At 66.5% G+C, this 56,175-nt stretch carries 57 protein-coding genes, 1 tRNA gene, 2 rRNA genes, 1 other RNA gene and 2 pseudogenes (2 of these 63 only partly in view); 36 read left to right on the top strand and 27 right to left on the bottom strand.

The features are described 5' to 3' along the window. Both BLU62_RS12595 and rrf read left to right on the top strand, forming a co-directional pair. Positions 1-2,184: ribosomal RNA gene (locus BLU62_RS12595) — 23S ribosomal RNA — on the top strand (it extends 951 nt beyond the left edge of the window). A 144-nt stretch (positions 2,185-2,328) separates the two neighbouring features. Further along, positions 2,329-2,445, top strand: a 5S ribosomal RNA gene (gene rrf / locus BLU62_RS12590). A 148-nt stretch (positions 2,446-2,593) separates the two neighbouring features. On the opposite strand, the gene BLU62_RS12585 is transcribed toward rrf, so the two are convergent. After that, entirely contained in the window at positions 2,594-4,432 is a 1,839-nt protein-coding gene (locus BLU62_RS12585; protein WP_074849911.1) for a flavin-containing monooxygenase, read from the bottom strand. Between the two features lie 163 nt (positions 4,433-4,595). Here BLU62_RS12585 and BLU62_RS12580 point away from each other — a divergent pair, with 163 nt between their 5' ends. Continuing rightward, positions 4,596-5,831, top strand: a complete 1,236-nt coding sequence (locus BLU62_RS12580) for a helix-turn-helix domain-containing protein (protein WP_074852873.1) — start codon at positions 4,596-4,598, stop codon at positions 5,829-5,831. 99 nt (positions 5,832-5,930) lie between these two features. On the opposite strand, the gene BLU62_RS12575 is transcribed toward BLU62_RS12580, so the two are convergent. Both BLU62_RS12575 and BLU62_RS12570 read right to left on the bottom strand, forming a co-directional pair. After that, on the bottom strand, positions 5,931-6,617 hold the full coding sequence (locus BLU62_RS12575) for a response regulator (protein ID WP_074849910.1): 687 nt from the start codon (positions 6,615-6,617) through the stop codon (positions 5,931-5,933). Beyond that, positions 6,614-7,783, bottom strand: coding sequence for a sensor histidine kinase (locus BLU62_RS12570; RefSeq protein ID WP_074849909.1), 1,170 nt, complete (start codon positions 7,781-7,783; stop codon positions 6,614-6,616). The genes BLU62_RS12575 and BLU62_RS12570 overlap by 4 nt, the downstream gene beginning before the upstream one ends. Positions 7,784-7,946: 163 nt before the next feature. On the opposite strand from BLU62_RS12570, the gene BLU62_RS12565 reads away from it, so the two are divergent. After that, positions 7,947-8,549, top strand: a complete 603-nt coding sequence (locus BLU62_RS12565) for a universal stress protein (RefSeq protein ID WP_074849908.1) — start codon at positions 7,947-7,949, stop codon at positions 8,547-8,549. Positions 8,550-8,561: 12 nt separating this feature from the next. Beyond that, complete coding sequence (locus tag BLU62_RS12560; protein ID WP_074849907.1) at positions 8,562-9,173, top strand: MSMEG_1061 family FMN-dependent PPOX-type flavoprotein; 612 nt, start codon at positions 8,562-8,564, stop codon at positions 9,171-9,173. Between the two features lie 133 nt (positions 9,174-9,306). Here the strand turns inward: BLU62_RS12560 and BLU62_RS12555 are convergent, their stop codons facing one another. Continuing rightward, positions 9,307-10,182, bottom strand: a complete 876-nt coding sequence (locus BLU62_RS12555) for an alpha/beta hydrolase (protein WP_074849906.1) — start codon at positions 10,180-10,182, stop codon at positions 9,307-9,309. A 69-nt stretch (positions 10,183-10,251) separates the two neighbouring features. Here BLU62_RS12555 and BLU62_RS12550 point away from each other — a divergent pair, with 69 nt between their 5' ends. The 5 genes from BLU62_RS12550 to BLU62_RS12530 all read left to right on the top strand — a co-directional run bounded on the left by BLU62_RS12550 (position 10,252) and on the right by BLU62_RS12530 (position 14,074). Continuing rightward, a complete protein-coding gene (locus tag BLU62_RS12550; RefSeq protein ID WP_074849905.1) occupies positions 10,252-10,695 on the top strand; it encodes a MarR family winged helix-turn-helix transcriptional regulator in 444 nt (147 codons plus the stop codon). A 156-nt stretch (positions 10,696-10,851) separates the two neighbouring features. Then, complete coding sequence (locus tag BLU62_RS12545; RefSeq protein ID WP_074852872.1) at positions 10,852-12,732, top strand: propionyl-CoA synthetase; 1,881 nt, start codon at positions 10,852-10,854, stop codon at positions 12,730-12,732. A gap of 14 nt (positions 12,733-12,746) precedes the next feature. Then, the gene (locus BLU62_RS12540) at positions 12,747-13,229 is read left to right on the top strand and encodes a DUF6790 family protein (RefSeq protein ID WP_074849904.1); all 483 of its coding nucleotides are present in this window, start codon (positions 12,747-12,749) and stop codon (positions 13,227-13,229) included. 15 nt (positions 13,230-13,244) lie between these two features. Beyond that, entirely contained in the window at positions 13,245-13,709 is a 465-nt protein-coding gene (gene crcB / locus BLU62_RS12535; RefSeq protein WP_084811789.1) for a fluoride efflux transporter CrcB, read from the top strand. Further along, positions 13,694-14,074, top strand: coding sequence for a fluoride efflux transporter FluC (locus BLU62_RS12530; protein WP_074849902.1), 381 nt, complete (start codon positions 13,694-13,696; stop codon positions 14,072-14,074). Before crcB ends, BLU62_RS12530 begins: the two co-directional genes overlap by 16 nt. A gap of 76 nt (positions 14,075-14,150) precedes the next feature. Here BLU62_RS12530 and BLU62_RS12525 read toward each other — a convergent pair whose 3' ends face one another. Beyond that, positions 14,151-15,374: an acyl-CoA dehydrogenase family protein gene (locus tag BLU62_RS12525; RefSeq protein WP_074849901.1), complete on the bottom strand. Its 1,224-nt coding sequence runs from the start codon at positions 15,372-15,374 to the stop codon at positions 14,151-14,153. Positions 15,375-15,400: 26 nt separating this feature from the next. Beyond that, positions 15,401-16,768, bottom strand: a complete 1,368-nt coding sequence (locus BLU62_RS12520) for an acyl-CoA dehydrogenase family protein (protein ID WP_074852871.1) — start codon at positions 16,766-16,768, stop codon at positions 15,401-15,403. 200 nt (positions 16,769-16,968) lie between these two features. Between BLU62_RS12520 and BLU62_RS12515 the strand changes: the two genes are divergently transcribed. The 3 genes and pseudogenes from BLU62_RS12515 to BLU62_RS12505 all read left to right on the top strand — a co-directional run bounded on the left by BLU62_RS12515 (position 16,969) and on the right by BLU62_RS12505 (position 19,648). Beyond that, complete coding sequence (locus BLU62_RS12515; protein ID WP_074852870.1) at positions 16,969-17,427, top strand: DUF2752 domain-containing protein; 459 nt, start codon at positions 16,969-16,971, stop codon at positions 17,425-17,427. A gap of 18 nt (positions 17,428-17,445) precedes the next feature. Then, positions 17,446-18,105 (top strand): MBL fold metallo-hydrolase, encoded by a 660-nt coding sequence (locus BLU62_RS12510; protein WP_074849900.1) that lies wholly within the window; start codon positions 17,446-17,448, stop codon positions 18,103-18,105. 304 nt (positions 18,106-18,409) lie between these two features. Continuing rightward, a pseudogene (locus BLU62_RS12505) lies at positions 18,410-19,648 on the top strand (IS110 family RNA-guided transposase). Positions 19,649-19,661: 13 nt separating this feature from the next. Here BLU62_RS12505 and hisN read toward each other — a convergent pair. After that, on the bottom strand, positions 19,662-20,564 hold the full coding sequence (hisN, locus tag BLU62_RS12500) for a histidinol-phosphatase (protein WP_244278154.1): 903 nt from the start codon (positions 20,562-20,564) through the stop codon (positions 19,662-19,664). A gap of 19 nt (positions 20,565-20,583) precedes the next feature. Here hisN and BLU62_RS12495 point away from each other — a divergent pair, with 19 nt between their 5' ends. The 7 genes from BLU62_RS12495 to smpB all read left to right on the top strand — a co-directional run bounded on the left by BLU62_RS12495 (position 20,584) and on the right by smpB (position 25,887). After that, on the top strand, positions 20,584-20,985 hold the full coding sequence (locus BLU62_RS12495) for a hypothetical protein (protein ID WP_074849899.1): 402 nt from the start codon (positions 20,584-20,586) through the stop codon (positions 20,983-20,985). A 54-nt stretch (positions 20,986-21,039) separates the two neighbouring features. Further along, a complete protein-coding gene (gene prfB, locus BLU62_RS12490; protein ID WP_074849898.1) occupies positions 21,040-22,155 on the top strand; it encodes a peptide chain release factor 2 in 1,116 nt (371 codons plus the stop codon). Beyond that, on the top strand, positions 22,152-23,114 hold the full coding sequence (locus tag BLU62_RS12485; RefSeq protein ID WP_074849897.1) for a mechanosensitive ion channel family protein: 963 nt from the start codon (positions 22,152-22,154) through the stop codon (positions 23,112-23,114). Before prfB ends, BLU62_RS12485 begins: the two co-directional genes overlap by 4 nt. Further along, complete coding sequence (locus BLU62_RS12480) at positions 23,114-23,602, top strand: hypothetical protein (protein ID WP_074849896.1); 489 nt, start codon at positions 23,114-23,116, stop codon at positions 23,600-23,602. Before BLU62_RS12485 ends, BLU62_RS12480 begins: the two co-directional genes overlap by 1 nt. An 89-nt stretch (positions 23,603-23,691) precedes the next feature. Then, complete coding sequence (gene ftsE / locus BLU62_RS12475) at positions 23,692-24,378, top strand: cell division ATP-binding protein FtsE (protein ID WP_074849895.1); 687 nt, start codon at positions 23,692-23,694, stop codon at positions 24,376-24,378. A gap of 55 nt (positions 24,379-24,433) precedes the next feature. After that, positions 24,434-25,342 (top strand): permease-like cell division protein FtsX, encoded by a 909-nt coding sequence (gene ftsX / locus BLU62_RS12470; protein WP_074849894.1) that lies wholly within the window; start codon positions 24,434-24,436, stop codon positions 25,340-25,342. Between the two features lie 68 nt (positions 25,343-25,410). Next, positions 25,411-25,887: an SsrA-binding protein SmpB gene (smpB, locus tag BLU62_RS12465; protein ID WP_074849893.1), complete on the top strand. Its 477-nt coding sequence runs from the start codon at positions 25,411-25,413 to the stop codon at positions 25,885-25,887. A gap of 19 nt (positions 25,888-25,906) precedes the next feature. Here smpB and BLU62_RS12460 read toward each other — a convergent pair whose 3' ends face one another. Beyond that, a complete protein-coding gene (locus BLU62_RS12460; protein ID WP_244278152.1) occupies positions 25,907-26,269 on the bottom strand; it encodes a hypothetical protein in 363 nt (120 codons plus the stop codon). A gap of 132 nt (positions 26,270-26,401) precedes the next feature. On the opposite strand from BLU62_RS12460, the gene BLU62_RS12455 reads away from it, so the two are divergent. Together BLU62_RS12455 and ssrA are read left to right on the top strand one after the other, a co-directional pair. Next, positions 26,402-26,956, top strand: coding sequence for a TetR/AcrR family transcriptional regulator (locus tag BLU62_RS12455; protein ID WP_074849891.1), 555 nt, complete (start codon positions 26,402-26,404; stop codon positions 26,954-26,956). A 62-nt stretch (positions 26,957-27,018) separates the two neighbouring features. Continuing rightward, positions 27,019-27,394: a transfer-messenger RNA gene (ssrA, locus tag BLU62_RS12450) on the top strand. A 55-nt stretch (positions 27,395-27,449) separates the two neighbouring features. Here the strand turns inward: ssrA and BLU62_RS12445 are convergent. The 5 genes from BLU62_RS12445 to BLU62_RS12425 all read right to left on the bottom strand — a co-directional run bounded on the left by BLU62_RS12445 (position 27,450) and on the right by BLU62_RS12425 (position 32,091). Beyond that, positions 27,450-28,001, bottom strand: coding sequence for a hypothetical protein (locus BLU62_RS12445; RefSeq protein ID WP_074849890.1), 552 nt, complete (start codon positions 27,999-28,001; stop codon positions 27,450-27,452). A gap of 122 nt (positions 28,002-28,123) precedes the next feature. Then, positions 28,124-28,999, bottom strand: a complete 876-nt coding sequence (locus tag BLU62_RS12440) for a metal ABC transporter permease (protein ID WP_074849889.1) — start codon at positions 28,997-28,999, stop codon at positions 28,124-28,126. Continuing rightward, positions 28,996-29,760, bottom strand: coding sequence for a metal ABC transporter ATP-binding protein (locus BLU62_RS12435; RefSeq protein WP_074849888.1), 765 nt, complete (start codon positions 29,758-29,760; stop codon positions 28,996-28,998). Before BLU62_RS12435 ends, BLU62_RS12440 begins: the two co-directional genes overlap by 4 nt. Next, a complete protein-coding gene (locus BLU62_RS12430; RefSeq protein ID WP_074849887.1) occupies positions 29,757-30,683 on the bottom strand; it encodes a metal ABC transporter substrate-binding protein in 927 nt (308 codons plus the stop codon). Before BLU62_RS12430 ends, BLU62_RS12435 begins: the two co-directional genes overlap by 4 nt. Positions 30,684-30,861: 178 nt before the next feature. Further along, a complete protein-coding gene (locus BLU62_RS12425; RefSeq protein ID WP_074849886.1) occupies positions 30,862-32,091 on the bottom strand; it encodes a CaiB/BaiF CoA transferase family protein in 1,230 nt (409 codons plus the stop codon). A 141-nt stretch (positions 32,092-32,232) separates the two neighbouring features. Between BLU62_RS12425 and BLU62_RS12420 the strand changes: the two genes are divergently transcribed. Continuing rightward, a complete protein-coding gene (locus BLU62_RS12420) occupies positions 32,233-34,017 on the top strand; it encodes a long-chain-acyl-CoA synthetase (protein ID WP_074849885.1) in 1,785 nt (594 codons plus the stop codon). An 89-nt stretch (positions 34,018-34,106) separates the two neighbouring features. Here BLU62_RS12420 and BLU62_RS12415 read toward each other — a convergent pair whose 3' ends face one another. Next, positions 34,107-34,793 (bottom strand): alpha/beta fold hydrolase, encoded by a 687-nt coding sequence (locus BLU62_RS12415; RefSeq protein WP_244278150.1) that lies wholly within the window; start codon positions 34,791-34,793, stop codon positions 34,107-34,109. Positions 34,794-34,913: 120 nt separating this feature from the next. Here BLU62_RS12415 and pgm point away from each other — a divergent pair, with 120 nt between their 5' ends. After that, positions 34,914-36,557 carry a phosphoglucomutase (alpha-D-glucose-1,6-bisphosphate-dependent) gene (gene pgm, locus BLU62_RS12410; RefSeq protein ID WP_074849884.1) on the top strand — a complete coding sequence of 548 codons (1,644 nt, stop codon included), beginning with the start codon at positions 34,914-34,916 and terminating at the stop codon, positions 36,555-36,557. On the opposite strand, the gene BLU62_RS12405 is transcribed toward pgm, so the two are convergent. Next, positions 36,558-37,256: a VIT1/CCC1 transporter family protein gene (locus BLU62_RS12405; protein WP_074852868.1), complete on the bottom strand. Its 699-nt coding sequence runs from the start codon at positions 37,254-37,256 to the stop codon at positions 36,558-36,560. Positions 37,257-37,419: 163 nt separating this feature from the next. Between BLU62_RS12405 and BLU62_RS12400 the strand changes: the two genes are divergently transcribed. Both BLU62_RS12400 and BLU62_RS12395 read left to right on the top strand, forming a co-directional pair. Further along, positions 37,420-38,163: a DsbA family protein gene (locus BLU62_RS12400; protein WP_074849883.1), complete on the top strand. Its 744-nt coding sequence runs from the start codon at positions 37,420-37,422 to the stop codon at positions 38,161-38,163. Between the two features lie 114 nt (positions 38,164-38,277). Further along, positions 38,278-38,350: transfer RNA gene (locus BLU62_RS12395), tRNA-Ala, on the top strand. Between the two features lie 311 nt (positions 38,351-38,661). Here BLU62_RS12395 and BLU62_RS35105 read toward each other — a convergent pair. From BLU62_RS35105 to BLU62_RS12375, 5 genes are all read right to left on the bottom strand, one after another. Then, a complete protein-coding gene (locus BLU62_RS35105) occupies positions 38,662-38,832 on the bottom strand; it encodes a VapC50 family PIN domain-containing toxin (protein WP_483099063.1) in 171 nt (56 codons plus the stop codon). Beyond that, positions 38,787-39,224: a PIN domain-containing protein gene (locus tag BLU62_RS34925; protein ID WP_084811788.1), complete on the bottom strand. Its 438-nt coding sequence runs from the start codon at positions 39,222-39,224 to the stop codon at positions 38,787-38,789. The genes BLU62_RS35105 and BLU62_RS34925 overlap by 46 nt, the downstream gene beginning before the upstream one ends. Further along, positions 39,224-39,754, bottom strand: coding sequence for a helix-turn-helix domain-containing protein (locus tag BLU62_RS12385; protein WP_074849882.1), 531 nt, complete (start codon positions 39,752-39,754; stop codon positions 39,224-39,226). The genes BLU62_RS34925 and BLU62_RS12385 overlap by 1 nt, the downstream gene beginning before the upstream one ends. 251 nt (positions 39,755-40,005) lie before the next feature. Further along, positions 40,006-40,794, bottom strand: a complete 789-nt coding sequence (locus BLU62_RS12380; RefSeq protein ID WP_074849881.1) for a DUF6159 family protein — start codon at positions 40,792-40,794, stop codon at positions 40,006-40,008. A 105-nt stretch (positions 40,795-40,899) separates the two neighbouring features. After that, positions 40,900-41,958 (bottom strand): N-acetylmuramoyl-L-alanine amidase, encoded by a 1,059-nt coding sequence (locus BLU62_RS12375; protein WP_074849880.1) that lies wholly within the window; start codon positions 41,956-41,958, stop codon positions 40,900-40,902. Positions 41,959-42,089: 131 nt separating this feature from the next. Here BLU62_RS12375 and BLU62_RS12370 point away from each other — a divergent pair, with 131 nt between their 5' ends. Beyond that, positions 42,090-42,503: an NUDIX hydrolase gene (locus tag BLU62_RS12370; protein ID WP_074849879.1), complete on the top strand. Its 414-nt coding sequence runs from the start codon at positions 42,090-42,092 to the stop codon at positions 42,501-42,503. A 93-nt stretch (positions 42,504-42,596) separates the two neighbouring features. Here BLU62_RS12370 and BLU62_RS12365 read toward each other — a convergent pair whose 3' ends face one another. After that, a complete protein-coding gene (locus tag BLU62_RS12365; RefSeq protein WP_074849878.1) occupies positions 42,597-43,070 on the bottom strand; it encodes a hypothetical protein in 474 nt (157 codons plus the stop codon). Positions 43,071-43,134: 64 nt separating this feature from the next. After that, on the bottom strand, positions 43,135-43,743 hold the full coding sequence (locus BLU62_RS12360; protein WP_074849877.1) for a TetR/AcrR family transcriptional regulator: 609 nt from the start codon (positions 43,741-43,743) through the stop codon (positions 43,135-43,137). A gap of 178 nt (positions 43,744-43,921) precedes the next feature. Here BLU62_RS12360 and BLU62_RS12355 point away from each other — a divergent pair, with 178 nt between their 5' ends. Beyond that, positions 43,922-45,787 (top strand): multicopper oxidase family protein, encoded by a 1,866-nt coding sequence (locus BLU62_RS12355; protein WP_084811787.1) that lies wholly within the window; start codon positions 43,922-43,924, stop codon positions 45,785-45,787. A gap of 70 nt (positions 45,788-45,857) precedes the next feature. On the opposite strand, the gene BLU62_RS12350 is transcribed toward BLU62_RS12355, so the two are convergent. The 4 genes from BLU62_RS12350 to BLU62_RS12335 form a co-directional block, all read right to left on the bottom strand. Then, entirely contained in the window at positions 45,858-46,091 is a 234-nt protein-coding gene (locus BLU62_RS12350) for a hypothetical protein (protein ID WP_074849875.1), read from the bottom strand. 62 nt (positions 46,092-46,153) lie between these two features. Further along, complete coding sequence (locus tag BLU62_RS12345; protein ID WP_074849874.1) at positions 46,154-46,894, bottom strand: pyrimidine reductase family protein; 741 nt, start codon at positions 46,892-46,894, stop codon at positions 46,154-46,156. Beyond that, positions 46,891-47,364: a flavin reductase family protein gene (locus BLU62_RS12340; protein ID WP_074852867.1), complete on the bottom strand. Its 474-nt coding sequence runs from the start codon at positions 47,362-47,364 to the stop codon at positions 46,891-46,893. The genes BLU62_RS12345 and BLU62_RS12340 overlap by 4 nt, the downstream gene beginning before the upstream one ends. Before the next feature lie 133 nt (positions 47,365-47,497). Continuing rightward, positions 47,498-48,454 (bottom strand): hypothetical protein, encoded by a 957-nt coding sequence (locus BLU62_RS12335; RefSeq protein ID WP_074849873.1) that lies wholly within the window; start codon positions 48,452-48,454, stop codon positions 47,498-47,500. Between the two features lie 430 nt (positions 48,455-48,884). Here BLU62_RS12335 and aqpZ point away from each other — a divergent pair, with 430 nt between their 5' ends. The 4 genes and pseudogenes from aqpZ (at position 48,885) to BLU62_RS12315 (ending at position 52,441) form a co-directional block, all read left to right on the top strand. After that, on the top strand, positions 48,885-49,688 hold the full coding sequence (gene aqpZ / locus BLU62_RS12330; protein ID WP_074849872.1) for an aquaporin Z: 804 nt from the start codon (positions 48,885-48,887) through the stop codon (positions 49,686-49,688). 41 nt (positions 49,689-49,729) lie between these two features. Next, entirely contained in the window at positions 49,730-51,394 is a 1,665-nt protein-coding gene (locus BLU62_RS12325; protein ID WP_074849871.1) for an ABC-F family ATP-binding cassette domain-containing protein, read from the top strand. A gap of 175 nt (positions 51,395-51,569) precedes the next feature. Next, on the top strand, positions 51,570-51,944 hold the full coding sequence (locus BLU62_RS12320; protein WP_074849870.1) for an ArsR/SmtB family transcription factor: 375 nt from the start codon (positions 51,570-51,572) through the stop codon (positions 51,942-51,944). A gap of 3 nt (positions 51,945-51,947) precedes the next feature. After that, positions 51,948-52,441, top strand: a pseudogene (locus BLU62_RS12315) (SRPBCC family protein). On the opposite strand, the gene ygiD reads toward BLU62_RS12315, so the two are convergent. Next, positions 52,425-53,264, bottom strand: coding sequence for a 4,5-DOPA-extradiol-dioxygenase (ygiD, locus tag BLU62_RS12310; protein ID WP_483099065.1), 840 nt, complete (start codon positions 53,262-53,264; stop codon positions 52,425-52,427). The pseudogene BLU62_RS12315 and the gene ygiD overlap by 17 nt on opposite strands. Before the next feature lie 168 nt (positions 53,265-53,432). On the opposite strand from ygiD, the gene BLU62_RS12305 reads away from it, so the two are divergent. The 4 genes from BLU62_RS12305 to BLU62_RS12290 all read left to right on the top strand — a co-directional run. Then, positions 53,433-53,915 carry a winged helix-turn-helix transcriptional regulator gene (locus BLU62_RS12305; protein ID WP_084811786.1) on the top strand — a complete coding sequence of 161 codons (483 nt, stop codon included), beginning with the start codon at positions 53,433-53,435 and terminating at the stop codon, positions 53,913-53,915. Positions 53,916-53,996: 81 nt separating this feature from the next. Beyond that, positions 53,997-55,232 carry a serine hydrolase domain-containing protein gene (locus BLU62_RS12300; RefSeq protein ID WP_074849868.1) on the top strand — a complete coding sequence of 412 codons (1,236 nt, stop codon included), beginning with the start codon at positions 53,997-53,999 and terminating at the stop codon, positions 55,230-55,232. A 32-nt stretch (positions 55,233-55,264) separates the two neighbouring features. Beyond that, positions 55,265-55,849 carry a DUF1707 SHOCT-like domain-containing protein gene (locus BLU62_RS12295; RefSeq protein WP_074849867.1) on the top strand — a complete coding sequence of 195 codons (585 nt, stop codon included), beginning with the start codon at positions 55,265-55,267 and terminating at the stop codon, positions 55,847-55,849. Between the two features lie 81 nt (positions 55,850-55,930). Then, on the top strand, positions 55,931-56,175 hold the 5' end (the start) of the coding sequence (locus BLU62_RS12290; protein WP_074849866.1) for an ABC transporter permease. The gene runs 604 nt beyond the window's last position; the window shows 245 of its 849 coding nt (coding positions 1-245); it begins with the start codon at positions 55,931-55,933; its stop codon lies off the right edge, out of view.

The raw sequence follows: 56,175 nt of genomic DNA, 5'->3' as shown, positions 1-56,175 counted from the left end.
TTACCGGAGGTAGAGCTACTGGATGGCCGATGGGCCCCACAGGGTTACTGACGTCAGCCAAACTCCGAATGCCGGTAAGTGAGAGTGTGGCAGTGAGACTGCGGGCGATAAGGTTCGTAGTCGAGAGGGAAACAGCCCAGATCGCCGGCTAAGGCCCCTAAGCGTGTACTAAGTGGAAAAGGATGTGGGGTCGCGAAGACAACCAGGAGGTTGGCTTAGAAGCAGCCACCCTTGAAAGAGTGCGTAATAGCTCACTGGTCAAGTGATCCTGCGCCGACAATGTAGCGGGGCTCAAGTACACCGCCGAAGCCGCGGCACTCACACAACAGCCCGTTGGTTTTCTACGGAGAATCAACCAGGTGTGTGGGTGGGTAGGGGAGCGTCCTGCATCCGTGGAAGCCGCAGAGTGATCTAGTGGTGGAGGGTGTGGGAGTGAGAATGCAGGCATGAGTAGCGAAAGAAGAGTGAGAAACTCTTCCGCCGAATGACCAAGGGTTCCTGGGCCAGGCTAATCCGCCCAGGGTGAGTCGGGACCTAAGGCGAGGCCGACAGGCGTAGTCGATGGACAACGGGTTGATATTCCCGTACCCGTGTATCCGCGCCCATGCTGAATCAGTTGTACTAACCATCCAGATCCCCCGGGAGCACCTTCGGGTGCCGGGTGGGGTGATGCATGGGACCTTGGCTGGTAGTAGGCAAGCGATGGGGTGACGCAGGAAGGTAGTGGGGCCAGTCAGTGGTTGTACTGGTGTAAGCCTGTAGGGCGTGTTCTAGGCAAATCCGGAACACATGCAGCCTGAGAGGTGATGCGTAGCCGAAGTGGTGAATTCCATGATCCTATGCTGCCGAGAAAAGCCTCTAGTGAGTTGGTACACGGCCCGTACCCCAAACCAACACAGGTGGTCAGGTAGAGAATACTAAGGCGATCGAGAGAACTGTGGTTAAGGAACTCGGCAAAATGCCCCCGTAACTTCGGGAGAAGGGGGACCCAGACTGGTGACGATCTTTACGGTTTGAGCTGGTGTGGGTCGCAGAGACCAGAGAGAAGCGACTGTTTACTAAAAACACAGGTCCGTGCGAAGTCGTAAGACGATGTATACGGACTGACGCCTGCCCGGTGCTGGAAGGTTAAGAGGACCGGTTAATCACTTCGGTGGTGAAGCTGAGAATTTAAGCCCCAGTAAACGGCGGTGGTAACTATAACCATCCTAAGGTAGCGAAATTCCTTGTCGGGTAAGTTCCGACCTGCACGAATGGCGTAACGACTTCTCTGCTGTCTCAACCACAGACTCGGCGAAATTGCAGTACGAGTAAAGATGCTCGTTACGCGCGGCAGGACGAAAAGACCCCGGGACCTTCACTATAGCTTGGTATTGGTGTTCGGTTCGGTTTGTGTAGGATAGGTGGGAGACTGTGAAGTGGGCACGCCAGTGTTCATGGAGTCGTTGTTGAAATACCACTCTGATCGTATTGGACTTCTAACCTCGGACCCTGATCGGGTTCAGGGACAGTGCCTGGTGGGTAGTTTAACTGGGGCGGTTGCCTCCCAAAATGTAACGGAGGCGCCCAAAGGTTCCCTCAGCCTGGTTGGCAATCAGGTGTTGAGTGTAAGTGCACAAGGGAGCTTGACTGTGAGACGTACATGTCGAGCAGGGACGAAAGTCGGGACTAGTGATCCGGCACCGGCAAGTGGAAGCGGTGTCGCTCAACGGATAAAAGGTACCCCGGGGATAACAGGCTGATCTTCCCCAAGAGTCCATATCGACGGGATGGTTTGGCACCTCGATGTCGGCTCGTCGCATCCTGGGGCTGGAGTAGGTCCCAAGGGTTGGGCTGTTCGCCCATTAAAGCGGCACGCGAGCTGGGTTTAGAACGTCGTGAGACAGTTCGGTCTCTATCCGCCGCGCGCGTAAGAAACTTGAGGAAACCTGTCCCTAGTACGAGAGGACCGGGACGGACGAACCTCTGGTGTGCCAGTTGTCCTACCAAGGGCACCGCTGGTTAGCTACGTTCGGAAGGGATAACCGCTGAAAGCATCTAAGCGGGAAGCCTGTTCCAAGATGAGGTTTCTCACCCTCTTAGCAGGGTTAAGGCCCCCTACAGACCATGGGGTTGATAGGCCAGAACTGTAAGCACAGTAATGTGTTCAGGTGACTGGTACTAATCGGCCGAGGACTTACCAACAACACTGTTGTTCACACAGCAAGACCCCTACATGTTTTTTTGGGGTTCACGGGGGCGTAGCCCCCCGTGTGATCGCATCCACTATGACACTTCTGAAACAACACACAACAAACAAATAGCCTGTTGTGGGTTGTTTTATAGAGTTACGGCGGCCATAGCGGAGGGGAAACGCCCGGCCCCATTCCGAACCCGGAAGCTAAGCCCTCCAGCGCCGATGGTACTGCACCTTAATCAGTGTGGGAGAGTAGGACACCGCCGAACACAATTTCCATTGTGGCCCTACACGAGTAATCGTGTAGGGCCACAATGCATTTCCCGGTGGGTTTCTGCGGCCGGCCCGGCCGGCCGTCTGAGACACAGAAATGCCCCGCGACCTCGTCGTCGCGGGGCATTTCCCGTCTCTGAGTACTCAGCTGAGGTGGTGCACTTCGGCCAGGCCGTAGACCGGGGTGTCCAGACCCTCGTACCGTGCCTTGAGCTGCAGTGCCAGGTACAGCGAGTAGTGGCGGGACTGATGCAGATTGCCGCCGTGGAACCAGAGACCCGGCTGCTGCGTCGGCTTCCACATGTTGCGCTGCTCGCCCTCCCACGGACCGGGGTCCTTGGTGGTGTCGGAGCCGAGGCCCCAGACCTTGCCGACGCGATCGGCCACGTCCTGACCCATCAGGTCGGCGGCCCAGCCGTTCATCGATCCGAACCCGGTTGCGTAGACCACGACGTCGGCCTCGAGTTCGGTGCCGTCGGAGAGGACGACGGAGGTCTCGGTCAGGTGATCGAGCTGCCCCTGGACCAGTTTGATGGTGCCGTTGGCGATGAGCTCGCTGGCGCCGACGTCGATGTAGTAGCCCGAGCCGCGTCGTAGATACTTCATGAACAGACCCGAGTCGTCGTCACCGAAGTCGAGCTTGAAGCCGGCCGCCTCGAGACGGTCGTAGAACTCCTTGTCCTGCTCGCGGATCTGGTTGTACACCGGCACCTGGAATTCGTGCATGATCCGGTAGGGCAGCGACGCGAAGGTGAGATCGGCCTTCTTGGTGGTCATCCCGGAGGCCACCGCTTCCTCGCTGTAGAGCCCGCCGAGAGCAATCGATCGAAGAGAATCCGACTTCACGATGTGCGTCGACGAGCGCTGCACCATCGTGGCGTCGACGCCGTTGTCCACCAGGGCCTTGCAGATGTCGTGAGCGGAGTTGTTCGACCCGATCACGACGACCTTCTTGCCGGCGTAGGCGTCGGGGCCGGGGTGTTGGCTGGAGTGGTGCTGTTCGCCGGCGAAGATGTCCTGACCCGGAACGGTCGGGATCGACGGCTTGCCGGACATACCCGTGGCCAGCACGAGCTGCGTCGGATGGAGTGTCAGGCGCTCGCCGTCACGGTCGATCTCGACGGTCCAGCGTTCCTGCTCCTCGTCGTAATCGGCGGACAGGCAGGTGGTCTTGCTCCAGTAGGGGACCTCCATGACCTTGGTGTAGAACTCGAGCCAGTCGCCGATCTTGTCCTTGGGAGCGAACACCGGCCAGTTCTCCGGGAAGGGGAGGTACGGGAGGTGGTCGTACCAGACCGGGTCGTGCAGGCACAGGGACTTGTACCGCTTGCGCCACTGGTCGCCGGGTCGGTCATGACGGTCCACGACGATCGACGGCACCCCTAGCTGGCGGAGGCGTGCTCCCAGCGCGATGCCGCCCTGCCCGCCGCCGATGACGAGGACGTACGGCTGAACGGTGCGACCGAGTTCGAGTTCCTCGTCGGCCTTCTTCTCCGCCCATGAGCGGGTGTCCGGATCGGAGCCGTGTACAGCGCCGAGCACGCGGGTCGGGCCGCGGCGCTCTTCGTGGTCCTTCAGCTCCTGCATCGTGGTGAGGAGCGTCCACGCGCGGTCGGTGCCGTCCGAATCCGGGCGGATACGCACGTGACCCTCGCAGCGTCCGACAGCGGTCTCGAAGGAGATGAACGCCGACGCGACGCCGTCACCGTCGTCGGTGGCGTCCTCGGTCGTCGCGAAGCCGGCGGGACGGGTGTCGGCCAGACGGGCCGTCAGCATGTCGCTGATCTGCTCGTGGCCCTCGACCGTCTTGATGTTCCAGGTGAAGGCGGTGAGGTCGCGCCAGTAGCTGTCGGTGAGGAACGCATTCGTCGCACGACCGACGTCGAGGGCCGACAGGGCCGCCTCGAACTCCTCCAGCCACGCGTCGATTCGCTGCTGCGGTGTGCGGTCGGTGCTGACGACCGGCTCCAGCGTCTGGGTCATTGTCTCTCCTCAACAGTTCCGGGTGGGCCGCCGATAGTGACGCGGACCACATTGGTGCTGTGGACAGGAGACGCCCCGGTGACCCGCCGCGGCAAGGGTTGCAGCCCGTTGCGACCCCACCCGTCGTTGCACCGGTTCTGTGATGTGACGCACAATCTTGGTGATGATGACTTCCGACCACGTCTCCGATCTCGAGCCGGCCGTCCAGGCCGGCGACGATCCGCGGGAGTTCGCGCACGTTCTCAGCGCGGTCCACGATGCGGCGATGTCGGGCGGACGTATGCCGGCACGCCCGCGCACGGTGATCGACGATTCCTGGCAGCGGCTCCGCAAGGCGGGCCTCGACCCGGACGCGGACACTGCGGTCGAGCGGGGCCTCGACGTCGAGGAACTCGAGGAGAGGCGTCGGCAGTCGGGACTGATCGATGTCGTCGACGAGCTTGCGCGCGGTCTGGACTCGCTCATCGCCGACGGGGACAACATCCTGGTCATCGCCGATGCGCGCGGACACGTGTTGTGGCGCAGCGGGTCGTCGAGGGTGCTCAACCGCGCCGATCATCTCGGATTCATCGAGGGTGCGGACTGGGCCGAGGCCTCGGTGGGGACCAATGCGATCGGTACCGCTCTGATGTCCGGCCGGTCCATCCAGGTTTTCTCCGCGGAGCACTTCGTGCGCAGTCATCACTCCTGGACGTGCACCGGCGCACCGATCAAGGACCCGCGCACCGGTGACGTGCTCGGCGTCGTCGACGTGAGTGGCCCGGCCGCGACGATCCACCCGACGACCCTGGCGCTCGTGCACGCCGTCGCCCGGTTGGCCGAGTCTCAGTTGCGCGAACAGCATCATCGACGCCTCGACTGTCTGCGTGCGGTTGCCGCACCGATTCTGGCCCGTTCACCGGGGCCGGCGCTGGCGGTGGATGTCGACGGCTGGGTTGCCGCCGTCGATGCGGTGTCCCCGCGCTCCCGGCTGCTGTTGCCGCGCGGTGTGGGACCCGGCCGGTCGTTCTTCGGCGCGCTCGGCGAATGCGACGTGGAGGCGCTGCCCGGTGGATGGTTGGTGCGGGTCGCGGACGCCTCGGATGCTTCGACGACGCGGGTCTCGATGCGCACGGTGACGACGGCATCCGGCGGGGAGTGCGTCGAGGTGTCGGTCGAGGGCGCCAGCGGGGGATGGACCCACCGATGCTCCCCGCGTCACGGGGACATCCTCACTTTCCTCGCGCAGCACCGGCCCGGGGTCACCGCTGCGCAGATGTCGATGCACCTCTTCGGCGTCGACGACCGGGCGGTGACCGTGCGTGCCGAGATGTCGCGGCTGCGCAAACGTTTCGGCGGCCTGCTGATGGCGGGGCCGTACCGCTTCGCCGACGGGGTCGAGGTGCGGCTGCACGGCTGAGCCCTGAATACCGTCCCTGAAGAGCGCCCGCTGGAGCTGCCTCTCGGACACATAGTCGTCGACGGCTCTGCTGAGGGCGGACTCCAGTTCGCCCCGGCGTCAGTCGAATTCGGCCAGAACCAGTCCCCGGTCGTAGGCGTAGACGATCGCCGCGGCGCGATCCCGCAGGTCGAGTTTGGTGAAGATGTGGTTCACGTGACTCTTCACCGTCACCTGCGAAATGCCAAGTGTCGTACCGATCTCGGTGTTGGTCAGACCGCGGGCGATCAGGCGGAGGACGTCGGTCTCGCGGTCGGTCAGATCCGGTGCGGTCGAGGCCTGTTCGCGGCCGGCCCGCCGGAATCCGTTCAGCACCCGCTCGGTCACCGCGGGATCGAGGAAGGCGCCGTCGCGGACCACTGCACGGACCGCCCAGATCAGCGCCTCGGCGGGGGAGTCCTTCAGGATGAAACCGGCCGCACCCGCCCGGAGCGCGCCGGAGAGCAGATCGTCGTCGTCGAAGGTGGTAAGCACCAACACCGGTGGCGGTTCGCGGAGGGTCCGGAGCATCGTCGTGGCGGTGATGCCGTCGATGTTGCGCATGCGCAGATCCATCACCACGATGTCCGGCCGGTGTTCGGCCACCGCGGCGAGAACCTCTGAGCCGTCCGCACATTCGCCGACGATGTCGAAACCGTCGCGGAGCCGGAGGATGCGCCGCAGGCCGGTTCGGATCAGCTCCTGATCGTCGACCAGCAGGACGCGGATCGGGTCGCTGCCGCTGTCGGTGGGAGCTGTGGACGTCATACGCCCAGCCCGTCGGTCATGACCCGCGCCGGCATCGTGGCCCGAACCTTCCATGTCCCGCCGTCGTGGGAGGTCTCGAGATCGCCTCCGAGCAGGGCGGCGCGTTGTGTCATGCCGTCGATCCCGGTCCCGCCTCGATCTTTCGACCGACCGCCGAGGTGGGGGTTCTCGATCGTGACCGCGACCGAGTCGCCTACGATGACGGTCACCGCGGCCCGGTTGGCGGTCGAGTGTTTGACGACGTTGGCGAGGGATTCCTGGGTGATCCGGTAGACGGCTGCCGAGACGGGATCGGAGAGCGCCGCGAGATCGCCGTCCACGCGGTGGGAGACGTGGACTCCGGCCTTCCGGTAGTCGTCGACCAGCGCGGCGAGATCGCGGCACCCGGGTGGTGCCGTCGGCGGCTGCGTCTCGTCGGCGCCGAGTACGTGCACGATGGTCCGGATCTCGGACATCGCCTGCCTGCCCTGGCGTTCGGCGTCCGTCAGGGCTTCGAGTGCCTCGTCGACATCGCGATCCTGTTCCAGGGCGCGCCGCGCGCCGGTGACGTTAAGCATCGTGATCGACAACGAGTGCGCGATGACGTCGTGGATCTCCCGGGCGATGCGACGACGTTCGTCGCTGGCGGCGCGATCGGCACGCTCACGCAGGACCCGGGCGCGATTGTCGGAGAGGCGTTTCTGGATCAGGACCATGTAGCCGATCAACCAGCCGCAGGCGACGCCGAGTGCGTACAGGGCCGGGGACTCGAGGCCGCCGAAGATGCCGAACACCACGACCAACGCGATACACAACACCGCCACGCGGATTCCGATGCGCAGCGAGTACATCGCGGCACCGATCGCCGCGGAGAGGATCAGCTGTAGCGGCGCGGCGTCGTTGGGCACCGGAACCATCAGGAAGCACAACGTGCTCGCGAGCACGGTGAAGCACACGAAGGACGACGGCGGCAGGCTCAGATCGAGCACGAGGGTGCCGCACGCGAAGGCGAGTGCGGCGATCACCCAGCCGAGCTGGTCGAACGGGTACCGCTGGGCCACCGAGACCACCGTGACGGCGACACTCGCCGACAGGATGACCGCCGGATACAGCGGCGGGTAATCCCCACCGGCACGCTCTATCCGACGCCGCAGTTCGGCTCCGAGACCTGCTGTGAAGCTCGTCACCGTTCCAGAATAGGTCTGCAGAACCCTCGCACCTCCGCCCGGCGATGGATTCTGTCCTCCACCCGTGGGTGGAGGACGGTTCATCCCGCGGCATGGCGATTCGGGTTCGTCGTCTCCATAGCGTTGTGAGCAGCACATTCCACCACGCCGAGAGGACGAGACGATGAGGCTGCTCCCCGGACGCAACGGCTCTCGATGGGTCGCGTCACCCGAGAATTCAGAACTGCACGGGCTGTCCGTGGGACGGCCGGTACTCGTCGGCGCCTCCGGCAGCGAGGCGTCCCGTCGAGCTGTGAAGGCCGCGGTGCGCGCGACCGGGGGGACGTCCGACGTCATCCTGGTCTGCGCGACCCGACGCAGCCGGCGGGACGAGGCCCCGACCGGACTGCACGATGCCCTCAAAGACGAGTCCTATCTGCTGACCGGTCAGGCCACCGTCGCCGAACAGCTGCGGACAGCGCGGGAACTCGCCTTCTGGCTCGGTGCGCGGTCGGTGGCGACGTACTCCGATTTCGGCGACCCGGTGACGGTGTTGCACCACGCGGCCGATCGATTCGGAGCCGGAACGGTCGTGCTCGGTGCGGCCGGTGGACGGCCGGGGTGGACGGCACGGGCACTGCGCAGGCGGCTCGACCCGGGCATCGACCTCGTCGTCACCGATGGGGCGGTGCATCACCGTCGCCGGTTCGAGGCACGGCAGCCGTCCACCTGGGGCATCGGCTGGGCACTCCCGGAAAAGGGGTCTCGTACGGCCCTCACCACGTGACACGATGGGGGCATGCAGGTCACCGATGAGACACATCTTCGGGAGATCGTCGGACATCCGATCGAGATGGTCCGCAACAAGGTCAAGCCGACCCTGTCGGAGATCCATCGCGACTGGCTCGCCGAATCCCCGATGGTGTTCCTGGCGACCGCGGACGAACACGGTCGGGTCGACGTGTCCCCCAAGGGCGATCCGCGCGGGAAGGTCGTCCACGTCATCGACGACACCCGCATCGCAATCCCCGAGCGACCGGGCAACAAGCGGGTCGACGGCTACCTCAACATTCTCCGGAATCCTCACGCGGGCACCGTTTTCCTGATCCCGGGCCGTGGCGACACGCTGCGGGTCAACGGTCCCGCACGCATCGTCGACGACGGCGACTACTTCGACGAACTGGCGGTCAAGGGCAAACGGCCGATTCTCGCGGTCGAGATCGACGTCGACGAGGTGTTCTTCCACTGCGCCAAGGCATTCATGCGATCGGACCTGTGGAAGCCGGACACGTGGGCCCCCGACGTGCTGCCGTCGACCGCGGCGATCACGAAACTGGTCCTGCCCGAGGTCGACGAGGAGGCGCTGGAGAAGCGGTACTCCGAGGAGAACTACCGCAAGATCCTGTACTAGCCCTTCGATACGCCCCTCCGCGGGCTCCGGGGCTACTCAGGGAGCGGGGTACGCCCCTCCGCGGGCTCCGGGGCTACTCAGGGAGCGGGGTACGCCCCTCCGCGGTACGCCCCTCCGCGCGCTCCGGGGCTACTCAGGGAGCGAGGGTCAGCAGCGCCGCGGCGATCTCGTCCGCGGGCTCGAGTGGCAACGTGTGGTGAGTTCCGCTGCCCAGGAGCATGATCCGCGCATCAGGGAGACAACCCCGAATCTTCGCGGAGACGCGGGCGGCGTCGTGCGCCCGGCTGTCCGGTGCGAGTACCGCGGTGACCTCCTTGCCGCCCCGCAGCATCGAGAATGCTTCGCGGGAGGGACGTTTGGGGACGATCGTCCGGCCGGTGGGGAACCGCGCCCCGGCGCAGTACATCTCGACCCAGGTCTCGTCGAGGGGGGCGCCTGCGGTCTCCCACGACAGGAATCGGCGCTGTCGCTGCGGAGTCGGGGCGACGAGCGTCGGCAACGCGTGGGCGAGGTAACCCAACCGCAGACCGGCGAAACACGATGTCGGATCGAGGAGGACGAGTCGACGCACCCGCTCGTGGTGGAGCCCGGTTGCGTAGGCCAGCGCGATCATCGCGCCGTACGAGTGGCCCACCAGATCAACGGTGTCGAGGCCGAGGTCGTCGAATACCGCATCCAGCCACGCCAACAGGTCGTCGGGGGTGCGCGGTCGGCCGGGCCCGGGGCGTGAGCGACCGGCGTCGCCGATGATGTCGATCGTCAGGACGCGACGACGCTCGGCGAGGGGTCCGGCGACGTTCACGTACGACGCGGATGTGGCGCCCCCGCCGGGGAGCAGGACCAGCGGGGTGCCCGGCGCATCGCTGTAGCTGTTGACGCGAGTCACGCCGTGACCGGTCTCGACCTCGATCGGACGGCCTCCGCTCCGCGCGATGAGGGAGTCGTAGGCGGTGAAGAAGGTCCTGCCGTCGGAGGAGTCGGCGAAGTATTGCGGTGACGGTCGTGCCATCAGAGCCTCCCGTGGGTATCTCGATGATCGAGAGATTAGATCATCGAGTGAATGTCGTAAAGTGGTCCCGTGGCAAACGACGACCTGGTCCATCGCCTGCGGGCGCTGACCGTCGAACTCGAGTCGGTCGGGTCCGAGTTCGCGTCGCGGAATGTTCTGCACGCCACCGATGTGCGTGCTCTCATCGCGTTGCTCGACCGATCGCGCGCCGGAGTGGTGGCAACCCCCGGTTGGCTCGCCGGCCACCTCGGCCTCAACTCTGCGTCGACGACGGCGTTGATCGACAGGCTCGAATCACGTGGCCTGGTGACGCGGACCCGGGACGAGGCCGACCGTCGCAGGGTTGCGCTGCACGTCACCGACGCGGCCCAGGACATGGGCTGGGCCTTCTTCGGTCCGCTCATCGACCGTGTGCAGACCGTCGCGGAGGGATTCTCGGACGCCGACCTCGATATCGTCAGCGCCTTCCTCGACCAGGTCATCACGGCGGTAGGGGATCTGCGCGGGTCCTGAACGGCCAGGTGAACGACCGTTTGTCGCGTTTCACCGACCGATCGGCGCACGACGACGGACCTGACTTGGTGTCGGGTGTCACACCTATACCCTCTAAGGGCGGCGTGGCACACGTCAGTGTCCCGCCATGCGTGTGAGTACGTCGAAAGGATGGCCATGGGCCGGTACACCGAAGCATTCAGCCGGGCGGTCGATGACCGTGAGGGCTTCTGGCTCGAGGCCGCCGAGGCCGTCGACTGGACCACCGAGCCCACTCGCGCCCTCGACGACTCGGCCGCACCGTTCTACCGCTGGTTTCCCGGCGGCGAGCTGAACACCTCGTACAACGCCCTCGACCGCCACGTCGCAGCCGGCCACGGCGACCGCACCGCTCTCATCTGGGACTCGGCGATGGTCGGCGAGGTGCGCCGCTACACCTACGCCGAACTGCTCGACGAGGTGTCCCGATTCGCCGGCGTCCTGGCCGCCCGCGGCATCACCGCAGGCGATCGCGTGGTCATCTACATGCCGATGATCCCGGAGGCCGCCATCGCGATGCTGGCCTGCTCGCGGATCGGTGCCGTGCACTCGGTGGTCTTCGGCGGCTTCGCCGCACCCGAGCTCGCCGCCCGCATCGACGACGCCGAGCCGGATGCGATCGTCACGGCTTCCGGTGGTCTCGAGCCCGGCCGCGCGGTCGAATACCTGCCGATGGTGGCCAGGGCGATCGAATTGTCGGCGAGTGCGCCGCAGACCGTCATCGTGAAGAACCGCCCCGAGATCAACGGTTCCGCCGCCGATCACGACGGCTGGCTGGACTGGGATGAGGCGATCGCCGGTGCGTCGCCGGCCGAGCCGGTCCCGGTCGCCGCGACCGATCCGCTCTACATCCTGTACACCTCCGGCACCACCGGTAAGCCCAAGGGCGTGGTCCGCGACAACGGCGGGCATGCCGTCGCGCTGGCCTGGTCGATGAAGAACCTCTACGACATCTCGGCCGGGGACGTGTGGTGGACGGCCTCCGACGTCGGCTGGGTCGTCGGCCACTCGTACATCGTGTACGCACCGCTGCTGGTCGGGGCGACGACGGTGATGTACGAGGGCAAGCCCGTCGGCACCCCGGACGCCGGCGCGTTCTGGCGTGTCATCGCCGATCACGGCGTGAAGGCGCTGTTCACCGCGCCGACCGCGATCCGCGCCGTGCGCAAGGCCGATCCGAACGCGGCCGAACTCGCGAAGTACGACATCTCCACCCTGCGGACGCTGTTCGCCGCCGGTGAGCGTCTGGATCCGGACACCTTCACGTGGGCGTCGGAAACTCTCGGCGTCCCGGTGGTCGACCACTGGTGGCAGACCGAGACCGGCTGGGCGATCGCCGCGAATCTCCGTGGGCTCGAACCGATGCCGATCAAGGCAGGCTCCCCGACGGTCCCCGTCCCCGGCTATCAGGTGGGCGTCGTCGATGCCGCCGGCACGCCGGTGGGCGCAGGTGAAGAGGGCAGCATCGTCATCACCCTGCCGCTGCCGCCGGGCACGCTCGCCGGTCTGTGGCGGGACGAGGAGCGCTACCGCAAGTCCTACCTGGCCGCCTTCGACGGCTATTACCTGACCGGCGACTCCGGCTACATCGACGAAGACGGCTACGTGTTCGTCCTCGGCCGCTCGGACGACGTGATCAACGTTGCCGGACACCGGCTTTCGACCGGAAGCATCGAGGCCGTCGTGGCCTCGCATCCGGCGGTCGCCGAGTGCGCGGTCATCGGCATCCACGACGACCTCAAGGGTCAGCGACCCAGCGGTTACGTGGTGCTGAAGTCGGGTGTCGACATCGAGGCGGACACGCTGCGCGACGAGCTGGTGGCCAAGGTGCGCAACGAGATCGGTGCGGTCGCGACCTTCCGCGACGTGACGGTGGTGCCGGCACTGCCCAAGACGCGGTCGGGCAAGATCCTACGGAAGACGATGCGCCAGATCGCCGATCACGAGGAGTACACCGTCCCGTCGACCATCGAGGACCCGGACGTGCTGACCGCACTCGCCGAGCAGCTCAAGGGCTGACGGGCGTCGAGGACGTGCGCGACCGCATCCTCCGCACTGCGATAGCCCTCGTCCCGTTCGTCGGGCTGGTCGGCACGATCGTCATGACGGTGATCGATGTGCTGTCGCCGGGAGGCGAACTCGGCCGGGACCTGCTCGAGAACTCGGTGCTGTGGATGATCGGCGTTCAGGGCTGGATGACCGGTTGCGGTCACATGTTCTTCGGCGAGCCGATCGCGGAGTCGATCGGCTGGCCGTCCAAGACGCCGTGGCAGTGGGAGGTCGGTCTCGCGAGTCTGGCGACCGGCGTGCTCGGTGTCCTCGCCTCCGGTTTCGGTGACGAGTTCACCCTGGCCACGATCATCGCGTTCTCCGTGTTCTATCTCGGTGCGGCCGTCGGACATGTACGGGAGATGGTGACCCGCCGGAACTTCAAGGCGGGCAATGCCGGACCGATCTTCTTCTTCGACGTGCTGGTGCCGGTCTACCTGATCGTGTTGTACACGGTCGTCACCTAGCGCAGACTTGGTCGCGTGCAGATGGACAAGCACGACGAGCTCCCCGTCGATCCCGACGAACGCCCGCTGCACTTACGCGTGCACGCCCTCGCGTGGGTGTTCGCGGGAGGGCTGATCGGTACGGGCGTGCGGTACTGGGCGGAGAAGACGTTTCCGGTCGCCGACGGGCATTGGCCGTGGGCGACCTTCGCGGTCAACGTCATCGGCGCTTTCGTTCTCGGTGCCCTGCTGGAACTTCTTGCGCGGCTGGGTCATGACGAGGGCTGGCGTCAGCGGGTTCGGCTGTTCGGCGGCACCGGCATCTGCGGGGCGCTGACCACCTACAGCACGTTCGCGCTGGAGATCTCGGAGCTGACGCGCGCCTCGGCGGTGGCGACGGCACTTGCGTACGCGGTGGTCAGCGTCGTGCTCGGTCTGCTCGCGGCAGGCGGCGGGATCGCACTCGCCTCGAAATTCACGACCCGATGGGCGGCGCGGTGATCGCACTGGCCGTCATGGCGGCCGGCGCGCTGGGTGCGGTGACGCGGTTCGTCGTCGACGGTGCCGTCAAGTGGAAGTGGCCGACGATCACGCCGTGGGGAACCTTCGTCATCAACGTGACTGGTTCGGCACTGCTCGGTGTCCTCGCCGGCCTGGTGCTCTTCCACGGCGCGCCATATGAGCTGCAGGCCATCCTTGGGACCGGATTCTGTGGCGGCTACACGACTTTCAGCACTGCCAGCTTCGAGGTGGTCCGCCTGGCGGAGAACAGGCAGCGGCTGGTCGCCGGCGGGTACGCCGTCATCACGCTGCTCGCCTCGGTGGCGGCATGCGCCGCGGGGATGGCCACGGCCTGGGCGGTGTGAGAGAGACCCGCCCAGAACGCGATTCGGCCCCGCCGCCTCGATGAGGGAGCGGGGCCGAATACTGTGGGTCAGCGGCTCACTTGAGCTCGGCGCTGCTCTTGTTGAGCACGCGGCGGGCGATGATGAGGTTCTGGATCTGTTGGGTGCCCTCGAAGATGTCCAGGATCTTCGAGTCGCGCGCCCACTTCTCCACGAGCAGCCGCTCCGAGTAACCGAGCGTGCCGGTCAGTTCGACCACCTTGTTGGTGATGTCGGTGACGGTACGGCCGGCCTTGGCCTTCGACATCGACGCCTCGGTGGAGTTGGGCTGCTTGTTGTCGGCCATCCAGGTCGCGCGCATCGTGTGCAGGTAGGCCGCCTCGAAGTCGGCCTCCATGCGCAGGAACTCGGCGGCAGCGGCATGCTGGTCGGCGGCGGGACGGTCGTAGTCGACCTCGATGCCGGCCTCGTCGAGCACGCGGCGCAGTTCCTCGAGCGCGGCCCGCGCGACTCCGACAGCCATCCCCGCGACGAGGGGACGGGTGTTGTCGAAGGTCTGCATGACCCCGCCGAATCCCTTCTTGGTGTCCACCTCCGGGGAGCCGAGCAGGTTCTCCTTGGGGATCCGGCAGTTCTCGAAGCGGATGACCGCGGTGTCGGAGACACGGATGCCCAGCTTGTGTTCCAGGCGAACGACTTCGACACCCGGATGCTCGCGCGGGACCACGAAGCTCTTGATGGCGGCGCGGCCGAGGCTCTTGTCGACGGTCGCCCACACGACGATATGGGTGGCGCGCGAGCCGGCGGTCACGAAGATCTTCTCGCCGTTGATGACGTACTCGTCGCCGTCGAGGGTGGCGGTGGTGCTCACGGCCGCCGAGTCGGACCCGAAGCTGGGCTCGGTGATGGCCATCGCGGCCCATACTTTGCCGAACCGTTCGAGCTGCTCGTCGGTGGCCACTGCGGCGATGGCCGAGTTCCCCAGCCCCTGGTAGGGGATGCTCAGCATGAGACCGAGGTCGCCCCAGCATGTTTCGATCACATTGAGGGCCGATTGCATGTTTCCGCCGTTGACCACCGCACCCTCTTCGCGCGGCTTGGCCTTCTTCTGCTGGCTGCGTCCGCCGTCGGCGCCCGCGCCGGCCTGGCCGGTCTCGGCGAGTCCGTCGTACAGGCTGGCCAGGGTGTCGAGCTCGACCGGGTAATCATGCTCGCGCAGATCGTATTTGCGCGAGATGGGCCGGAAGATCTCCGCCGCCGCCTGGTGTGCCTGGTCGATGGTGACGTGCAGCTTCTTCGGGAGTTCGAGATTGATGCTCATGTCAGTTTCCTTGGGTCACAGGCGGTCTAGAGGACGACGATGCCTTCGCCGATGCCGGCGCCGCGGAGGTCGCGGTACCAGCGCTCGACCGGGTGCTCCTTGGTGAAGCCGTGGCCGCCGAGGAGCTGGACGCCGTCGAGGCCGATCTGCAGGCCCTTGTCGATGGTGAGTTTGCGGGCGAGGGCGGCTTCGCGGGCGAAGCTCAGGCCCTGCTCGGCGCGTGCGGCGCCGCGCAGCGTCACGAGGCGGATCGAGTCGACCTCGGTGGCGATGTTGGCGACCATGAACGCGACCGCCTGGCGGTTGGAGATCGGCTCGCCGAAGGCCTCACGCTCGTTGACGTAGGGGATCACGTAGTCGAGGACGGCGCGTGCGGTGCCGGCGGCCAGCGCCGACCAGCCAAGGCGCGACAGGCGCACCACGTCACGGTAGGCCGCGAAAGCCGCGTCGCGCTCGCCGGCGATCAGCGCCGATTCGGGAACGGCGACGTCCTGCAGCAGGAGTCGGCCCATGCCGGCGGCGCGGACACCCATGCCGGGATCGGCTTCGACGATGAGGCCCTTCGAGTCGGACTCGACCAGGAACAGGGCGGGCTTGCCGTCGAGCTGGGCGCCGACGACGAACAGCTCCGACGAACCGGCGGCCGGGACGAAGGACTTCACGCCGTTGAGGCGGTAGCCGCTGGGTACGCGGGTTGCCTTGGTGCTCAACGCGAATGCGTCGAACAGCGGCTTCGGCTCGGCGATCACGACAGCGGACTGCGGCACGTTCTCGCCCGCGAAGTCGGGCAGGTAGGTGCGCTGCTGGGAGTCGGTGCCGAAGTTGGTGAGGGTGGTGGCCACGCCGCTCGGTGCGAGCAGCGGGAGCGCCAAACCCATGTCGCCGTAGGCCATCGCCTCGGCGACCAGCGCGTTGGTGACCACACCGCGCTCGGAGGCCGCGCCGTCGAAGTCCTCCGGCACGTTGATCATCGTGATGCCCAGCTCCGCGGAGCGCTTCACGATGTCCTCGGGCGCGGCGGCCGCGGCGTCGGCGTCGTAGGCGGCCGGGCGCAGGATCTCGGTGGCGAATTCCTTCACCGTCTCCGCGATCATCTGCTGCTCGTCGTCGGGGGTGAGGTTGAAGTAGTCCTTGGGTGCGCTCGCCAGCCGCTTGGCATCGCCCGAGCCGCCCTGCGCGGCCTTGAACGCCCGGTTCGCCGCGCCCAGGGTCTGGAACCCGGTCTTGGTGCCCTGGTAGGCAATACGGTTGATCGGCTCGCGGATCTTGTACTTCTCGGCGAACTCCGAGCCGGTCACGGTCGACAGCACGCGCATCGCGGTGCCGATGAAGTTACGCGGATGAGGGTTGCGTCCGACTGCGGAGGTGTCGCGCGGTTCGGTGTGAGTTGTCATGATCACCAGCCGTTTCTTCCAGTCGCCCCGGTGTGGGCCTCTGCACAGGTTTGCGGACCGATCTTACTCGGTAGTAAGTCCAGACCTTACTCGGTAGTAAGAAGAATGTCACGCACTTGGTCGACACGGTCACGCACGTGGTCGAGGCAGTCACGCACTTGGTCGACGCGGCAGTCCGCGTCGCGCGCTACGCTGGCCGGGTGACCGTGGAAGCCCGCTCCGACCTGCGCATATCGTCCACCGGTGCGCTGGGTGCGGCGGTCGTCGGGCTGGCCGGTGCCGCTGCGGTGGGTGCCGCGTGCGTGTTCACCCCGTCCGGGATCGACGCCGGGCCGGGGATCTGCCCGTTCGCGATGATGACCGGCCTGCCGTGTCCGGGGTGCGGTCTGACCCGTAGCTGGGTGGCGTTCATGCACGGCGACGTGGGGGCGGCGTTCCGGTTCAACGTCTTCGGGCCGATCCTGCTGGTCCTCACGATCATCACCGTGATCCTCGCGGCCGCGACGCTGGTGAGGCGGCGGAGATCTCCGCTCGAGGGTTGGCGTGACGTCGTGCTCGGACGCGCGGGTGCGATCGGTCTGGGCGCCTGGCTGACCTACGGTGTGGTGCGCATCATCGACGCCGCAGCGGGCTGGGGGGCCTTCCCGATCGTCGTGTGAGAGGGCAGAGTGAAACGTATGCAGATCACCCACTTCGGCCACTCATGTCTGCTCGTCGAGATCGACGGGACCAAGGTGCTCTTCGACCCGGGTAACTTCTCGCACGGTTTCGACGGCATCAGCGGGCTCGACGCCATTCTCATCACCCATCAGCACCCCGACCACTGCGACGTCGCGAAACTGCCCGACCTCGTCGCGGCCAACCCCGACGCCGTCCTCTACGCCGACCCGCAGACCACCGCCCAGCTCAACGGCGACAACGTCGCCGGGACCTGGACCGCGGCCCGCGGCGGTGACCAGATCGAGATCGGTTCGCTCACCGCGCGATTCACCGGCGGGCGGCACGCTGTGATCCATCCGGAGATCCCGGTCATCGACAACGTCGCCTTCATCCTCGGCACCGCCGAGAAGCCCGGTCAGTTCATGCATCCGGGCGACTCGTTCTACATCCCGTTCGAACAGGTCGACGTCCTCGCGCTGCCGTCGGCCGCGCCATGGATGAAGCTCAGCGAATCCGTCGACTACCTGCGCGCGATGGCGCCGCGGGTCGCGGTGCCGATCCACCAGGCGATCCTGTCCGACGCCGGGAGCGGCATCCACTACGGACGACTGGCGGACATGAAGGACGACGCGACGGAGTTCAAGGTGCTCGACAAGGAGAGCGGTACCGAGGTGTAGGCGTCTCACCAGCCCTTCGTGGCTCGTCGCTATCGCTCCTCGCACCTCAGTACCCGCGGCCGGCGGGCCGGCCGTCGTGGTTGAGGAAGGTTCGTGCTGGTCACCACGGGTGGGCTGGGGTGATAGTGGAGGGGTGGAGTGCGGTGACCTCGGATACTCCTTTGTGCCGGTGAGCCAGTACCTCAGTGTGAGGCGCGGGGCCTGCCACGGGAATCGTGGATTGTTGCTGCGAGCACGCGGATCAGACTCTGAGAGCGGTCCAGCCCCGTCCGCACCCCACTCCGATCGCTGAGAGGAGTTGGCGATGGACATCCTCCATCCCCGCTGCGCGGGTCTCGACGTCTCCAAAACCGATGCCAAAGTGTGTGTGCGACTGAGCAGTCCGGGTCGCAAATCGGTCCAGGAGATCACCACCTGGTCATCGATGAGTCGCGACATCCTGCGCTTGCGCGACTATCTGACCGAGGAACAAGTCACCTGTGTGGTCATGGAAGCCACCGGCGACTACTGGAAACCGTTCTACTACGTCCTCGAAGACGCCCCGTTCGAGGTGATGCTGGTCAATGCCCACGACGCCAAGAACCTGCCCGGCCGCAAAACCGATGTTTCCGATGCCGCCTGGCTGGCCCAGTTGGCTGCCCACGGTTTGCTGCGGGCGTCGTTCGTTCCCCCCGAACCGATCCGCCGACTGCGCGACCTCACCCGTACCCGTACCGCGATCACCCGCGAACGCAGCCGTGAGATCCAACGGTTGGAGAAAGTCCTCGAAGACGCCGGCATCAAACTATCGGTCGTCGTTTCCGACATCACCGGAGTCTCGGCCCGCCGAATGCTACGGGCACTGGCCACGGGGCAACGCGACCCAGATGTGCTGGCCGAAATGTCGGTGAAACTGCTGCGCCGCAAAATCCCCGCCCTCACCCAGGCACTACAAGGCCGCTTCACCGAGCACCACGCATTCCTGGTGACCCTGCATCTGGATTTCATCGATCAGCACACCATCCAGATCGATACCCTCACCGCACGCATCGAGGAAGTGATGGCGCCCTTTCAGGCCGCCCGCGACCTGCTCGTCTCCATTCCCGGGATCTCCACCACGACCGCCGATGTGATCATCGCCGAAACCGGGGCGGACATGACCCAGTTCCCCACACCCGGACACCTGGCCTCCTAGGCCGGGGTGTGCCCGGGCCATCACCAATCAGCCGGACGCACCAAAAACGTCAAAACCCGGCCCGGTAACCGTCATCTCAAAGGCGCCCTCGGGGCTGCGGCCCTATCGATCGCCAACCACCGAGGAACCTTCCTCAACGCCAAGTACGGCCATCTCATGCGCCATCGCGGTAAGCCCAAAGCCATCGTCGCCATCGAACAGAGCCTGCTCACGATCATCTGGAACATGCTCACCGACAACACCAGCTACCGAGAACCCGGACCCGACTACCACCAACGCAGCCACCCCGAACGCACCCGCAACCAAGCCATCCGGCAACTCCAGCAACTCGGCTTTACCGTCACCCTCACCCCGAACGAGGCAGCCTAGCAACGCCCCTCACCTAAACCTTCGGATCAGGGAGCGAGGGGTCGTGTCGCTCGTCGCACCTCAGGGAGCGAGGGGTCGTGTCGCTCCTCGCACCTCTGGGAGCGAGCGCGGCGAGCACCTCGTCGTGCAGCAGGCCGTTGCTGGCGACGGCACTGCCGCCGGCCGGGCCGGGGGTTCCGTCGAGCGCGGTGAACCGACCGCCGGCCTCGCGGACGAGGATGTCGAGGGGAGCGAGGTCCCAGAGGGAGACCTCGGGTTCGGCGGCGATGTCGACCGCGCCCTCGGCGACCAGGCAGTAGTTGAAGAAGTCGCCGTAGCCGCGGACCCGCCAGACCTGATCGGTGAGATCGATGAAGCGGTCGCGGATGCCGCGGTCGGCCCAGCCCGAGAGGCTCGAGAAGGCCAGGCTCGACGAGCCGAGGTCGCCGACCCCCGACACCGAGAGCTGCCGGGCGTCGTCGCCGTCGAAGCAGCTGTGGGCGCCGAGACCGGCTGCGGCCCACCAGCGTCGGCGCAGGGCCGGTGCCGACACGACGCCGACCGTGGGCACACCGTCGACGAGCAGGGCGATCAGCGTGGCCCAGACGGGGACGCCGCGCACGAAGTTCTTGGTGCCGTCGATGGGGTCGATGACCCACTGGCGACCGGCTAGCGCGGCGTCGCCGCCGAACTCCTCACCGAGGACGGTGTCGGCGGGCCGGCGGGCGGCGAGCCGTTCGCGGATCAGGGTCTCGCAGGCGAGGTCGGCGTCGGAGACCGGCGTCAGGTCGGGTTTGTCGTTGACGCGGAGGTCGACGGCGCCGAAGCGGTCCGTGGTCAGCGCGTCGGCGGAATCGGCCAGCGACAGCGCGAGCTCGAGATCGTCGTCGTAGTTCGGTGAGGCGGTGGGGTTTTTCGGACCGGAGTCGGCGGACATGCCCGGTAGGGTAGCCCTCATGCTGCTCACTGTGACGTTCACCCTGTTGCTGGCCGCGCTGGTGGTGGTGTTGGTCGTCCAATGGCAGCGGGGCCGGAGTCCGCGGACGATGTCCGCCGGCAAGGCCTCGCAGTATGTGCAGGGCACGCTGACGATAGTCGGCGTCTCCGACAACCAGACCGATCCGCAGAGCGCCACCGACAAGAACGGCCAGCGCTTCTACACCATCACCGGGACCATCGTCGGGCCCGAGACCAACCCGACCGAGGTGTACGGAACGCTCGTTCTCGGACCGGACGATCCGTGGCCGCAGGTGGGCGACGACCTGCCGGTGATCTACAAGCCGCAGAAGGCCGTGACGTCCTGGCAGTTCGGCGTCCTGCCCGACCCGCAGCCGCCCGCGGGACCCGGCGGCATGTGAACTGCAGGGCCTGACGGTGTCTGACCCGGCGTTCGATCGGTACTCTGGATAACCGTGCATCCCGACGTGACCGCAGACCTCGAATCCCTCGACGCCACCTTGACCACCGTGGAAAAGGTGCTCGACCTCGAGGAGCTCCGTCGTCGCATCGACGAGCTGGAGATGCAGGCCTCGGATCCGGACCTGTGGAACGACCAGGACCACGCCCAGAAGGTCACCAGCGAGCTGTCGCACGCCCAGTCCGAGCTGCGCAAGGTCTCCGAGCTGCGTTCGCGCCTCGACGACCTGCCCGTGCACTACGAGCTCGCCGACGCCGAAGAGGGTGACGACAAGGCCGCCGCCCTGGCCGACGCCGACGCGGAGCGGGCGAGCCTGCGCGCCGACATCGAGGCCATGGAGGTCAAGACGATGCTCGCGGGTGAGTACGACTCCCGCGAGGCAGTGGTCAACATCCGTTCGGGCGCCGGTGGCGTGGACGCCGCCGACTGGGCGCAGATGCTGATGCGCATGTACATCCGCTGGGCCGAGCAGAAGGGTTACGGCGTCGAGGTCTACGACACCTCCTACGCCGAAGAAGCCGGCCTCAAGTCCGCGACCTTCGCGGTCAAGGCCCCGTACATGTACGGCACCCTGTCGGTCGAGCAGGGGACCCACCGCCTGGTGCGGATCAGCCCGTTCGACAACCAGAGCCGCCGCCAGACCTCGTTCGCCGAGGTCGAGGTGCTGCCGGTGGTCGAGACCACCGACCACATCGACGTCGACGAGAACGACATCAAGGTCGACGTCTACCGCTCGTCGGGTCCCGGCGGTCAGTCGGTCAACACCACCGACTCCGCGGTGCGCCTGACCCACATCCCGACCGGCATCGTCGTGACCTGTCAGAACGAGAAGAGTCAGCTGCAGAACAAGGCGTCGGCGATGCGCGTGCTGCAGGCCAAGCTCCTCGAACGCAAGCGTCAGGAGGAGCGCGCCGAGCTCGACGCCCTCAAGGGCGACGGCGGCTCCAGCTGGGGCAACCAGATGCGTTCCTACGTCCTGCACCCGTACCAGATGGTCAAGGACCTGCGGACCGGTGTGGAGGACAACAACCCGACGGCGGTGCTCGACGGCGAGCTCGACAAGTTCATCGAGGCCGGCATCCGCTGGCGTATGGCGACCGCCGAAGCGTGATCGTGCCGCCGGGAGCCGCGCTGCTGGCCGCTGCGCCGTCCCCGACCGAACTCCTCATCGGTCGGGTCTATGTCTGGCTGGCCACCAACGGCCTCGAGATCGTCATCTGGATTCTGGGCGCGGTGCTGCTGGCCCGGGTCATCCGGTGGTTCGCCGGTAAGTACGCCATGCGGGTCGAGTCGCGGTTCTCCACCAGTGATCTGATCGTCCAGACCGAGGACGCCAAGCACCGTCGGGCCCTGGTCGACGTGGTGGCATGGACGCTGATCGTGGGCATCGCCATCGTCGTGATCATTCACATCCTGGGAGTGTTCGGGATCCCGCTCAGCGGACTCACCGGACCGACCGCGGTGATCGGTGCGGCCCTCGGTTTCGGTGCGCAACGCATCGTGCAGGACATCCTGGCCGGCTTCTTCGTCGTCGCCGAGAAGCAGTACGGCTACGGCGACGTGGTGAACCTGACGGTGACCGGCAACGCGCCGGCCGAGGGGACCGTCGAAGACGTCACGCTGCGGGTGACCAAGCTCCGCACCAGTGAGGGTGAGGTGATCACCGTCCCGAACGGTCAGATCATCAAGGCCACCAACCTCTCCAAGGACTGGGCGCGTGCGGTCGTCGACGTGCCGGTGCCATCGGAGGCCGACATCGGTCTCGTCAACGACACCCTCGACCGGGTCGGCCGCGATTTCTACCAGCTGCCGAGGTGGCACGACCTGCTTCTCGACGCACCGTCGTCACTCGGTGTCATCAGCCTCGAACTCGACTCGATCACCGTGCGCATGGTGACGCGGACCCTGCCCGGCAAACAGTTCGAGGTGGGCCGGGCGCTGCGCATCCACATCATCCGGGCGCTGGCACGCGAGGGGATCAACGTGCCACCACGTGACGTCCAGGCGTCGAGCGGACCGCCGGCCACGCTGGCCGACCAGGTCGGCCGTGACCGGGATGGGGACGAATGATGGCCGGGTCCCAACAGAACCAGTCCCCGCAGCCGGGATCGGACGGCCCGGAACACGACGGGGGACGCCGCCGGCGCATCTTCCGCTGGAACCAACACATCGGGCGCACCTCGATCCGGATCAGCACGGCGATCCTCTTCGCCGTGTTCATCGTCTGCTGCGTCCTCTACGGCTATACCTCCCAGCGCTACGGCGTCGTCTCGCCGGAACCGCCGCGTCCCGCGCCGAGGACATCCCAGGTCGTCGACCAACCGACGTACGAGCAGCCGCTGCCGTCGACGTACGAGCGGACCACCTCGGAATCGCCTTCGGAGTCGTCGACGACCGGCGGGCCGGGGTCCGACGGCGGGACCGAGACACCGGTGCCGCCGGGCCAGACGCCCACACCGTCGCAGTCCACAAACCGACCGACGATCCCCGGCCTGCCGGGCGTGGAGATACCGCAGTTCGGCGCCCCGACGCCGACCACGCCGGTTCCGACACGCTGATCCCGGCGCAACCGCTGGTCAGTGCCATCTTCGGCGGAGTGTGTCGTGCCTGAACGCACTCTCAGGCGTCGTCGTTACACTGGCTCATCGTGATCAAGCTGGAGAACGTCACGATGCAGTACAAGGCATCCTCTCGGCCGGCTCTGAAGGATTTGAGCTTCGAGGTCGACAAGGGGGAGTTCGCGTTCCTGATCGGGCCGTCCGGATCGGGCAAGTCGACGTTCTTCCGGCTGCTGCTCAAAGAGGACCGGCCCACGAGTGGCGACGTGTACCTCGGTGAGTTCCACGTGAACAAGATGCGGGCCCGTTCGGTGCCGAAGCTGCGGCAGTCGATCGGCTGTGTCTTCCAGGACTTCCGGCTGCTGCAGAAGAAGACCGTCGCCGAGAACGTCGCCTTCGCCCTCGAGGTGATCGGCCGCCCGCGGTCGACGATCCAGCGCGTGGTGCCCGAGGTGCTCGAGTACGTCGGCCTCGAGGGCAAGCACGACCGCATGCCCAACGAGCTGTCCGGTGGTGAGATGCAGCGTGTGGCGATCGCGCGCGCGATCGTCAACCGCCCGCTGGTCCTGCTGGCCGACGAGCCGACCGGAAACCTCGACCCCGAGACCAGCGAGGAGATTGTCGACGTCCTCGACCGCGTCAACCGACGGGGCACCACGGTGGTCATGGCCACCCACGACCGGCACATCGTCGACGCGATGCGACGCCGCGTCCTCGAGTTCGACAACGGGCAGCTCGTGCGCAACGACCCGCAGGGTGTGTACGGAATCGGCTGACGGCTCAGCCCACTCCCGACACACAACAACGACCCCCAAGGACGTCTGAGCAAGCATGCGAGCGAATTTCATCATCAGCGAGGTTCTCAACGGACTGCGCCGCAACGCGACCATGACCATCGCGATGATCATCACCACGGCGATCACGCTGGGCATGTTCGGTGGCGGTCTGCTGGTGATCCAGATGGCCGACAAGAGCCAGCAGATCTTCCTCGACCGGGTGGAGATGGAGTTCTACCTCAATCCCGAAGTCACCGAACGGGACCCGCAGTGCGAGGCGGACCCCTGCGCGCAGCTGCGGCGGGGCCTGGAGAACGAGCCCGGTGTCACCTCGGTGACCTACCTCGACAAGGACGAGGCCTTCAAGCGTGCGAAGGAGATCTTCGCCAACAACCCCGACCTCGCCGAGAACATCGTCGAGGGCACGCTGCCGGCGTCGCTGCGGGTGCGGGTCTCCGACCCGGGGCAGTTCGACGCCGTGCTCACCAAGTACGCGGGCCGAAAAGACCTGGGCATAGACGCTTTCAAGGACGACCGCAAACTGGTGCAGCGCATCTTCAGCGTGCTCGACGGGGTGCGGAACGCGACGTTCGCGATCGCGTCGGTCCTCGCGATCGCGGCCATCCTGCTGATCATCAACACCGTTCAGATCGCGGCGTTCACCAGACGGACCGAGGTGTCCATCATGCGCCTGGTGGGTGCGACGCGCTGGTACACGCAGTTGCCGTTCCTGCTGGAGGCGGTGGTGTCCGCCCTTGCCGGTTCCCTGCTGGCGATCGGCGGTCTGCTGCTCGCGAAGAAGTTCTTCTTCGACACGGCGTTGAAGGAGTTGTACGGCGTCAGCTTCTTCGCCCGCATCGAGCTCACCGACGTCTTGTTCGTGGCGCCCTGGCTCATCCTCGGCGGAATTGTGTTGGCTGGCGCGACGGCATATGTCACTCTTCGTGTGTATGTCCGCGAGTGAGTGGACCCGCTGCGGCCGATCGGGCGCAGCCATGACGACCATCAGTTCGACGAGGAGGTGAGTGCACGATGCCCAGGGAAAAGGGACGCAACGTGATCGCGTCGAACCGCAAGGCGCGGCACAACTACACCATCCTCGACGTCTACGAGGCCGGCATCGCCCTCGTCGGAACCGAGGTGAAGAGCCTGCGTGCCGGCAAGGCGTCGCTGGTGGACGCCTTCGCCACCATCGATGACGGGGAGGTCTGGCTGCACGCCCTGCACATCGCCGAGTACGGCCAGGGGTCGTGGACCAATCACGCGGTCCGGCGTAAGCGCAAGCTGCTGATGCATCGTCGTGAGATCGACAACCTGATCGGCAAGATCCGCGACGGCAACCTCACGCTCGTGCCGCTGTCGCTGTACTTCAGCGATGGTCGGGTGAAGGTCGAGCTGGCGCTGGCCCGCGGTAAGCAGGCCCACGACAAGCGTCACGACATCGCCAAGCGGACCGCGCAGCGTGAGGTCGAGCGTGAGGTCGGCCGTCGCGTGAAGGGGATGGGTTGACCGACCGGAAGGGGTCGGGTCAGGCGGCCTTGTAGAGGCGGGTGCCCTCGTCGGGCGTGGTGATCCCGGCGGTGGCCCCCCGGGCCCGGCGGTAGGTCCGTTCGTACTGCTCGACGTCGGCTCGCCGCAGCGGCGGAGTCATCGGGTCGGATGAGACGATCACGTCGTCCTGGTGCTGCTTGCTGAGGGTGATCTGCAACCGAAAAGCAGCGATGGCCAGGGCGAACAGCGCTGCCATCGCCAGTCCGAACGGCCAGGACGGCGTAGCGATGCCGCCGGCCAGGGACATCACGAACAGTCCCAGGAACAGGAATCCGAGAAGCATCACCAGGTACCCGGCGAATGAGTACGACTTCGAACTGGATGCATTGTGCACGTCCACCAACCTCCTAGTTGATACTGATCGATACATTGCGTGTATCGATACACTGACTGTATCGCGACACTCTGTGTAGTGCCTGATGGGTGCGTGATATTCCTGAACCACCGGTTTCGACGACGAAGGGTTCCGCGGGTGCCTGCTGACAGCAACTCGAAGATCATCACGGCTGCGCTGGATCTGCTGCGCGCAAAAGGCCCGGCCGGGGTGACGATCGAGGCGGTCGCGGCACATTCCGGCGTCGCGCGGACGACCATCTACCGGCGGTATCGGAACCGGGACGAGATGTTGACAGCCGCACTCGTCGCAGTGGGGACCCCGCCGGCCCCCGACGAGGAACTGTCCGGGGAGCAGCGGCTTCGGTGGGTGGTCCGGCAGGCGGCGTCGATGGTGTCCGACGGGATCGGCTTCGGCGGCATGGCGGCGCTGCTCACCGACGCCGACCCCGCGTTCACCGAGATCTTTCGCACGGCGCTGGCGAAGCACCGAGCCGATCTCGCGGCCGTCGTCGACGACGGCAAGCGTCGAGGGCTCGTGGCGTCGACTGTGGACCCGGACACCCTGATCGACGGGATCGTCGGGACTTTGGTCGCCGAAAAGGCCAGGTCGGGGAGTGTCGGCGACGACTGGGAAGACCGCGTCGTCGAGATGTATGCGCCTATCGTGCTCGCTCGGTCGAAACCGGAATGAAGTCCGCTGTCCGACTTGTTAGACTTAAGTGTTCGCTGACTTCGGTCAGTGGATACCTCCTCGGGGCTGATCGGTTTCGACTACGTGCGTCGAGGTAGGGGAAGCGTGTCGGTGCAGGCTGGAGACCACCGTATAAGCGTCGCAGCAACCAATTAAGCGCCGATTCCAATCAGCGCGACTACGCCCTCGCTGCCTAAGTAGCGACGGCTGGTCTGTCGGCCCGGATTGTGCTCCCGAATCCGGATGCCGGCATCATCTCAGGGAGCTCACCGTCCTCGCCGGTCGCGGGTGAGGTCGGAACATCAAACAGCGACTGGGATCGTCATCTCGGCTTGTTCGCGTGACCGAGAGATCCAAGTAGAGACATAGCGGACTGCACACGGAGAAGCCCTACCAACACGACGGAGGACCCGGGTTCAATTCCCGGCAGCTCCACGGACAAAGCGCCCCACCTGTTCGCAGGTGGGGCGCTTTGCGTTTCGCCATCGCTGTGTCAGCCGGCCTGGGGCTGCTGCTCGGCCGACGGCTGCTGGCTCGGGGCCTGCGGCGCCTGTTCCGTCGAATCCCGGTCGCTCGGCTGCTGCCCGCGCGGTCCCTGGTCGCCGGGACGTCCCGGCCCGCCGGGGCCGCCGCGCATGCCGTCGCCGTCTGGTCCGCCGCGGAAGTGTCCGTGTTGTCCGCCGCGACCTTCTGCCGGGTTCCAGTCGCCGCCGTCGCGAGAGACGGCGACGCGGTCGTGCCGGTCCGACGTCGTGTCACCGGTGACGTACCCGGCGCCGAAGCCGAGCGCGGCCGCGATCACCGCGACGCCCAGACCGCCGGCGATCAGGATCGGCGTCTTGGGCTTCTCCGTGGTCGTCGGCGGAGTGGTGGGTGTGGGGCCTGCGAAACCTCTCGCCCGGGGGTCGGTCTCGGACATCTGCTCGGTCGGCTGATCGTCCGCGGGGGTCGGCGCGATCGGGGTGGTTGCCGCGTCCGGATGCGCGTCGGGGATCTGGTTCGGTTCGTTGGCGTTGGGCGTCGGATTGTTCGGCGTCGAGTTCATGGGTCTGCCTTTGTTCACTGTCGGGCATGTCCGGGTTGCTCCCGGGAAGTGAACGCCATGATGCTGACGCTGTCTGGACCGATGCTGTCGCCTACCTGTGCATCTCCTGCCAAAGCCTCTTCTCAGGTTGCGGCGGCGTCGGCCAGTGTGTTCTCGCGATGACGACGGCGTTTGCTGACGACACCGTGGGTCGGGCTGAACAGGAAGACGAGCAGGAACAGGATCCCTTGCACCAGAACGACCATGCCGCCGGGCGAGGTGTCCCGGTAGTACGACACGTACAGGCCGATCACGCCGCACAGCGCGGAGGTCGCCGGCGCGATGAGCAGCATCCGGCTGAAGCGGTTGGTGAGTAGCTGTGCCGTTGCGCCGGGGATGATCAGCATCGCCACGACGAGCACGATGCCGACGACCTGCAGCGCTGTCACGGCGGTCAGCGCGAGAAGTGCGAGGAGTGCCGCGCCGAGGAGTCTGGGGCTGAGCCCGATGGCGAAGGCGTGTGTCGGGTCGAACGCGTAGAGGGTGAAGTCGCGACGCTTGAGCAGCAGGATCACCGCGACGATGGCGCCGAGGATGGCGATCTGGATCAGGTCGGACGTCGAGACACCGAGCAGGTTGCCGAAGATGATGTGGTTCAGGTCGGTTTGACTCGGGGTCACCGAGATCAGCACCAGGCCGAGGGCGAACAGCGTCGTGAAGACGATGCCGATCGCGGCGTCCTCCTTCACCCGGCCGCCGTCGCGGACAGCGCCGATCATCGCCACCGCGAGGAACCCGAAGACGACCGCGCCGATGGCGAACGGGATGCCGACGATATAGGCCAGGACGACGCCCGGCAGCACCGCGTGGGAGACGGCGTCACCCATCAGCGACCAGCCGATGAGAACCAGCCAGCACGACAACAGGGCGCACACGACCGACGCGATCAGCGTCGCCCACAGTGCGCGTGTCATGAAGGCGTAGGCGAACGGGTCGAGGAGATAGTCGACGATGCTCATGACGCCTCCTCCTGGCGGTCGCGTGCGGGACGTTCGAGCGGATCCAGTCCGAAGGCGCGCACGAGGTTTTCGGTCGTGATGACCTCTTCCGGATCGCCCTGCGCGACGACCCGGCGCATCAACAGGATCGCCTCGTCGGCGAGCGTCGGCAGGACGGCGAGGTCGTGCGTGGACACCAGGATCGTCACGCCGGAATCGGCGAGCTCGCGCAACAGCGCGGTGATCGTCGCCTCGGTGCGCTTGTCGACGCCGGCGAACGGCTCGTCGAGCAGGAGGATCGACGCCTCCTGCGCGATGCCGCGGGCGACGAAGGCGCGTTTGCGCTGGCCTCCGGAGAGCTGACCGATCTGGCGGTCGGCGTAGTCGGTGAGTTCGACGCGGGCCAGGGCCTCGTCGACGGCGTCGTGGTCGGCGCGCTTGGGGCGTCGGGTGAAGCCGAGGTGGCCGTAGCGGCCGGTCATCACGACGTCGCGTACCGAGAGCGGGAACGACCAGTCGATGTCCTCGGACTGCGGGACGTACCCGACGAGACCGGACTTGCGGGCGGCCGCGGGGGTCTTGCCGGCGAGGGAGACCGAACCGGTGGTCGGGGTGACCGACCCGACGATGGTCTTGAACAGCGTCGACTTGCCCGATCCGTTCATGCCGACGAGAGCGCAGACGCGGCCGGTCGGCACACGGACCGAAGCGTGGTCGAGTGCGAGGATTCGGCCGTAGCGCACGGTGACGTCGTCGACCTCGATGGCGTGCGAGGTGGTCATCGGTTGTCTCCCGTCAGCCCGGTCACGATGGTCCGGGCGTCGTGGCGGATCAGGTCGAGGTAGGTCGGGACCGGGCCGTCGGCCTCCGAGAGGGAGTCGACGTACAGCGTGCCGCCGAAACGGGCGTCGGTGGCGCCGACGACCTGCTGCATCGCGGCGTCGGACACGGTCGACTCGCAGAAGACCGCCGGCACCCGGTTCTTCCGCACGAAGTCGATGGCGGCCGCGACCTGCTGCGGGGTGGCCTGCTGTTCGGCGTTGACCGGCCAGATGTAGCGCTCGGTGAGCCCGGCGTCGCGTGCGAGGTAGGAGAAGGCGCCCTCGCAGGTGACCAGTGCGCGTTCGTTGGGCGGCAGGTGGTCGAGTGCGGAGACCAGTTCGGTCTGTACCTGCTGTAGCTGCTTCTTGTACGACGCGCCGTTGGCCGCGAATACCTCGGCGCCCTCGGGGTCGAGGTCGGAGAAGGCGTCGACCAGATTGTCGACGTAGATGCCGACGTTCACCGGAGACATCCACGCATGCGGATTCGGTTTGCCCGCATAGGCATCCGAGGCGATGTCGATCGGATCGATGCCTTCGCTCGCCACGACGTGCTCGACGTCGAGGCCGTCGACGAACTGCCCGAACCAGGCCTCGAGATTGAGTCCGTTGTCCACGACGAGCGAGGCCGTCGAGGCACGTCGTATGTCGCCGGGGGTGGGTTCGTAGCCGTGGATCTCCGCGCCCGGTTTGGTGATCGACTCGACGCGCAGGCGGTCGCCCGCGACGTTCGACGCGATGTCGGCGAGCACGGTGAAGGTGGTCAGCACGACCTTCTCGTCGGGGAGCCGGCTGGAGAGGGTGCAGCCTGAGATGAGAATCCCGATCGCAGCGATGAGTGCCCCGACCGGCAGGAGTCGGCGGGCAGCGTTCAACTTGGGCATGCCGACACTATAGTTTCGGGTCACCGAACTTTCTACTTGAGGAGTCCTTATCTCCGGTTCCCGCTGCAAACCGCCCCTGGGAGCCGCCCTGCTCAGCGAGGTCGGCGATATGGTCGCCCGCGGACCTGTGGCGGGTGCTTTCGGGGGGCGCTTTCCAGGGGCGGATTTCAGGGGCCGGTCAGATGACGCCCGAGGCCCGCAGCTCGGCCACCACGTCGGCCGACAGCCCCAGCAACTCGCCGTAGACGGTCTCGTTGTCGCACCCCGGCGCGGGCGGGCCGGCGTTGCGGATGCCGCCGGGCGTCTCGCTGAACTGGGGGACGACGCCGGGTCCGAGGACGGTGCGCTGTGCTCGCTCGTCGTAGTGTTCGGCGATCATGCCGCGTGCCTGCAGGTGTGGGTCGGCGACCACTTCGGCGACCGTGTTGACCGGTCCCACCACGACGCCCGCGGCGCTCAGCACCTCGGTGAGTTTGTCGGGGGAGTACTGCGACGACCATTCGCCGATCAGCGCATCCAGCTCGTCCTGGTTGCGGCCGCGGGCCGCGTGGTCGGCGAACCGCTCGTCGGTCGCGAGCTCTGGCTGACCCATCGCCTGACAGAGGCGCGCGAACACCGAGTCCTGGTTGGCCGCGATGATCACATGCGTGCCCTCGCTGGTGGGGTAGAGGTTCGACGGCGCGATCCCGTCGAGACGCGTACCCGACGGCCCGCGCACCACGCCGCCGGCGTCGTAGTCGGCGATCGCCGATTCCTGAACGGCGACACAGGATTCGATGAGCGAGGTGTCGACGACCTGGCCCTTGCCGGTCACCGAGCGGCGATACAGGGCAGCGAGTGCGCCCTGTGCGGCGAACATGCCGGCGAGGGTGTCGCCGAGCGAAAGTGCCAGTCGCGGAGGCAATTGCCCCGGGTAACCGTTGAGATACCGCAGGCCGCTTGCTGCTTCGGCGACCGAGGCATAGCCGGCGCGCGTCGAATCGGGTCCGGTCTGGCCGTAGCCGGACACCCGCACGACGATGATGCCCGGGTTGCGCTCGGCGAGCACGTCCGGGCCGATGCCGAGACGCTCGAGGGTCCCGGGCCGGAAGTTCTCGACGATGACGTCCGCCCGGTCGGCGAGGCCGAGGAACAGCTCGCGGCCGCGGTCGGAGCGGAGGTCGAGGGTGATCGCCTTCTTGTTGCGACCGTGGACCGTCCAGTAGAAGCGATGCCCGTCGACCTCGGCCTGACCCCAGGTGCGGATCGGGTCGGGTTTACCCGGCGGCTCGATCTTGATGACGTCGGCGCCCATGTCGCCCAGGAGCCGAGCGGCATGCGGACCCGCGATGAGGGTGCCCAACTCGAGCACGGTCACGCCTTCCAGCGGGCCGGGCGGGACTGCCGGCGCTGCGGTGTTGTCGGTCATGGACAACAGTGTGGCGGGTCACAGCTGCTCCGACCAAGGCACGGGGCCGGTGCGGGTTGAAACGAATTGCTCCTCACGTTTCATTGTCGTGGAACTCTCGCTATGGTGTGTGTCGTCGAACACATACTGGGGAGGCTTTGAATGGTTGATCACGCACCGGGGACCGGGCTCTTGCCCGACATCCGTCTCGCCGACATGGCGTCGGGGGTCGCATCGCTGCGCAAGGACATCGGGACCGTTCTGCGTGTGCTGCCGGAGATGCTGCCCAAACCGCCGACGACCAAGATGTCGATCGGCAAGCGCTTCCAGCAGTCCGTCGACAAGTACCCGGACCGCGACTTCCTGCGCTTCGAGGGCTCGTCGATCACCTACCGCGAGGCCAACGCCCGGGCCAACCGCCTCGCCGACTTCCTGACCCGCGAAGGCGTCGGCAAGGGCGACGTCGTGGCGGTGCTGTCGAAGAATCACCCCGACGTCGTGATCGCCATGCTGGGCATCGTCAAGATCGGCGCGATCTGCGGCATGATCAACTTCCATCAGCGCGGCGCGGTGCTCGAGCACAGCCTCGGTCTGATCGACGCCAAGGTCGTTCTCTACCAGGAGGATCTGGTCGAGGCCCTCGACTCGGTGCCGCAGAGTGCCCGTCCGGCAAAGGAATTCACCTTCGAGAAGCTGCCGTCGCTGGTCGCTCCGTGCTCGCCGGTCAATCCGAAGGCCACCGAGTCCGTCGAGGTCGGATCGACCGCGATCCTGATCTTCACCTCCGGTACCACCGGATATCCCAAGGCCAGCAAGCTGAGTCACTACCGCTGGCTGGTGGCGATGAACGGCATCGGCGGCCTCGGTATCCGCCTTCGCGGTGACGACGTGATGTACACGGCGCTGCCCTTCTATCACAACAACGCACTCACGATCTCGCTGTCGTCGGTGCTCGCCTCCGGTGCGTGCCTGGCGATCGGCAAGCAGTTCTCGGCGTCGCGGTTCTTCGACGAACTCATCGAGAACGACGCCACCGCCTTCAGCTACATCGGCGAGCTGTGCCGGTATCTCCTTGCGCAGCCGCCGAAGCCGACCGATCGCGCACACCGCGTGCGGCTCGCCGTCGGCAACGGACTCCGCCCCGATATCTGGGACGACTTCACCGGGCGCTTCGGCATCGACCGCATCGTCGAGCTGTATGCGGCCAGCGAGGCCAACATCGGCTTCGTCAACGTCTTCGGCCTGTCGAAGACGGCCGGCTTCTCGCCGCTGCCGTACATCGTCGTCGAATACGACGAGGAGACCGGCGAGCCGCTGCGCGGACCCGACGGGCGGGTCAAGAAGGTCGGCAGGGGCGGTACGGGACTGCTTCTCGCGCAGATCAACTCGCGCGTCCCCTTCGACGGGTACACCGATCCCAAGGCCACCGAGAAGAAGATCGTCCGCGACGCGCGCAAGAAGGGCGACCGGTGGTTCAACAGCGGTGACGTCGTCCGCGACCAGGGCTTCAACCACATCGGATTCGTCGACCGCATCGGTGACACCTTCCGCTGGAAGGGTGAGAACGTCGCCACGACCGAGGTCGAGGCCGTCCTCGATGCCCACGACTCCGTCGAAGAGGCCGTCGTGTTCGGCGTGCCGGTGCCCGGCGTCGACGGCAAGGCCGGCATGGCGGCCGTGAGCCTCCGGGACGGTCAGGAGTTCGACGCCGCGGGGTTCGCCGCGCACGTCCGCGACGGACTGCCGAGCTACGCGGTGCCGCTGTTCGTGCGGCTCGTGCCCCAGCTCGAACACACGTCGACCTTCAAGAACATGCGCACCGAACTACGGAAGCAGGCCTACTCCGAGACCGGTGAGGACCCGATGTTCGTGCTCTCCGGTGACACCTACGTCGAGTTCTACCCGGAGTACGTGAGCGAACTGTCCGGGGCCAAGCGCCCGGCCTGATCCGGAGCCGCGCAAACCCACCACTGATCGCCAGATCCTCCACCCTCCGGGGTGCTGGGTGTGGCGAAAGGGGGTGGGTTTGTGCGTTGTCAGGCCCGACGCAGCGCGGACAGGCGCTCACCGACGAAGTCGAGAGCGCTGCGTTGCCACAGCCCGACGTGGTCGAGCATCGCGTGATCCCCATCGGGAACGTTGATGTACTCGGCGTCGACGCCCTGGGCCGACAACTCGTCGATGCCCTTGCGGGTGCGCTTGGCGAAGGTTCTCTCGTCGGCGTCGCCGTGGACCGCCACCACGCGGGCGCCGGGCTGGATGTGCCGCCAGTCGGCGTGCTGCCACCACGGGGCGAGGGCGAGGACGCCGATCACCCGACGGTCGGCGGCGAGTTGTGCGGCGACGCGGCCGCCCATCGAATGCCCGATCGCCACCACCGGGGCGCCCGGGTGGCGGCGGCACATCTCGTCGAGCGCGGCGCGCGCGGGCAGCATCGGGCTGTTGTCCTCGCCGTTCCACCCGTAGACGCGGTACCGCACCTGGTGCACACGCACCGACCGTCCGTAGCGGAGCCTCAGCGACCACGTGAACGGATACATGCGCAGTGCCGACCCCTGCCACGCGGAGAACGGCTTGCGGCTGTCGTCGGTGCCACCGGGCAGCACCAGGACGATGAGGCCGGCCGAGTCGCGCCGGGCGAACATGCCGGGGGAGAGCGGGGCGGGCCGAAACAGGCCGGGTCGACCGGGGTTCTTCATGGTCTGGTTGGCCTCCAACGGCACGTCGACGATCGTTTCACCCTAGCGATTCGATTCCGGGCGGAATATGGACCGGTCTCGTGAGTCTCGCTAATCAGCATCGTCGGGCAGGCGGATTCCGCGTAGAGTGGCAGAATCGCAAATATGGCGCATTCCCGAGCTGGAACATTGGCCCTGCCCGAAGACCTCGTCGATGTGGAGGCACTCGAGCGTGCCTATCACGAGAACGTCCCCGATCCGTCGGACCCGTTGCAGCAGGTGGTGTTCGGGACCTCTGGTCATCGGGGTTCGAGTTTCGACACCGCATTCAACGAAGCGCATATTCTCGCGACGACCCAGGCGATCGTCGAATACCGGCGCGGCGCCGGAATCACCGGACCCCTGTTCATCGGTTTCGATACCCACGCTTTGTCGATTCCGGCCTGGCGGACCGCGCTCGAGGTTCTCGCCGCGAACGAGGTGTCGGTGTTGACCGCCGAGGACGACTCGTTCACCCCGACTCCCGCGGTCAGCCGCGCCATCCTGACGTTCAACAAGGAGAACCCCGGCGTGCTCTCCGACGGCATCGTGGTGACGCCGTCGCACAACCCGCCACGGGACGGCGGATTCAAGTACAACCCGCCGACCGGTGGCCCGGCCGACACCGCCATCACCTCGGTGATCGCCGCCCGCGCGAACGACCTGCTCGCTGCGAAACTCGACGGGGTCAAGCGGATCCCGTTCGAGCGCGCCCGGGCGAGCGAGTATGTCCAGGACTACTCGTTCCTGCTCGGCTACATCGAAGGCCTCGGCGAGGTCGTCGACATGAAGGCCATCTGCGACGCCGGGATCCACATCGGTGCCGACCCGCTCGGTGGGGCGTCGGTCGGGTACTGGGCCCGACTCGGGCTGCGCTACAACCTCGAACACCTCACCGTCGTCAATCCGACCGTCGACCCGACGTTCTCCTTCATGACGCTCGACACCGACGGCAAGATCCGGATGGACTGCTCCTCGGCGAACGCCATGGCGTCGCTCATCTCGGCACGTGATTCCTTCGACATCGCGACCGGCAACGACGCCGACTCCGACCGCCACGGGATCGTCACGCCCGACGCCGGTCTGATGAACCCGAACCACTACCTCGCGGTCGCCATCGACTACTTGTTCACGCATCGTCCGCAGTGGTCGGCGCAGGCCGCGGTCGGCAAGACACTGGTGTCGTCGTCACTGATCGACCGGGTGGTCACCGGGATCGGGCGGCCCCTCCTGGAGGTGCCGGTCGGATTCAAGTGGTTCGTCGACGGGCTGCTCTCCGGGCGCGTCGCCTTCGGCGGCGAGGAGAGTGCCGGGGCGTCGTTCCTGATGTTCGACGGCACCCCGTGGTCGACGGACAAGGACGGCATCATCATGGCGCTGCTCGCCTCCGAGATCCTGGCCGTCACCGGCAAGACGCCGTCGCAGCGGTACGCCGAACTCGCCGAAGAGTACGGGGAGACCTCCTACGCCCGCATCGACGCACCGGCCTCGCGGGAGCAGAAGGCGGTGCTGTCGAAGCTCTCGCCCGAGCAGGTGAAGGCCACCGAACTCGCCGGTGAACCGATCTCCGCGATCATGACCACCGCACCCGGAAACGGGGCGGCCATCGGCGGTCTGAAGGTCACCACCGAGAGCGCGTGGTTCGCCGCGCGGCCGTCGGGAACCGAGGACGTCTACAAGATCTACGCCGAATCCTTCAAGGGCCCCGAGCATCTTGCGCAGGTCCAGAAGGAGGCGCAGCAGGTGGTCGACGCCGCGCTCGGGAGCTGATCAGCCGCCCGCGGGGACACCGATCGCCAGGCCCACCAGGTAGGTGGCGCCGGCGGCGATCACGCCGAAGCAGAGCTGACGCAGCGCGCCCCGCGCGATGGGATGGCGGGTGACGTAGGCGGCGACACCGCCGGCGACGAGCAGTCCGACGGCACCCACCGACAACCCGAGGATCAGCGAGGAGAAACCGAGCAGGTAGGGGATCAGCGGCACGATGCCGCCGATCCCGAACATCACGAACGACGAGACCGCCGCCACCCACGGTGACGGCTTGTCCGACGGGGCGACGCCGAGTTCCTGGGTGATGTGGACGTCGACCGCGCCGTCGGGGTCCTGATGGATCTCGTGCGCCGCGGTGGTCGCCGTCTCCTCGCTCATGCCCATGTCGGTGAGCATCTCGACGAGTTCCCGGAGCTCGGCGCGCGGGTTCTTCTCGATCTCGCTGCGTTCGACCTCGACCTCGGCGTCGAGCTGCTCGTTCTGCGTCGACACCGAGGTGAACTCGCCGAGAGCCATCGAGAACGCACCGGCGATGAGGCCGGCTACACCGGTCAGCACGATGGTGTGCGCATCGGCGCCGGCACCTCCGACACCGGCGACGAGGCTGATGTTGGTGACCAGCCCGTCCATTGCACCGAACGTCGCAGCCCGGACCCGACCGCCCGAAACGTTCGGATGCTCGTGGTTGATGGGATCCATCTCCGCCTCGACCTCGCTGTTGGTCACCCGGGGAGCGTAACCACCTACCTGCCGAGTCGCTGGGCAAGCGCACCACGCCGGTGATGAGAGCGGCACGTATTCGCCGCTCTTTCGGTGCACCTACTCAGCCGTTTATCAGTGCGGCGCGGATATTGTCGTTCAGGTGAGCGATAAGCGTAAGTCGGGAGCCTCCGTGCCCCGCTCCACCACGTCGAAGTATCAGCCGAGCGCGCCGTCGAGCACGATGACCTACGTCCTCGGAGGAATCGCGGTCCTGGTGATCGCGGGTCTGGTCATCGGCGGCATCTGGTGGAGTGGACGTGACAAGGGAACCGCGGACCAGTCCGCGCTCGCCGCCAGTTCGACGATGATCGTCGGACCGGAGAACGCGCCGCTGATCGATCTCTTCGAAGATCCGCTGTGCCCGGTGTGCAAGCTCTTCGAGCAGCAGTCCGGTCCCGCGATCACCGCCGCGGTCACCGAGGGCAAGCTGCGGGTGCGCTATCACACGCTCAACTTCCTGAACTCGAGATCGGCGACCGGCGACTACAGCTCGCGGGCCGCCGGCGCGCTGACCTGCGTGGCGCAGGAGCAGAACACCGACCTGTTCCTCCGGTTCCACAGCGCGCTGTTCGGTGCCCAGCCGGCCGAGGACGGCACGGGCAACATCACCAGCGCCGAACTCGCGCGCCTCGCGACCACTCAGGGCGCGACCCCGGCGACCGCGAAGTGCATCACCGACAACGAGAAGGTGGCGCAGGCGGAGGCCAACGCCACGAAGTCGAGCGAAGAACTGAAGAAGGCCGCCGGTCAGGTGGGCACCCCGAGCGTCCTGCATGACGGCAAGCCCGTCGAAGGGCTGCTCGACGGCACCGGCTGGCTCGACGACATCCTGGCCAACAAGTAGCGATCCGGCAGGAACCGGGCCCGCCGAAGGGTCCGGTTCCTGCGGATTTGGTCGCCGTCGACGCAGTGGTGTAACTTTCACAGTGCCCTTGAACAGGGCGGAACAAAAAAATACGGGGCTATGGCGCAGCTGGTAGCGCACCACACTGGCAGTGTGGGGGTCAGGGGTTCGAGTCCCCTTAGCTCCACTCCACGACAGAACCCTTCCGACCGCGTCGGAAGGGTTCTGTCGTTGTCTTGTGGTCGGGCCGTGGAGGGCAGTCGGCGACGGGGTCCGAGTAGGCCGTCATTCGTCCCGCAGCCTCACAGTCATGCGGTGGCGAAGGGTAGACGGCCGTGATGTCTGATGAGTGGCCGTCGCACCACCGCTCCGGCGAGATGGGGGTGCCATCCTCACGCGTGGCGACGAGCTCGTCTTCGTCCCACCCGGTGTCCAACGCCAGCGCCTCAGCCATAGCTGAAACACGAATACCCCGTGAGGCTATGGGGTCTCGTCTGTTCAGCTCCCTGACTCGAAGTATGGCGTGATCTCTCGGACGAAACTCTTTGCGCCAGAAGCGGAGAGCGCTTCAAGGAACAGCTCGGTAGTAACTGGCGGGTGTCTGCGCTTGTCGGCAGTCTGGGCTACGCAGGCCACCGCCCGTGCAGGGTTGCGGTGGAGTAGGTCCAAGAGGAACCGGTCACAGCTGCGCGTGTGGAGCCCCAGTGGCTCCAGGAGGGACTTCGGGAAGTGTTTGATGTTGTCGCGTGGCCTCTCACGGCGGCTGCTACAACGTGGCGGTCATCAGGGTCGGGCATCCCCGCGATCGCAGCTTCTAGTGGCTCCCAGCCCTCCACGCAGGCGTCTTCGAAGGCATTATTCATGGCGTCGACCCGTGTTCGAGCCCGCTCCTCGGAGACACGGCCCTTCGTCGCCCGGTGGATACCGCGCACCGTCTCGTCCATGATCCGGTCGCTCCACAGCGGAAAGTACGCCCGTTGCTCGGCGAATGTGAGGAGTGGATCAACTCTGTTGATCGGCACCAGAACGCACGCGTCGAGCACCACGCGAAACCCCGCCATTACCCCTTTCTCTCCTCGGCGATCTCGTGGCGAGCGGTGCGTATGGCCTCGTGGTAGTCCTCGGCCGGCACGTCGTACAAGCCACTTTCTTCAGCGCCGGCCACAAGTGCTTGCAGCGCCCTGCGACGTTCCACGGTCCGCTGTGACTGATAGTCGAGCAGGTCGCCCAGCTCTACACGCCTGTGACGGCTGCCGTCGACGGTCTCGTACGGGATCTTCCCGCTCTCCAGCAGTTTGATAAGCGTGGGGCGGCTGATGCCTAGATAGTCCGCAGCCTCCTGCGTCGAGAGCTTCTGATCGACCGGAGCGACAACGACTGCACGGTGAGCGCGCATTGCTTCCACGATCTGTGTCAGCGTGCTGTAGACCTCTAGCGGGAGGGGGATTTGCTCCCCGTCGGGACCGAGGAGCGCAGCTGGCTCGTCGTGGTGGTCGAGGAACTTCGAAAGGTCCATGAGGGCGTCGAGGTTGGTGGCGTCTGTCGGAGGAAAGAATGTTCCTTTTCTGCGGGGTGCCGTGGGGGTGCTCATGTAGCCAGTTTGCCGACTAATCGAAATAAACGCAATTCCCTCTGGTGGGCTGTGGATTGTCCACGGCTACCCCGCGTCGCCACCGGGCCACGCCGGGTCAAGTCGGTCGTAGCCGAACGGGGCGGTGTTCGTCGTCGTTCCCCTTAGCTCCACAAGAAAACACCCTTTCCGATCCTACGGAAAGGGTGTTTTCATTTCGGACATCGTTGCTGCCCTGCCGGGCGGAGCGACAGCTCGCCAGTTCAGAACAGCTAGGTACGAACCAACTGGTTCCCGTCAACCCCGCCGAATGCCTCAGGCATCCGACGGTCGACCAGGTAGTGGTGCAGCACGATCTGGTAGATGCCCTTTAGTGCGGATGCGATGACGGCGCCCGCGGCGATGAACAGAACCCCGATGAGCGCCACGACGACGATCATCGCGCCGTCGAGTTTGGTGAGCGCCAACCAGATCAGGACCGCACCGGGCACGGCCGGCACAAGCGAGATCAGCCCGGTGCTCGCGACACCGATGATGTTGCGGCCCCAGACCGCCCGGAACGCTTCTTTGGCGCGCCGCACGGCACCGGGCACGGACTCGCCCTCGAGAACCATCATCGGCAAGACCTGGAAGGAGGTCACGTTCCAGGCCAGGTCGAATACGACGTTGAGTACCGGCAGGCGACGTTCGGCGACGTTCAGCAGGAACGACACGGTCGCGACAACCGCTGCCCACGGGGCCAGGCGCACTCCGGCCTGCGTCGCCCGAGCGATACCGCCGCCGACGCTCGGGTCGCCGCCGTCGAGTGTGGCGTCGGCCTGTGAGATGAGCGCGGCCTGCCAGAAGGTGAGTACGTACGCCCCTATGAAGTAGGAGGCCGCCACCACGATGACCAGCGCTGCGGTGGAGTCCTGCAGTCCCGGAATGCTGACGATCACAATGGCCAACGCGATGGCGAGGATGCCCAGGGTGCAACCGGACAGCACCGGAAACATCGCCAGTTCCTTGCGGGATCGCAAGATTCGCGCCGATGCCTTCAGGATCTCCCAGGAGGATGCCACGCCGTTCCTTTCGGTAGCCGATGGCCGGAGTTATGGCCTCGAGCACAGTAACAACCGTTTCGGTCAAATCGGGCATATCGGCTCACCGACGGGCGCGTTAGGTGATCAACGGTCATCGCTGCGGCGATTGATCTCCTTCACCACTCCGGACGGGTCCCACTGCAGTCGCCCGTTCTGGAAGTCCTGTGCGAGACCGCCGGTGCCGTTGTCGTATTCGTCGGAGATCGGCCAGCCCAACGGCCCGGTTTCGTAGCCTTCCGCCGCCCAGCGCGTGCCGATGACGCCGCGCACCGGGAACCCGTCGTGGCCGTAGCGGCGATACAGGGTGCCGCCTTCGAAGGCCTGGATGTCGCCGACGCCGGGCACCACGGTGTGGCGCAGGGTCGGGTAGCCGAGGAACCCGGATTCGTGGCCGTACCGCGCGTAGGTCTCCATCAGGTGTGCCGGAACGGCCGTCGCATCGCCGTTTCTGACGTAGGGGTGCCAGTAGACCGAGCCGTTCGCAAACCGGGCGTAGCGTCCGATGCCGTCCGCGGTGACCAGTTCACCGGGCGTGATCCGGTTCCCGATCCAGGCACGGGCGACTTCGGCCTCGGCGTCGATCTCGTTCTCCACCGGCGCCGGTGGGCCCGCGGCGATGAGGCGGGCGACCTCCGCGCGGAACGACGCCATGCCGAAGTTCGGGTCGATCTTGCCCTCCGACGACCACTCCTTGTGCCCGACACAATCCGAGGCGGGGCGGCCGATCCGGCGGAGGATCGCCGCACAGCCACGCCGGTAGGCATCCATCTGGACCGCCGGCCAGGCCTGACCGACCCCGTCGTTCACTCCCTCGATCCCGATGACATGCCAGTTGGCGTTGTCGGTCGGCCAGCCCGGATAGGAGCCGGCGCCGGCGTGCCAGGCAACCCCGGCAGCGATCACGCGATATGTGCCGTCGCGTTCGAGGACGAGTTGTGCGAGTGGTCCGGGTAGGCCGGGCCGCCCGTTCTGCACGATCCGCCAGTCGTTGGGGCCGCCGCCCGCGGTGTGATGGCACATCACCCCGCGCAGGTCGCGGAAGTCGCCGTGGCCGCGGCCGAGCCAACCGGCGTGTTCGATCACGGTGAGGCCCTCTGCGCGCAGCACGTCGGCCAGCCAGATCGGGTCGCCGGTCCATGTCACGGTGGTTGCCTCCTCTGCGTTCTGCTCCGAAAGTCCAGCCCTTCAATGAGTTTCGACGCCGTTTCGAGCCTACGCCTACGCCGTCGTCGGCCGGGGTCCGCCGCCTGCGGGTGCCGACATAAGGTGACTCTGTGGTCGATTCAGCTGTCATCCGCGTGAGTGCGGTGGTCCTGCGGGATACCGCCGGTGCTGTCCTGACCGTGCGCAAGCGCGGCACCTCCCGATTCATGTTTCCCGGAGGCAAGCCCGAACCCGGCGAGAGTGCGCTGCAGACGGCGATCAGGGAGTGCCGGGAGGAACTGCAGCTCGAGCTCGACCCCTCCCAGTTGCAGCCGCGCGGCGATTACCGGGCCGTCGCCGCCAACGAGGACGGATTCGACGTCGAGGCGGCCGTCTTCGTCTGCTCGACGCCGCTGGATCGGGATGCGGACACGTTGAGCCCCGCGGCCGAGATCGCCGAATTGCGTTGGCAACCGCTCGACGGTTCGGCGTTGCCGCCGGATCTCGCGCCGCTGACCGAATGTGTACTGCCCGAACTGATCTGAGGGCGCATACGCGAACGAAGAGTCGCCATTTCCTAAGTAGGAGCGCTATTCGCAACTGGCGCTTGTGGTTCGAGGTAGCGCTTCTCCTGGCACTCAGGGGCCGTCGACCCATAACTGGCCGCCGCACATGATCGCCTTGCCGGATGGGTCCTGTGCCACCTTGTCGACGGCTGGGTCGCAGGGTTCGCCGAGGTTGTGGACGGACCCGTCGTTGTCCGCGTGGCGAACCCATCTGAAGCCTCCATCCGCGCCCATGTAGTTGCACACGAGGCTCGTTCCGCCGGCCGCGGTGCCGAACGACCGCGCTTCTGATTCGTAGCAGAAGCCGCCCTCCGAGGGCGTCGATCCCGTCGGCGCCGGTTGTGTGTTCACCGGTGGTGGGGCCGGTGCAGGAGCCGGCGCCTGGGCCGGCGTACTCGTGACCGTCACGGTGACCGGAGCAGCGTCGGCGCTGTCGCCGCGGCCCCGGGTGAATGTGTAGGCGGCGAGTACGGCTAACACCGCCACGAGGAGCACCGCGATCCCGGCGAGAACCCAGGTGACCTGTCGGCTGCGGTCTGGTTGCATGGCGCAGACGTTAGTCGCCGGGCGCTCCCACCATCGAACGGACGACACCGGTGGGTCGCACGCGTCAGTGGAGGTCCGGCGTAGGCGGTTCCGGATCGTCGAACGGTCCGGCCAGGGGCAAGGACAACAATCCGGGTAGAGCGCGCTGTATGTCGTCCGGGGAAATGGTCGGTAGGCCTTCGTGTCCGTGGATGTAGCCGATTCCGGCGTACACCAGGACGCCGGACAACAGACGGGCCTGACCCGGGCTCATCTCGAATTCTCCCAAGATGCTCTCGACCGCCCCGAAGATCTCGGCGTCGATGTTGCGCACCGTGTCGGCGACGTTGTCGTTGCTGCGTGCCCGGTTCCGGATGGCGCGTTCGACCGTCAGGTGATCTTCGCCGATGAGCATCGTCGACAAAGCGATCAGGCGGGCATCGGGTGGCATCTCGGCGAGCTTGTCCAGGTCGGCGACGCGTCGACGGTTCATCTCCTGCCAGCGCACGGCCATCGCTTCCCACAAGGCGTCGAGGTCTCTGAAGTGCCAGTAGAAGCTGCCCTTGGTGACTGTCAGCGTCGTGCACAACCGGGCGATCGTGACCCCGTGCTCACCTTCGGAGGTGAGCAAGGTGAAAGCGGCGTCCACCCAGTCGGTGGCGCGCAGGCGTGGGCTCCGACGGGACTCGGTCATCTGCTGGGCGATCCTCTCCGGTCGGCGCGGATGATGCTCGTGATCGAGTACACCACGACGACCAGCGACGATCCGACATTCGAGGCGGCGCGCAGGGCGGTGTCGACAACGACCATACCGATGGTATGGTTCGTCGGTTTCAAGTCCGTCGGGGTAAGGGGATCGCGTGGGGCAGAGGATGAATCGTCGGCAATTTCTGTGGGGGACAACCGCCGCCACCGCGTCGGCCGCGATGGCGGGCCGTCTCGGCACCCCGTCGGCGGGCGCGGACCCGGTGCCGCCCCTGAAGTCGCCGCCCATCAAGCTGCCGACCATCTTCCATTCGCCGGAGATGGCCCCGTACGTCGACGACCTCCCGATCCCGAGCACCATCACCTCGTCGCCCACACAACCGATCGACATCGTCGCGCGGACCACGAGCAGTAGGTTCCACCGCGACCAGCCGAAGGTTCCGACGATGGCGTACAACGATGAGTCGTACCTGGGGCCGACCATCGAGGCGCACGTCGGCGAGCAGACGACCGTGCACTATCGCAGCGAACTCGGCAAGCACATCTTCGCGGCCGATCTGGACACCTCCTTGCACGGGGTGTCCGAACGCTATCGGGACACACCGGTCACCTCCATGCACCTGCACGGCGGCGTGACCCCACCGCAGTTCGACGGCAACCCGGAACGGCTGATGCTGCCGCACCATGGCACGTCGCTCTTCGAGTTCCCGAATCGTCAAGAGGCAGGCCATCTCTGGTATCACGATCACGCGATGGCCATCACGCGTGCCAACGTCTATGCGGGCCTGGCGGGGATGTACTTCCTGCGCGACGATCACGACACCGGCAGGCCGGACAATCCGCTCGGACTCCCGGCCGGTGAGTACGAGATCCCGCTGATCTTGCAGGAGAAGATCTTCCGCGACGACGGTCACCAGTCGCTACGCTCGACACCGGTTGTCCCGCAGGGCATGTGGGAGGGCGGGGCGGTCGGCGACCGCGGACTCGTCAACGGCAAGGTGTGGCCGAGGACGGCCGTCGATCGCGGGCTGTACAGGTTCCGTCTGATCAATGCGGCGTCGTTCTCGGTGTGGCGCCTGTTCTTCTCGAACCGCATGCGCTTCTGGGTGATCGGCAACGAGGGCGGACTGCTCAGCGCGCCGGTCGCGACCCGCTCGTTCGAGGCCGCGCCGGGCGAACGCTTTGACCTGCTGGTCGATTTCAGCTCACTGGCACCCGGCGAGACCGTCGATCTGTGCAACGACATGGTGCCGCCGTTCCAGGCTCTGATGCTCGGCGAGGTGGCCATGACGCGGTTCTGCCGGTTCATCGCCGGCGCCGCGCGCGGCGACCGACGAGGCGTCCCCACGACGCTGCGGGGCGGTAGGGGACGGCCCGCCCTGATCCCGCCGATCGCCGAACCGCAACGCGTCCGGCGGGTCAGCGTCTCCCAGCCCTACGAACTGCGTGTTCCCCCGGCCATCATGTCGTTGAACAACCTGCGCTACTCCGACCCCCAGATAGAGAAGCCGCGGGCGGGCACCACCGAACGCTGGGACATCATCAACATCACCCCGGACCCGCATCCGGTCCACCTGCATCTGGTCATGTTCCGCATCCTCGGACGACGGCCACTTCGCACCGTCGAGTATCAGGCGGCGAATCCGCAGCCGCCGATCGGCACCCGCTGGGCGCCGGACCCGAGCCGCTTCTATGCCGGTCCGATGCGCGGTCCGGCGGCGTGGGAGGCCGGCTGGAAAGACACCGTGCACGCGACCGGCGGGCACGTGACGTCGATCGTCGTTCGGTTCCCGACCGCCGACGAACTCGGCTTCGATCCGGACGCGGTCTTCTCCTCCGACCCGACGAAGTCGTGGACCCGGCCGTCAGGTGGCCACGGGGTGGCATCGCCGATGTCGCCGGGGCACCACCACGCCGGAGCCACACCGGTTCACGGCATGGTCACCAAGGATCTCCAGGGATATGTCTGGCACTGCCACATCCTCGACCACGAGGATCACGACATGATGCTGCGCTACCGCGTGGTGCCCTGACCGGGGACAGCCGCACGCAGGCGCGCCGTCGAACGTTCCGCGGAACGCTCGACGGCGCCTCCCGGTGACGTCATCCCCGGCGCTTGCGGCCCCACAGCAGGTAGATCGCCGGTGCGATGCCGGCGGTCGAACCGAACGACAGGCCGATCACCCAGGCGCGCTTGGGGCCGTTGATCTCCTCGGGACGCCGTCCGGCCAGATCCCGCAGGGCCCAGACCCTCGTGCCCGCGTCGACGGCGGCGACCGTCACGATGGTGGCTTTTGCGGTGGGGGATAGCTCTTTCCAGCTCTTCTTCTTACTCATGGTCGAAAGCCTAACGGTGGCCCCGACACGGATACCGATATGGCCGCCACGAGGACGTGATGTCACCTCACGTAGCGCAGGAAGACGTCGTCGCCGTGGGGGACGGCGTGTTTGAGCCGGAATCGACGCGGGGTGTCGAGCGGACTCAGGACAGCGGCGGCAGGGTCGGTGACCGGGTTGCCCTCGGCGGTCACCTGAGGAGCCATCGTCACGCAGAACTCGTCGACGAGGTCGGCTTCGGTGAGTTTGTCGAGCAGGCTCGGACCGCCCTCGCAATTGATGCGGTGTAGCCCCCGGGCGCGCAGTTCGTCGATCGCGGCGGGAAGGTCGATGGTCTCGTCGCCCACGGCGATCACCTCCGCCCGGTCGCCCACTGCGGAGGTGTCGGCACGCGCGGAGGTGATGACGATCGGACGTTGTCCGGGCGGTACGTCGAGCGACTTCTCGGGCAGCGAACAGGACAGCGAGACGATCGCCAGGCGTGGGATGTCCGAGGTTCCCGAGCCGCGGGTGCGTGACCGCAATTCGGTCAGCTCGGGGGAAAGGGCTGGGGGACCGTACTTTTCGACCCGCGCGGTGGCCGCGCCGACGAGCACGACGTCGGACAGCGCCCGAAGAGCGTGGAAGAGAGCACGGTCGGCCGGTGAGGACAACGGGCCGACCCGGCCCCGGAAGCTCACCGAACCGTCGATGCTCATCACCATGTTGGTGCGGAGTCCCTCAGGGAAATCGGCGTAGAGGTGTTCGGCGAAGGTCGGCGCATCGAAGTCCGGACCGTGCTCCCGGCCGGTCGTGTCGCTCATGCGTCGTGTCCCGGCTCGATGTGGAGGGTATCTGCGAACCCGGCCCACGAGTCGCGTGACGGGTCGTCGTCCGAGACCGCGCCGTCGACCGGTTCGACGATGTGCGCCGTGTGGTCCCCGACATCGATGCGCTCGAGTACCCGTGCGGCGAACCACCTCTCCGAATCCTCGAGGATCGGCAACCCGTACGGTCCCTCGGACCACCGACAGTGTTCGAACTTGTCGATCTCGTCGCCGGTCTGCCCGCCGAACAGTTCGGCGAGCTCCTTCTGATCGGCCGGTATCAGATGAACCGCGAGGTACTCGGCGGAGGTCGCGACGCCGTGCGTGTGGTTCGCCTGCGAGATCCCGATCAGGAAGCGTCGGGGATCGATGCTCGTCTGGGTGGCGAACCCGACGAGACATCCGGACCGTCGCCCTTCGGCGACGGCGGTGACCACGAACACCGGGTAATCGATGATCGCGACCATCTTGTCGAACGCGTCCGTGCCGGCCACACCCACCTCTTCCACTCGCGGGAGACATTGTCGTGCTAGGCGATACCCGGCCGGCGTCGTTCTCAATCCCCGGCGAGATGGGAGGCGATCCTGCGGAGCGTCGGAACTAGGCGGCGTCCTTGATCTGCTGACGCTGCGCGGTGAACATCTCGGCGAGGTTGCTGTTGACCTCCGAGCTGACCGACGGCGGGGAGTCGCTGAAGGTGCTGTGGCCCACGGAGAACGCGACACCGCGTTCCTCGCCGACCGCCAGGGTCCCGACCATGTGGATCTCGATGCCCTCGACGTCGAACTCGCCGACCATGCGGAAGGCCTTGTAGTCGCCGTCGATGGGCAGGGTCTGCTTGTCCAGCTTGAGCTTCACCGGGATGGTCTCGCCGTCCTCTTCGAGGTTCAGGGTGAACGTCGAGCACGCGTCGAGGATGTCCTCGAAGTCGTCGTAGCTACCGTTGGCCGGCTTGGTCACGTCCGCGTTGTACGAATCCAGGCCGAAGAAGACCTCGCTCGACTCCGGCGTCTCGGTGAGCTCGCGTTCGGTGTAGTCGGCATTCGTGTCCGGCGTGTTCACGAGCTTGTCGCACTTCTCGTTGTCGACGGTCGTGCCGTCGTCGCCGGACTGCTCGGTGTCCAGTGTGAACTCGCCGGTGATGTCCGGGAACGCGGACTCGGGCAGGACCAGTGCCTGAGCCGACGCGGTCGGCACCTTCGGCTCGTCGGAACTGCTGTCACCGCCACCGAGCGTGAACGCGAGGACGACCGCCACGACGACGATCAGCACGAGCAGGAGTCCACCGCCACCGATGAACCACCACTTCTTTCCGCCGCCGGACGACGCCGGGGGAGGAGGCGGCTGCTGTCCGTACGGCTGTTGGCCATAAGGCTGGGCGCCCTGGGGCTGCTGCCCGTACGGCTGTTGACCGTAGGGCTGCTGCTGATAGGGCTGCTGCGGATACGGCTGCTGACCGTAGGGCTGTTGCCCGTACGGCTGCTGGCCGGGGGCGGGCTGCTGGCCGTCCGGCGGGCCGAGCCGGGTGGGCTGATTGGGGTCGTAGGGACTACCCACGATTGGCTCCTTCTCTAAGCGGATCACGCGAGATCTGACCGTGCCGGTCATCGACTGGAGGGAGAGTACCGCGCACGAATACGCCCGAGAGGTCGTTGGAAATTGCCCTTCCGGCAGCATTCATTTGAATGTCTTCGCAGGTCAAGAGGGGTGGGTGTCGCCGGAATCATCGCGCCCACCGGTCATTTGCCGAACGTGCGGAATGTCGTTTTTCATGCGGTCGAATGAGCATTTCGGGAGCGTTCGGAGGGGCGTCGTCGCGTCCTCACCGCGCTGAAAGGACACGCCGACGTCAATTTCGGGCATGAGATTCGTAAACCGGCAGACACCGCGTGGGTGACTGCGTTCCACTCGGGACACGGTGGCGGGGACATGCCGGCTCGGCGCTGCCGTGCCTGTCGTCGACGAGCCGGGCAGAGGAGACGGTCTCATGACAGCAAGTACTCCACGCCGGTTGCTGGCCGAGTTGTTCGGCACGTTCTGGTTGGTCTTCGGCGGTTGCGGCAGCGCGATCTTCGCGGCCAAATACGTCGCGAGCGCCGGCGATGACAGAGACACCCTGATCCAGTTGGGCATCGGGTTGCTCGGCGTCGCGCTGGCGTTCGGTCTCACGGTCGTCACGATGGCGTACGCGGTCGGACATGTGTCGGGCGCCCACTTCAACCCGGCGATCACCCTCGGCGCGGTGGTCAGCGGTCGCCTGCCGGTCAAGGATCTGCCGGGCTACTGGGTCGCCCAGGTCGTCGGCGGCCTGCTCGCCGGCACCCTCCTGTACGTGATCGCCAGCGGGAAGCCCGGCTTCGAGGCGACGGGCAACATGGCGGCCAACGGCTACGGCGACCATTCGCCGAACAACTACACCCTGCTCGCGGTCCTCATCGCCGAGGTGGTCCTCACCGCGTTCTTCCTGCTCGTGGTGCTCGGCGCCACCGATGGTCGCGCGCCGGCGGGCTTCGGGCCGCTGGCCATCGGCCTGACGCTGACACTGATCCACCTGATCTCGATCCCGATCAGCAACACCTCGGTCAACCCGGCGCGTTCGACGGCGGTCGCGTTCTTCAACGGCAACGGCGCCCCCGGCCAGCTGTGGTTGTTCTGGCTCGCCCCGCTGCTGGGCGGGCTCATCGGCGGCATCCTGTATCCGCTGATGTTCGGCAACGGCAGGTTCGCGCTGGGCAAGGCGCCCGCCGACGAACCGGCCCCCGCGCCGACCCGGGGGCCGACCCGGGACTGACCGGGCACGGGCGGTCTCATCGGTGGTGCGACCATTGACCGATGACCGCAACTCTCGTCGCCAAGGACGTCGCAGGCGGGTACGCCCATCGCGTCCTGTTCGATCACCTCGACCTCACTGTCGCTCCCGGCGACGTGGTCGGGGTGGTCGGTGCGAACGGGGCAGGCAAGACGACACTGTTGCGCGTCCTCGCGGGCGACCTCGCACCGCTGGCGGGATCGGTGTCACGTGCGCCGGCCGACGCCTTCGTGGGCTGGTTGCCGCAGGAGCACGAGCGGATTCCGGGTGAGACGGTCCGCGAGTACGTCGGGCGTCGTACCGGGTGCACGGCCGCCACCCAGGCGATGGACGCCGCCGCGGCGGCTCTCGCGGACGAGTCCGCTCCGGCCGGTGCCGACGACCCCGCGGACGTCTACGCGGCGGCCCTCGACCATTGGCTGACCACCGGTGCCGCCGACCTCGACGAACGTCTGCCGGCGGTGCTGGCCGACCTCGGGCTCGCCACGGACGTCATCGATCCCGACAGCACCCCGATGACCGCCCTCTCCGGCGGGCAGGCGGCGCGCGTCGGCCTCGCGGCGCTGCTGTGTTCCCGGTTCGACATCGTGCTGCTCGACGAGCCGACCAACGATCTCGACCTCGACGGCATTGCGCGCCTGGAGGAGGTCGTGGCGGGCCTGCGGGGCGGCGTCGTGCTCGTGAGCCACGATCGAGAGTTCCTCGCGCGCAGTGTCACCCGTGTTCTCGAACTCGATCTGGCCCAGCACACCAACACGGTCTTCGGCGGCGGTTACGAGAGTTACCTCGAGGAGCGGGAGGTGGCGCGCCGGCACAAACGCGAGGAGTACGAGGAGTTCGCCGCCAAGAAGGCCGATCTGGTGGCCCGGGCCCGAACACAACGGGAATGGTCGAGTCAGGGTGTGCGCAACGCGATGCGCAAGGCCCCCGACAACGACAAGATCCGACGCCGCGCCGCAACCGAATCCAGTGAGAAGCAGGCGCAGAAGGTCCGGCAGATGGAGAGCCGGATCGCGCGCCTGGACGAGGTCGCCGAACCGCGCAAGGAGTGGGTCCTCGAGTTCACCATCGGTTCGGCACCCCGATCCAGCTCGGTCGTCTCGACTCTGAACAACGCCGTTGTGCGCCAAGGCGATTTCGTGATGGGCCCCGTCTCGGTCCAGGTGAACGCCGGCGAGCGCATCGGCATCACCGGACCCAACGGCGCGGGCAAGTCGACGCTGCTGCGGTTGCTCCTCGGGCACCTCGAACCCGATTCGGGCACCGCACAACTCGGTGCCAACGTCGCGATAGGTGAGATCGACCAGGCGCGTGGACTGTTCACCGGGACGACGCCGCTGGCCGACCGCTTCGCCGAACTCGTCCCCGATCACACCACGGCGGACGTCCGGACGCTTCTCGCCAAGTTCGGCCTCCGCGCCGACCACGTCGACCGCGCGGTCGGCGAACTCTCACCGGGGGAGCGCACGCGCGCCGGACTGGCGTTGCTGCAGGCCCGCGGTGTCAACGTCCTCGTGCTCGACGAGCCGACCAACCACCTGGATCTCCCCGCGATCGAACAGCTGGAATCGGCGCTCGACTCGTACGACGGTGCCCTGCTTCTGGTCACCCACGACCGTCGGATGCTCGCGAATGTGCGCGTCGACCGGCACTGGCACGTCGAGGGTGGTCACGTCACCGAGCAGTGACGCGTCGGACCTGGTTCTCGCCGAGATCGGCGTCTGACCGGCCGACTTCAACTCGGCAGCCAGACTTCGATCGAAGTCTGGCTGCCGGAACGACGTCCGCCTGTTGCGGGTGTGGTGCCGGGCCGGATGTCGGCGTGGGCATTGACATACAACCAATCGGTTGTATGTTGGAGGTGTGGCCGGAACCACTGGTGAATCGCCAGACGAGGAGGACAGGGCCGACGCCCTGTTCCACGCGCTGTCCGATCGCACCCGTCGCGACATCCTGAGACGTGTGCTCGCCGGTGAACATTCGGTCTCGGTACTCGCCGCGAAATACGACATGAGCTTCGCGGCAGTGCAGAAGCACGTCGCCGTACTGGAGAAGGCGGGCCTGCTGACCAAGCGTCGTCAGGGCCGCGAGCAACTGGCCAGTGGCGATGTCGCCGCGGTGCGATCGGTGGCGTCGATGCTCACCGAACTCGAACAGGTGTGGCGTGGCCGTATCGCGCGCATCGACGATCTGCTCACGCTCGAAACACCATCAACTGCAACACCATCGGAGGAATGACCCATGCCCGTCATCGATGTGACCCCGGACCTCGACGCCCGCACGATCACCATCAACGCCGAATTCGCCCCCCCGTCGAACGCGTCTGGCAGATCTACGCCGATCCGCGCCAACTCGAGAAGATCTGGGGTCCGCCGACCTATCCCGCGACCGTCGTCGAACACGAACTCAAGCCGGGCGGAAAGGTCACCTACTACATGACCGGCCCCGAAGGCGAGAAGTTCGGCGGCTATTGGAAAGTGGAGACGGTCGACGAGCCGCGCGGATTCACCTTCCTCGACGGATTCGCCGACGCGGACCTCAACCCGATCACCGACATGCCGGAGTCCCGCAACTCGTACACGTTCGTCGAGAAGGGCGACAAGACGGTCGCCACGTACATCAGCACGTACGACTCCGCCGAGGCGCTTCAGAAGGTGCTCGACATGGGCGTCATCGAAGGTGCTTCCGGCGCGATCAACCAGATCGACGAGTTCCTGGTCACAGGTTGGAGTTGAGCGCCGGGAAACCCGCGGGCAGTTCGGCGGCCGGTGCGTCGCTGAGCTGTCCGGCGTTCAGGTCGAGGCCGTGGGTGTACGCGGCCATCGAGATCGATCCGGCGGCATGCCCGTCGACGAGCAGGTCCAGCGGTGACTCCTGGGCGAGGCCCGCGATGTAGAGCATCGGCAGGTAGTGGTCGGGTGTCGGTACCGACTTGTCGAAGTCCGGATGATCGTCGAGGCTCAGGATGTCGGAGGGGTTGTCCTGCAGCACTTCACGAGCGGCGTCGTCGAACCGGTGGGCCCAGTCGTATCCACTGTCGGCCTTGTTGAAATCCACGGCCCGTAGATTGTGCACGATGTTGCCGCTGCCGATGATCAGCACGCCCTGGTCGCGCAGCGGAGCGAGTTTCCGGCCGAGTTCGTAGTGGTGCTCGTGGTCCTTGAATGCGTTGAGCGACAACTGCAGTACCGGGATCGACGCGTCCGGGAAAGTGTGAACCAGCACCGACCAGGTGCCGTGATCGATTCCCCAGCTGTCCAGGTCGTGGCCGCACCAGGTGGGTTTGACGACGTCGGAGACCATCTCGGCGACCTCCGGATCGCCCGGCGCCGGGTACTGCACGTCGAACAGATCCTGCGGGAACCCGTAGAAGTCGTGGATGGTGCGGGGACGCGGCATGGCGGTCACCGCCGTCGCGTTGGTGTACCAGTGCGCCGAGATCACCAGGATCGCCCGCGGCTTCGGCACCGCCCGGCCGAGAGCGCGCCACGCCTCGGTGTAGCGGTTGCGCTCCAGCGCGTTCATCGGGTTGCCGTGTCCGATGAACGCGGCCGGCATCGTCGGCTGGGAAGTGGTCATGCTGGCCGCCTCGGGGTGCGCTGGGTCGGGTCACCGACGACGCTACGCCGCGCGGGCCCTCGCGCGCCGGCGACCCGGCCGCGGTGTCGGTCGGGAGGCGCCGGCTCAGGAACGGGTGGGTTCGATGACCAGACGGGTGAGTCGTCATTGTTCGTCGAAATCGAACCGGTAGTCGAGGTCCACCAGTCCGCCGGGGAAATCGCCCTCGAGCCGAGCGGTCACCGAGGCCTCTCCGGCCGGCGCGCGAGATTCGACGACTTCCGGGCGAACATCGGACTGTCGTCGAGCATGCTGACCAGCAGGCTGAAAACCCTTGTGGAGGGCGGCATCCTGGTACGTCGTCAGTATCAGGAGCATCCCGTCCGCCACGAGTACGTGCTCACCGGGCTCGGCCGGTCGCTTCGTCCGGTGCTCGTCGTGATGGCGGCCTGGCGCAATGCCCAACTGGCGCCCGCGGAACGATCGATGATCCTCGTCGACGAACACACGCGTCGCGAGATCGAACCGGTTGTCGTCGATGCCGACACCGGTGAACGAGTCGACGGGCCCGGGTATGTGTACACGGCGGGACCCGCAGCGGGCCCGCAGATGAGGAAGCGCTACGAAGGCGCGGGCGGGCGAAGCAGTTGACCGCAGGTGGCTCGCGTCGGATATGTGCCATTCGAAGCGGTTGGGGGTGCACGACGGCGGCCGGTGCCAGGTGCTGGGGTCATGGCAAAGCGCTGGTCGGCAGTGGTCGCACTACTGATGGTCGCCGTGCTCGCGGCCTGCGGGACGTCCGGATCGTCCTCTGACTCCTCGACTTCGAAAGCCTCCTCGGACCCGCAGAAAGCCGCGGCGATCGAGAAGATCGTCGAGGATCTGATGGCGTCCAAGTACCTCAAGTCCGTGATCGTCCGGGTGACCGAGGACGGCGACGAGGTCATCACCAAGGCGTTCGGCGAATCCCAGACCGGAATCCCGGCCACCGCCGACATGAGCTTCCGCAACGGCTCCGTCGCAATCGCCTACGTCGCCGCGGTTCTCCTGCAACTCGTCGACGAGGGGACGGTGGCCCTCGACGACATGATCGGCAAGTGGGTTCCGGAGATCCCGCACTCCGGCGAGGTCACGCTCGGCCAGCTGGCGACGATGACCTCCGGCTATCAGGACTACGTGCTCGGCAACGACGCCTTCGAGACGGTGGAGCTCACCGACCCCTTCAAGGCGTGGACCACCGACGAGATGCTGTCCTACGCGGTGGACAAGCCCCTGCTGTACAAGCCAGGGACCAACTGGAACTACGCCCACACCAACTACGTCATCCTCGGGCTGGCGCTGGAGAAGATCACCGGCAAACCCGTCGAAGAACTATTGCGCGAACGGATCTCGGAGCCGCTTGGTCTGAGGAACACCGTCTCGAACCTGACCGCGACCATCCCCGAGCCGGCCCTGCACGCATACTCCCCCGAACGCCGCGGAATCCTGAATCTGCCGCCGGCCACACCGTTCTACGAGGAGACCACCGGCTGGAACCCGTCGTGGAGCATCACCCACGGCGCCATCCAGACCTCGAACATCTACGACGTCGAGGCCACCGGACGCAAGCTCTTCGCCGGCGAGACGCTGTCGAAGGAGTCCTACGAGACGATGACGTCGACCCGGCTCCGCGGGGTCGCCCGGCCGTTGCCCGGATGTACGACCTGTGTGGAGATGAGCGAGCGCTACACCTACGGGATGGGTGTGGTCCTCACCGGCGACTGGATCGTCCAGAACCCGCTGTTCAACGGCTATGCGGCGGTGGTCGGCTATCTACCCGGGGAGAAGGTCTCCATCGCGGTCGCGGTGACCTACAAGGCGGAGGCGTTCGGCCCCGCCGGTGCCTACGACAACAGCGGCAATCCGATCTTCGCCCGGATCGGCGCGCTGATGGCGCCCGATCACGCGCCGCCGATCCCGCGGGATTAGGGTGCGATCGGCGCTGTGCCTAGGGTGGGTACATGGTCGACCGCCACTCCGACGACGATCTCCGGGTCGGGAACCCTGAGCGCGAGCGCGCGATCACATTGCTCAACGACTCCTTCTCGTCGGGATATCTGGAGATAGCGGAGTTCGAGGATCGATCGGGACTGGTGTACGCCGCCAAGACCCGGCGCGAGCTCCGCAAGGTTCTCGAGGACCTGCCCAGCGCCACGATGCTGTTCCCCGCGCCGGCGGTCGCAGCGTCCGCGGGGCCTGCGTATGAACCGCTGCACCTCGACGCCGACTGGAGTGAGGTCCGGCGCAAGGGCGTGTGGGAGGTTCCGCCCTCGATCGTCGCGACCGCGTCCGTCGGCACCGTCGATCTGGATTTCACCGCGGCGCGATTCACCGGACCGTCGACATCGGTGCAGTTGCAGGTGTCGGTGTCGACGGTGAAAGTCAGGGTCGGGCCCGACCACGAGGTGCGATACACCGATCTCCACCTGTCCGGATGGTCGAAGGTCAAGGACAAGGCCGGTGCACCCACGCGACCCGGGGGAGCGGTCATCGAGTTGATCGGGTCGGCGTCGGGCATGAGTTCGGTGAACATCCGCCGTACCTGACCTGAAACGCGATTGCGGAGTTGCGCTCAGACTGAACTCAAGGGTGTCGCCGACCCCGCCTCGGTTCGTAGCGTCGGGCCCGTGGCCGACCAGACCCTGAGCATCAGCGCGTCCGGAGTACGTGTATCCGGCGAATCCGACTCCGCGAATTCGTCATCCGCGCAAGCGAAGACGAAGAGTCGGCGTCTGCACACCGTGATCCGGGCGTTGTCGCCCGTCGCCGTCCTCATCATCTGGCAGGTCGGCAGTGCACTCGGGATCATCCCGCAGGACCGGCTTCCCGCGCCATCGCTGATCGCCGAGGCCGGGTGGGAGGTGCTGTCCAA

The sequence above is a fragment of the Gordonia westfalica genome, assembly GCF_900105725.1.
Taxonomy (GTDB): domain Bacteria; phylum Actinomycetota; class Actinomycetes; order Mycobacteriales; family Mycobacteriaceae; genus Gordonia; species Gordonia westfalica.
The sequence above is the reverse complement of the archived record's forward strand: the minus strand, read 5'-3'. Positions and strand labels throughout refer to the sequence as shown.

Coding starts and splice junctions, on each gene's coding strand:
- aqpZ (WP_074849872.1), top strand. CDS start 48,885: ATGACAGCAAGTACTCCACGCCGGTTGCTGGCCGAGTTGTTCGGCACG.
- BLU62_RS12520 (WP_074852871.1), bottom strand. CDS start 16,768: ATGACAACTCACACCGAACCGCGCGACACCTCCGCAGTCGGACGCAAC.
- BLU62_RS12495 (WP_074849899.1), top strand. CDS start 20,584: ATGCTGCTCACTGTGACGTTCACCCTGTTGCTGGCCGCGCTGGTGGTG.
- BLU62_RS12425 (WP_074849886.1), bottom strand. CDS start 32,091: ATGACCGACAACACCGCAGCGCCGGCAGTCCCGCCCGGCCCGCTGGAA.
- BLU62_RS12530 (WP_074849902.1), top strand. CDS start 13,694: ATGGGCGGCGCGGTGATCGCACTGGCCGTCATGGCGGCCGGCGCGCTG.
- BLU62_RS12325 (WP_074849871.1), top strand. CDS start 49,730: ATGACCGCAACTCTCGTCGCCAAGGACGTCGCAGGCGGGTACGCCCAT.
- BLU62_RS12365 (WP_074849878.1), bottom strand. CDS start 43,070: ATGCAACCAGACCGCAGCCGACAGGTCACCTGGGTTCTCGCCGGGATC.
- BLU62_RS12585 (WP_074849911.1), bottom strand. CDS start 4,432: ATGACCCAGACGCTGGAGCCGGTCGTCAGCACCGACCGCACACCGCAG.
- BLU62_RS12580 (WP_074852873.1), top strand. CDS start 4,596: ATGATGACTTCCGACCACGTCTCCGATCTCGAGCCGGCCGTCCAGGCC.
- BLU62_RS12355 (WP_084811787.1), top strand. CDS start 43,922: ATGAATCGTCGGCAATTTCTGTGGGGGACAACCGCCGCCACCGCGTCG.
- hisN (WP_244278154.1), bottom strand. CDS start 20,564: ATGTCCGCCGACTCCGGTCCGAAAAACCCCACCGCCTCACCGAACTAC.
- BLU62_RS12295 (WP_074849867.1), top strand. CDS start 55,265: ATGGTCGACCGCCACTCCGACGACGATCTCCGGGTCGGGAACCCTGAG.
- ygiD (WP_483099065.1), bottom strand. CDS start 53,264: ATGCCGGCCGCGTTCATCGGACACGGCAACCCGATGAACGCGCTGGAG.
- BLU62_RS12340 (WP_074852867.1), bottom strand. CDS start 47,364: ATGGTCGCGATCATCGATTACCCGGTGTTCGTGGTCACCGCCGTCGCC.
- BLU62_RS12510 (WP_074849900.1), top strand. CDS start 17,446: ATGCAGATCACCCACTTCGGCCACTCATGTCTGCTCGTCGAGATCGAC.
- BLU62_RS12420 (WP_074849885.1), top strand. CDS start 32,233: ATGGTTGATCACGCACCGGGGACCGGGCTCTTGCCCGACATCCGTCTC.
- BLU62_RS12405 (WP_074852868.1), bottom strand. CDS start 37,256: ATGGATCCCATCAACCACGAGCATCCGAACGTTTCGGGCGGTCGGGTC.
- BLU62_RS12560 (WP_074849907.1), top strand. CDS start 8,562: ATGCAGGTCACCGATGAGACACATCTTCGGGAGATCGTCGGACATCCG.
- BLU62_RS12525 (WP_074849901.1), bottom strand. CDS start 15,374: ATGAGCATCAATCTCGAACTCCCGAAGAAGCTGCACGTCACCATCGAC.
- BLU62_RS12575 (WP_074849910.1), bottom strand. CDS start 6,617: ATGACGTCCACAGCTCCCACCGACAGCGGCAGCGACCCGATCCGCGTC.
- smpB (WP_074849893.1), top strand. CDS start 25,411: ATGCCCAGGGAAAAGGGACGCAACGTGATCGCGTCGAACCGCAAGGCG.
- BLU62_RS12440 (WP_074849889.1), bottom strand. CDS start 28,999: ATGAGCATCGTCGACTATCTCCTCGACCCGTTCGCCTACGCCTTCATG.
- BLU62_RS12300 (WP_074849868.1), top strand. CDS start 53,997: ATGGCAAAGCGCTGGTCGGCAGTGGTCGCACTACTGATGGTCGCCGTG.
- BLU62_RS12435 (WP_074849888.1), bottom strand. CDS start 29,760: ATGACCACCTCGCACGCCATCGAGGTCGACGACGTCACCGTGCGCTAC.
- BLU62_RS12430 (WP_074849887.1), bottom strand. CDS start 30,683: ATGCCCAAGTTGAACGCTGCCCGCCGACTCCTGCCGGTCGGGGCACTC.
- pgm (WP_074849884.1), top strand. CDS start 34,914: ATGGCGCATTCCCGAGCTGGAACATTGGCCCTGCCCGAAGACCTCGTC.
- BLU62_RS12445 (WP_074849890.1), bottom strand. CDS start 28,001: ATGAACTCGACGCCGAACAATCCGACGCCCAACGCCAACGAACCGAAC.
- BLU62_RS12545 (WP_074852872.1), top strand. CDS start 10,852: ATGGGCCGGTACACCGAAGCATTCAGCCGGGCGGTCGATGACCGTGAG.
- BLU62_RS12555 (WP_074849906.1), bottom strand. CDS start 10,182: ATGGCACGACCGTCACCGCAATACTTCGCCGACTCCTCCGACGGCAGG.
- BLU62_RS12385 (WP_074849882.1), bottom strand. CDS start 39,754: ATGAGCACCCCCACGGCACCCCGCAGAAAAGGAACATTCTTTCCTCCG.
- BLU62_RS12345 (WP_074849874.1), bottom strand. CDS start 46,894: ATGAGCGACACGACCGGCCGGGAGCACGGTCCGGACTTCGATGCGCCG.
- BLU62_RS12350 (WP_074849875.1), bottom strand. CDS start 46,091: ATGAGTAAGAAGAAGAGCTGGAAAGAGCTATCCCCCACCGCAAAAGCC.
- BLU62_RS12480 (WP_074849896.1), top strand. CDS start 23,114: ATGGCCGGGTCCCAACAGAACCAGTCCCCGCAGCCGGGATCGGACGGC.
- BLU62_RS12565 (WP_074849908.1), top strand. CDS start 7,947: ATGAGGCTGCTCCCCGGACGCAACGGCTCTCGATGGGTCGCGTCACCC.
- BLU62_RS12360 (WP_074849877.1), bottom strand. CDS start 43,743: ATGACCGAGTCCCGTCGGAGCCCACGCCTGCGCGCCACCGACTGGGTG.
- BLU62_RS34925 (WP_084811788.1), bottom strand. CDS start 39,224: ATGGCGGGGTTTCGCGTGGTGCTCGACGCGTGCGTTCTGGTGCCGATC.
- ftsX (WP_074849894.1), top strand. CDS start 24,434: ATGCGAGCGAATTTCATCATCAGCGAGGTTCTCAACGGACTGCGCCGC.